The organism is Glycomyces arizonensis DSM 44726 (assembly GCF_000482705.1).
GTDB lineage: Bacteria > Actinomycetota > Actinomycetes > Mycobacteriales > Micromonosporaceae > Glycomyces > Glycomyces arizonensis.
The window spans coordinates 56204-110897 of record NZ_AXWO01000004.1; the positions used below are offsets into that span (position 1 = coordinate 56204).

Consider the following 54694-nt stretch of genomic DNA (forward strand, 5'->3'; position numbering starts at 1 on the left):
TTCCCGGAGCGCGGCGTCGTTGACCGCGTCGCTGAAGACGCCCGCGAAGGCGGCGCCGACACCCGGTTCGCCGACCTTGGCCGCGAGCCAGCGGACCGCCTGCGCGAGGGCCGCTGGCCGGTCCTGCCCCAAGGCCGGCATCGGGCTGAAGGCGTCCAAGAGGGTGTCGATGATGAGCGCCCCCTTGGAGGGCCACCGCCGGTAGAGGGTGGTCTTCGCGGTTCCGGCCGCCGCGGCGATGCGGTCCATGGTCGCGCCCGCGTAACCGAGCTCGTCGACCATGCGAAGCGTGGCCGCGAAGACGGCCGCATTCAGGTCCGAGCGCGGCCGCCCGGCTGAGGACGAGGTGGATGCCTGCACCCGGACAGGCTATCCTGAGATTACGATACTTCTAGTAGCGTAATTGAGATCGGAGAAAGCCATGTCCGCAACACCCCACCTCGGCGTCCGAGTCCTCATGAAGGACAAGGTCGATTGGGACTCGGTCGGCGGCGACGAGGTCGTCGCGATGCGGGCGAAGACCGAGAAACTGCTGGCCTCGCCCTTGCTGCGGTTCGTCGCCGGGCGGCCCGACCGCGGTGCCTGCGTCAAAGAGCACTTCCTCGACCTGCCGGGACGGCGGCTGCGGCTGCGAGTGTTCCGCCCGGTCACGGCAGAGGGACCGCTGCCGCTGGTCCTGTCGTTCCACGGCGGCGGCTTCATCGCGGGCCTGCCCGAGCAGAACGACTGGGTGAACAGCCGCGTGTCCGCCGCACTCGGTGCGGTCGTCGTCGGAGTGGACTATCGGCTCGCCCCCGAACACCCGCTCCCCGAGCCGGTCGAGGACGGCAGTGCCGCGCTCGATGCGCTCGCGGAGGACCCGTTCGGCTGGGGCGTCGATCCCGAGAACATCGCGGTATTCGGCGAGAGCGCGGGCGGAACCATCGCGTCCTTGCTCGCGCTGCGCTCGCGCGAAGAAGGTCCGAGGGTGCGGGCCCAGGTGCTCGCCTACCCGGCCACCGACTGGTCCGAGACGCGCGCCGACTACCCCTCACTGGAGTTGAACGGCCGCAATCCCGGGCTCTCGCTCCCGAAGTGGCGCAAGTCGGCCGAGCTCGCCGTGTCTCCAGGCGACGACGGGAACGACTACTCCCCCGTCAAATTCGCGAGCCTCGCCGGTGCGCCACCCTCGCTGGTCGTGGTCGGCGCTCTCGACGCGGCGCTGGACCACGGGCGCCGGTACGTCGAGCGCTTGCAGTCCGACGGGACCGAGGCCCGGGTCCTGGTGTACCCCAGGGCGACCCACGGTTTTGTGAGCACTCCCGGGCTGGTGCCGGCCGCGCGCCCCGCCCGCGACGCGATCGTCGCGTTCCTGGCCGAGCGGCTGCGGCCGACCGTTCGCCGCTAGGGCCTGCTCTATGCGTCCCGGCGGTGTCGGGGCCGAGTCCATTCGGCCGCTCGCAATGCGAATGTACGGCTCGAAAGCGTCGCCGAATCCGCGGAAGGCCCTCCAAATACCGGTGTTGTATATGGAGGGCCGGCAACGCGGCGAGCGGGCAAATAGGCCGGGCTCGGACCGCCCGGATGCACAGGACAGGCCCACCCCTGGCGGATCGGCACCATCGCCCGCGCCCGCCTGGCCTTCCATCGAATCGAACGTCCTCGCCGACTCATCCTCGCTCAACGCACATGACACGTTGCCCGAAAAGGCTCATTGGCGGCCCGCGGTCGGGCTCGGGGGCGGCTCCCTCGACGGCGGGCGGGCGCGAGAGGTTAAAGTCCCGTATGACCATGAACGATGACGAACAGATCGTCCGCTCAGCCGTCGCCGCGCCCGCGCAGCTGCCCGAAGACGTCATGGACCGGCTCGGCGACGAGCGCGTGACCGTCCTCCTCAGTGCCGCGACGGCGGTGGCCCTCCAGCGCCGGTTCCCATCGGAGCCCAGCCGCGAGCGGGTGCTCGAATTCACCGACGCGCTCCACGCGCGCTTCCCCGCCGCCTCCCTCATCCAACCGGCCGTGGTCGAGGCCCTCGTCGGCTTCGCGTTCGGCCGCGGCCGCTCCGCCGAGGGCGTCTCGGCCGACGACCTCCGCACCGGGCTGCTCGTGCTGCCCTACGCCGTCGCCTCGGAGGAGGACCTCGAAGGCGAGGCGCTCGACGGGTTCGTCACCGAAGTGCTCCAGTCCGTCTACGCCTCTGAGGAATAGGTAGCGCGCGGACGGGGCCCGCCGCCGAGCGGCGGGCCCCGTCCGATGTCGCGTCGATCCCCTTACGACACTGTCCTCTTAAGACACTGTGATCTTCGGCTTGCGGCCCACCGTCAGCACCGGCTGCCGCGTGTCCTCGAAGAAGTCGTTGCCCTTGTCGTCCACCACGATGAACGCCGGGAAGTCCTCGACCTCGATCTTCCAGACCGCCTCCATGCCCAGCTCGGGGTACTCCAGGACCTCCATGGCCTTGATGTTGTCCTGCGCCAGCTTCGCGGCGGGGCCGCCGATCGAGCCGAGGTAGAACCCGCCGTGCTCCTTGCACGCGTCGGTCACCTGCTGCGAACGGTTTCCCTTGGCCAGCATCACCATCGAACCGCCCGCCGCCTGGAATTGCTCCACGTAGGAGTCCATGCGCCCGGCCGTGGTCGGCCCGAACGAGCCCGACGCGTAGCCCTCGGGGGTCTTCGCCGGGCCCGCGTAGTACACCGCGTGGTCCCGCAGGTAGTCCGGCATCGGCTCGCCCGCCTCCAGGCGCTCGCGGATCTTCGCGTGCGCGATGTCCCGCGCCACCACCAGCGGCCCCGTCAGCGACAGGCGCGTCTTCACCGGGTGCTTGGACAGCTCGGCGCGGATCTCGGACATCGGCCGGTTGAGGTCGATGCGGACGACGTCGCCGTCGAGCTCTTCCTCCTTGGTGTCCGGCATGTACGAGGACGGGTCGGTCTCCAACCGCTCCAGGAACACGCCCTCGGCGGTGATCTTCGCCAGCGCCTGCCGGTCGGCCGAGCACGAGACGGCCACCGCCACCGGCAGCGAAGCGCCGTGGCGCGGCAGGCGGATCACCCGCACGTCGTGGCAGAAGTACTTGCCGCCGAACTGCGCCCCGATCCCGAAGTTCCGCGTCAGCTCCAGCACCCGCTGCTCCAGCTCGACGTCGCGGAAGCCGTGCCCGGACGCCGAGCCCTCGACGGGCATCGAGTCGAGGTACTTGGTGGAGGCGTACTTCGCGGTCTTGAGCGCGAACTCGGCGCTCGTGCCGCCGATGACGACGGCCAGGTGGTACGGCGGGCACGCGGCGGTGCCGATCTGGCGCAGTTTCGCGTCCAGGAAGGCCATCATCGCGTCGGGGTTGAGGATCGCCTTGGTCTCCTGGAACAGGAACGACTTGTTCGCGCTGCCGCCGCCCTTGGCGATGAACAGCAGCTTGTAGGCGTCGTCGCCGTCGGCGTAGAGCTCGATCTGCGCGGGCAGGTTCGAGCCGGTGTTCTTCTCGTCCCACATCGACAGCGGCGCCATCTGGCTGTAGCGCAGGTTGAGGTCCCGGTAGGCCTGCCAGATGCCGCGCGAGAGGTGCTCCTCGTCATTGCCGTCGGTCAGAACGTGCCTGCCGCGCTTGCCCATGACGATGGCGGTGCCGGTGTCCTGGCACATCGGCAGGACGCCGCCGGAGGCGATGCCCGCGTTCTTGAGCAGGTCCATGGCGACGAAGCGGTCGTTGCCGCTGGCCTCGGGGTCGTCGAGGATCGAGCGCAGCTGCGCGAGGTGCGCCGGGCGCAGGTAGTGCGAGATGTCGTGGATGGCCTCGGCCGCGAGCTCGGTGAGCACCTGCGGCTCGACGGTGAGGAACCGCCGTCCGGCGGCCTCGGTCACACCGACCCCGTCCTTGGTCAGCAGCCGATACTCCGTCGTGTCGGGTCCGATGGGAAGCAGGTCAGTGTATTTGAACTCGCCAGTCACCGTTCCAACTTAGCGCGGAGGAGGCCCGCCACCGGGCAGGGTGCGCGTCGGCTCGCGCACACCGCGCGGCCCGGATTGTCGGTGGTCATCGGTATCGTCACACAGGCGCGGTCCGGACGATCCGGACGGCGTCAACGCAGGTACGATTGCCAGGTTGTCCACCAGGCCGCCTCCGGTGAGGTGTGGTCCGGTGGGCGATGAGCAAGTGACCCTCCTGCCGCGGAGAGACCGCGGCCGACGAGACCAGAGGAGGTGGAGCGATCTTGCGGCATTACGAACTCATGGTGATCTTCGACCCGAACATCGAGGAGAGCCAGGTCAGCCCGACGCTGGATAGGTTCCTGAAGGGCGTCAAGGACGCCGGAGGCTCGGTCGACAAGATCGATGTCTGGGGCCGGCGTCGTCTCGCCTACGAGATCGAGAAGAACAGCGAAGGCGTCTACGCCGTCGTCGACCTGCAGTCCGAGCCCGCTCCCGTGGCGGAGATGGACCGACAGATGCGGCTCAACGAGTCGGTGCTGCGGACCAAGGTGCTGCGGCCGGAGCTTCGGTAACCCGACCTTGCAACTGCGAGACCTTAGGGAGAAGAGGTCATGGCAGGAGAGACAGTCATCACGGTTATCGGCAACCTCGTCGACGACCCGGAACTGCGTTACACGCCGTCCGGTGCAGCCGTCGCGAAGTTCCGGATCGCCTCCACCCCGCGCACCTTCGACCGGGAGTCCGGTCAGTGGCGCGACGGTGAGGCGATGTTCCTGACCTGCAGCGTCTGGCGCCAGTACGCCGAGAACGTCGCCGAGTCCCTGTCGCGCGGCACCCGCGTGATCGTGCAGGGCAAGCTCAAGCAGCGCAGCTTCGACACCCGCGAGGGCGAGAAGCGCACGGTGTACGAGCTCGACGTCGAGGAAGTCGGCCCGGCGCTGCGATTCGCCACGGCGAAGATCAACAAGTCCGGCGGCGGAGGCGGCGGCCGCTCCCAGTTCGGGGGCGGTGGCGGCGGTGGCTCCGCTCCGGACGACCCTTGGGCCTCGGCCGCCCCTGCGGGCCAGAGCTCCGGCTCCGGCAACCAGGGCTTCGATGAGGACCCGCCGTTCTGACCGGGCCCGACCCGGATCGATTCCAAGTAAGGCAAGACACCAATGGCCAACCCGAAGTCGGCTCCCCTGCGGAAGCCGAAGAAGAAGCAGAACCCTCTCGACAAAGAGGGCATCGAGTACGTCGACTATAAGGACACGGCGCTGCTGCGGAAGTTCATCTCCGACCGCGGCAAGATCCGTGCCCGCCGTGTCACCGGCGTCACCTCGCAGCAGCAGCGGCAGATCGCCTCGGCGGTCAAGAACGCCCGTGAAATGGCGCTGCTCCCGTACACCAGCCAGACCCGTTAAGGAAGGAGCGCACTTATGAAGATCATCCTGACTCATGAGGTCGCCAACCTGGGCTCGGCCGGTGACGTCGTCGAGGTCAAGCCCGGTTACGGACGCAACTACCTGCTGCCCCAGGGTCTGGCGATCGCCTGGACCAAGGGCGGCCAGAAGCAGGTCGACTCGATCCAGCGCGCCCGCGCCGCCCGTCAGGTCCACGACCTCGACCAGGCCCGGGCACTGGCCGATCAGCTGAAGAAGACCGACGCCCACATCGTCGCCCGCGTGGGCGACGCCGGACGTCTCTTCGGCTCGATCACCGCGGCCGATGTCGCCAAGGCGATCGACGAGGCAGGCGGCCCGAAGGTCGACCGCCGCCGCGTCGAGCTGCCGGGGACGATCAAGTCCATCGGCACCTACGACATCGCGGTGAAGCTGCACCCGGAGGTGACCGCGAAGTTCAAGCTTCAGGTGACCCCGGCCAAGCGCCGCAAGAAGTAGCGCCAGACGTCGAGACCCGTGATCGCGTACGTGATCACGGGTCTCGTTCGTTCTACCCTTCGGGTGAACTCCCTGAGTATGATTTGTCCATCTTGACCCAATTCGCCCGCCAGTGTTCGAATCCCACGCCCGCCTAAACTGTCACACCCTTATCCGGGTGTCACACCGCTTTGAGAGGCTCGGGTCATTTCTCAGGTTGGCGTGAAGGTGGGATCGGGAGGGTATCCCGGGGCACCCGGTACGGCCTTCGGCGGCGCTGCCGCCGCCCGGCGGCCGAACCCCCGACCTTCTGATCTGTAGTCAGATCACCCAGCCCGCGGTCCGCAGCACCACCGTCACCAGGCCCGCTCCCAGGATCGCCGCGGCCGTCCCCGCCACCCCGGCCCGCCATCCCGCCCGCGGCAGACGCAGCAGCACCGCCACCAGCAGGCTCGCCGCCAGCGACGAACCCAGCCACGCCCACCCGCCCGCGAGCGTCGCCGAGACCCGCGCCGCCGCCGTGCAGCCGGTGTCGACGCACTTCCCGTCCACCGCCGGCTGTGAGACCACCCACACCAGGTACACGAGCCACGGCACGACGTACCACGCCAGCGTCACCAGCAACGTCGGCGTGAACGCCCGCTCGCCGGGCCGGTCGTCGCTCTCGGGGTCCAGGCGCGGACGCGGCGCGGGGCTCTCGTTCGGGGGCATCCGGGACCTTTCTCACGGCGGGGCCCGCGAGCCGTTCCGGGGCGCGGGGTGCGGCGGGCGCTGTCCCCACCATCATGCCAAGTTGGCACGAACAAATTCTCATCCACAGGCAGTGGACAACGAAACCGCAGCCCAGCACTGCAACGCGAGAAATGATCCCGTTGCTGTCCACAGGTTGTCCACAGGGCTGGGGTAGTTATCCACAGGTTATCCACAGCCTTGTCCACAGGTTGTCCACAGGGCTGTTTGCAACACCGCGGTGGACGACATAGCGTCATTCAGGCCGCCCGGTGTCGTACCCCGGCGGTAGATTCTCGATGAACGCACGGTGACTGAGGGGGTGGCGAACATGACCGACGTGTCCACCGAGGGCGGCTACTCGCGCGGCCAGAACGGCGCTCGCACGGTCGGCGGAGCCTACTTCGACGGGCCCCCGCCGGACGACCCCTTCGGCGGCGCCCGCGCCTACGAGCGCACCCCGCCCCAGGACCTCGCGGCCGAGCAGTCGGTCCTCGGCGGCATGCTCATGAGCAAGGACGCCATCGCCGATGTCGTCGAGACCCTCAAGGCGAGCGACTTCTACAAGCCCAGCCACGGCATCGTCTTCGACGCCATCACCGACAAGTTCGCCAACGGCGAGCCCGCCGACGCGGTCACCATCGCCGCCGCGCTCGCCGACTCCGGCGACCTCGGCAAGGTCGGCGGCGGCCCCTACCTGCACGACCTGCTCAACGCGGTGCCCACCGCCGCGAACGCCGGCTACTACGCCCGCATCGTCAAGGACAAGGCGATCCTGCGCCGCCTCATCGAGGCCGGCACCAAGGTCGTCCAGTACGGCTACGGCGGCGGCCAGGGCGGCCGCGACATCGACGACCTGGTCGACCTCGCTCAGCAGGCCGTCTACGACGTCACCGACAAGCGCCAGAGCGAGGACTTCTCGATCCTGTCCGACCTGCTCCAGCCGGCCATGGACGAGATCGAGGCCATCGGCGCCAACCAGGGCGTCCTCACCGGTGTGCCCACCGGCTTCGCCGACCTCGACCGGCTCCTGTCGGGCCTCCAGCCCGGCCAGCTCATCATCGTCGCCGGGCGCCCGGGCCTCGGCAAGTCCACCGCCGCGATGGACTTCATGCGGCACGCCTCGCTCCACCACCGGCACGCCGCCGCGCTGTTCAGCCTGGAGATGAGCAAGCTCGAGATCGTCATGCGCCTGCTCAGCGCCGAGACCCGCGTCCCGATGCACGTCCTGCGCTCGGGCGATCTGTCCGACGACGACTGGACGCGCCTGGCCAAGCGGATGGGCGACATCTCCGAGGCACCGCTGTTCGTCGACGACACCGCGTCGATGACGATGATGGAGATCCGGGCCAAGGCCCGGCGGCTCAAGCAGCGCCACGACCTCAAGCTCATGGTGGTCGACTACCTCCAACTCATGACCTCGCCGAAGAAGACCGAGTCGAGGCAGCAGGAGGTCTCCGAGATCAGCCGCGGGCTCAAGCTGCTGGCCAAGGAGATCGAGTGCCCGGTGATCGCGGTCGCGCAGCTCAACCGCGGCCCCGAGCAGCGCACCGACAAGCGCCCGCAGCTGAGCGACCTTCGTGAAAGCGGCAGTTTGGAGCAGGACGCCGACGTGGTCATCCTGCTGCACCGCGACGACTACTACGACAAGGAGTCGCCGCGCGCGGGCGAGGCGGACTTCATCGTCGCCAAGCACCGCAACGGCGCCACCGACACGATCACGGTGGCCGCCCAGTTGCACCTGTCCCGTTTCGTCGACATGGCGGTGTGAGCGCGGAGTCGTCCGCACCCTCGCGACGACGCGGCCACCGGTGGACCAGAACCCGCGAACGGCGGGTGGTGCGCGCCCGCGACGACGGCCCCTCGATCATCGCTTCGAGTGTCGGGCGCTGGGACTGTCCGTGTCCACCGCGACGGCGCGACCCCGGCGGATCGGCACCCGCGAAGGCGTGTCGTCCGCGCGCTCAGCGCGGCGGCACTGCCGCCCCTGCTGAGCTGTTGAACGGCTCGGCAGTGCGGCGGCTCGCCCCTTCGGCGACTCAGGCGGTCGGCGGCCCGGTCGTTTGCGAACTCAGCTGTCCGACAGCTGCGCCGTTTGACAGCTCAGCCGTTCGGCGGCTCAACTGATTGACAACGCAGCCGTCCGGCAATTCAGTCGTCGAACAGCTCGGAGAAGATCGAGCGCTTCTTCTTTTTCTTGTAGTAATAGTCGTCGTGACCGCGGCGGTGATCGTCGTCGTAGCGACGCCGATCGTCATGGCGACGGTCGTCGTAGCGGCGCTCCTCGCGGTACTGAGGCGCCTGGGGCGCGACGGGCGCACCCTGCTGATTGAAGGCGGCCTCGGCGTCGAGGAGGTGTTCCAGCTCGCCCCGGTCGAGGAAGATTCCCCGGCACTCGGTGCACTGGTCCACAGTGACGCGATTCCGCTCGTACTGGCGCATCATCGCGCCGCATTTCGGACAGGTGAGATCCATGGGCGCCACCGTACATGCAAAAGTCGTGAACTGCTAATCAGAGCGTCGAAGCTGTCCAGAACGGTTCGGAATCAAAGCTTCGGCGTCATTATTAGTCAGCATTGACCCGATGCGGTGCCGTCAGTCACCGCCACCATTCGACGACCAGTGACGGTCCGAGGCCCTGGCCATCGGTGGCCGCCGCCCGACCGGCGGCGGCGTCGCGCAGTGGCAGCCACCACCCCAGGAGCACCACCGGATAGAGGAGGTAACCGAACCGGGTCGACGGCATGAGCAGGAACGCCGTCGACAGCCCTCCGGCGCACCACAGCGCCGCCGACGCGGCCGTCACCGGCGGTCGGCGCCACAGCAGCACCGCGATCACCAGTGCCGCCACGCCCAGCAGCACGGGCGCGATCACCTCCCCGCCGGGGACGTGCTGCGCCACAAGGAAGCCGGGCAGCGGCGACTGGGCCGGGGACTCCACCACGCCGTGGCCGAGGCCGAAGGCCAGCACGTTGTCGAAGAAGCCGCGCGGGTCGGTCACGAGCACCGGGACCATCGTCACCGCCACGGGTGCGGCGAAGCCGAGCAGGTAGCGGCGCAGTGCCGCGGTCGAGCCCGAGCCCCGCCAGACCAGGAACGCCAGGACCACCGCCACCGGCCAGGCGAACAGCTTCAGCGCCCCCGCCGCGCCGATCGCGAGCCCGGCGCCGAGCCACCGTCCGCGTGCGCCGAACGCCAGCGCCAGCACCATCAGGCCGACCACGGGCATGTCGTCGCCGCCGGTGGTGAACGTCAAGGCGCACACCGGGAAGATGACGCTCGCTTGGAACGCGCGCAGCAGCGTGCCCTTGCCCGCCAATCCGCGCAGCAGGCTGAACGCCGCGGCGAGGCAGACCGCGGTGGCCAGCGCGAAGTACAGGCGCGCGTCGGTCCACCAGTGCTCGCCGAGCAGCGCCGCGGGCAGCCCGAACACGGCCATGCCCGGCTGATAAGGGTTATAGCCTATAAGCGGCGCAGTCAGTGTCTCGATCGCGTCGGCGTGCAGATAGGGGCTGCCGGTCTCCAGGAGCCGCTCCCCGGAGGACTCGACGACGAGGACCTCCTCCTGGGCGCGGCCGCTCACCCCGTTCGCCCGTTCGACCGCCTGCGTCACCAGGGGTATGGCGGTGACGGCCACGGCGGTGGCCGCGGCGACGAGCGCCCGTTGGAACCAGGGGACGCCGAGCTGCATCAGCAGTATTGCGACGACGAGCGCGGCAGGCGCGTACCCGCCGACGGCGACGGCGCCCCAGTGCTCGTGCGGCGCCAGCGTCGTCCACAGCGCGGTGGCGCCGGCGAACAGGGCGGCGACCCCGTAGAGGGCGAGATCGATGATCAGCGGACGCTTGGACACGCGCCTAAGCGTACGGGGATGCGCGCCCAGACCTCCTGCGTGCCATCGCCGCGCGAGCGGGAACCCCAGTCACTGGACAGTTTGGACACGATGAACATGCCTCTGCCGTGGGCGGAGTCGAGGCTGACCGAGCACACGTGCGGGTGGGTGGAGCCGCCGCCGTCGAGGACGCGGACCTCGACGGCGCCGGAGTCGAAGCTGCAGGTGACGCACAGGTCCCCGGCGGCCAGCGGCCGGGCGTGGCGCACCGCGTTCGAAACCAGTTCGGTGGCGCACACGAGCAGGTCGTCGCGGCAGTCCTGAGGCAGGTCGGGGAGGGATTCGCGCAGCCACTGCCGGACCATGGTGGGGGCGCCTGACTGGTGGGGGACGCGGAGGCGCTCAGGCGCCGGTGTCGCCGCTGGCATCATGAACCCCTCCCACCGCGGTCCGCAACGTCGAAAGCTATACAGCAACCTACCTGCTGCCGGGCGATGACGCCAGCATTACGGACGGACCCTGAGTCCGTCATCCGTGCTCGGCCGCCGGTCGGCCCAGGGGTCTGGCGGGCCGCCGTGAGAAAGCGCACGGTAGTCAGTCGGCGGCGCTGAGGAGCGCTTCGCGGATCGCGGCGGGCCGGTCGGTGAAGAGAAGGTCGGCACCGGCCTCGGCCATGCGCCGCGCGGTGTCGGCGTCGTTGACGGTCCAGACCCACGCCTCGTAGCCCTGCTCGTGGGTGCGCTCGATGAACGTCGGCGTGGACTCGACGTGGTCGACGCGGGAGCTGAGGACCTGGACGCCCTCGGGCGGGCGGCGGAAGGGGTATTCGAAGATCCACACCAGCGGGGTGTCCCCGTCCAGCTCGCGCCAGGTCTTCAGGGCGGCCCTGGAGAAGGACATGACGGTGGTGTCCAGGCCGGGCCAGCGGCGCAGCGTCTCCCACAGCCGCATCTCCAGGCGCGGGCCGAACTTGGAGGGGTGCTTGGCCTCGATGAGGAGCTTGATCTCCTTGCCGGAGTCGACGACGAGGCCGAACAGGTCTTCGACGGTGGCGATGCGGGCGGCCTCGGGGTCGTCGCCGCAGTCGGGGTGGTTGGCGGCGAAGTTGAGCTCGCGCAGCTGGGCGAGGGTGAGATCGGATACGGCGCCCTTGCCGTCGGAGGTGCGCTTGACAGTGCGGTCGTGGTGGAGGACCAGGTGCCCGTCGGCGGTCAGCCGGATGTCGAACTCGAACGCGTTGGCGCCTTCGACGATCGCCTGCCGGTAGGCGGCCAGGGAGTGCTCGGGAAGGAACTCGTTGGCGCCCCGGTGGGCGGCGATCAGCGGTTGGGACACACCACGACGATAACCGGTGCCGGTCGCGGCGGTGGCGGGCTCGGTTGCGGCGACCACTGGTGAGCGGGCGGTCTTCGGTCTGGTTCGGGTGGCGGTGGGAGACGGGCCGGTTGGCCAGCCTTCAGTCTGGTTCGGGTGGCGGTGGGAGACGGGCCGGTTGGCCAGCCTTCAGTCTGGTTCGGGTGGCGGTGGGAGACGGGCCGGTTGGCCAGCCTTCAGTCTGGTTCGGGTGGCGGTGGGAGACGGGCGGGTGACAGGATCGGATGGTGCAGTACGACGAGCAGGGATACAAGGACCTGGGCTGGGCCAAGATCGACACGGGCCGCCCGGCGCGGACGGGCACGGCCGAGGCGGTCTACGCCGCCGGGAAGACGCCGGAGCAGGTGGTCGCGGCGCTGCGCGCGCTGCGCGAATCGCACCCGGGCCGCGTGGCGATCGCCACACGGTGCGACGCGGCGTGCGTCGAGCAGATCGAGGCGGCGTTCGGCGACGAGGCGCTGTGCGACTCGGGGGTCGCCGCGATCGGCGGCTTCCCCGAGCCGGAGGCGGGGCCACTCGCGGTGGTGTGCGCCGGGACGTCGGACCTGCCGGTGGCCAGGGAGGCCGAGCTCGTCGCGAAGGCGAACGGGCTCGACGCGCACCTGGTGGCCGACGTCGGCGTCGCGGGCCTGCACCGGCTGCTGGACCGGCTGCCGCGCCTGCGGGAGGCGGTGTGCGTGATCGTCGTGGCCGGGATGGACGGGGCGCTGCCGAGCGTCGTGGCGGGCCTGGTGAGCGCGCCGGTGGTGGCGGTGCCGACGTCGGTGGGCTACGGGGCGGCCTTCGGCGGCCTCGCGCCGCTGCTGACGATGCTGAACTCCTGCTCGCCGGGCGTGACCGTGGTGAACATCGACAACGGGTTCGGGGCGGCGATCGCCGCGACCCGGATCATGAGCGTGAAGGCGGAGCGGTGAGGGTCGCGTGGCTGGACTGCTCGGCGGGCGCGAGTGGCGACATGTTCCTGGGCGCCTTGGTCGGCGCGGGCGTCGATCTGGCGGTGATGCGGGAGGCCGTGGACGCGCTGGGCGTCGAGCGGATCCGGTTGACGTCCCGGATGGTGAAGCGGCACGGCCTGGAGGGCGTCAAGGTCGATGTCGAGGTCCCCGACGCGGCGGTGGACCGGCGCTGGCGGGCGATCCGCGGCATGATCGAGGGCGCTGAGCTGTCGGAGGGGGTCAAGGCGCGGGCGCTGGACGCCTTCGGGCGGCTGGCGGCGGCCGAGTCGGCCTCGCACGGCATCGATGTCGACGACGTGCATTTCCACGAGGTGGGCGCGCTGGACTCGATCGCGGACATCGTCGGTTCGGCGGCGGGGCTGGAGGCGCTCGGGGCCGAGCGGGTGACCGCGTCGACGGTGACCGTCGGCGACGGGACGACGCGCGGCTCGCACGGTTCTATTCCGCTGCCCGCCCCGGCGGTGCTGCGGGTCCTGGCCGACGCCGAGGCGCCGTCCGTCGGCGCGGTGCCGTATGAGGCGTGCACGCCGACCGGCGCGGCGATCATCGCCGCGAGTGCGGACGCGTTCGGTTCGATGCCGGAGATGGTCGTCAAGCGGATCGGGGTCGGGGCGGGCGGGCGCGATCCGTCCGAGCGGGCGAACCTGCTGCGGATCGTGGTGGGCCGCGAGGTCGGCGCGATGGCACCGAGACCGGTGGTCATTGAAACCAATGTGGATGATCTGGATCCGCGGCTGTGGCCGTCGGCACTGGCGGCGCTGCTGGAGGCGGGGGCCTCTGATGCGTGGTTGACGCCGATCCTGATGAAGAAGGGGCGTCCGGCGCACACGGTCCATGTGCTGTGCCGGGCCGAGGCGGTGCGGGCGGTGCGCTCAGCGCTGGTGCGGCACACGACGACGATCGGGATGCGCTCCTACGAGATCGACAAGTACGCGCTGGAGCGCCGGTACACGTCGGTGGAGGTCGACGGCCGCGAGATCGGCGTGAAGCTCGCACTGGAGGACGGCGAGGTGGTCAACGCCTCGGTCGAGTACGAGGACGCGGTGGCCGCCGCGGCGGCGCTGGGCAGGCCGGTGAAGGTCGTGATCGCTCAGGCGAGCGCGCTGGCGGCCGAGCGGTACTGACGGCCGAGTTCAGCCGCAGTCGCCGCCGTGTCCCGCGGACGAGTCGCGATGCGCTGAAAACGCCGGTCGCCGCCGAACGGTGTCAGCAGCCCGCGTCCCCGCCGCCGCCTCCTCCGTCGCTGGAGCCGCCGGTGTCGCAGCCGGAGCCGCTGTCGCTTGCGGCGGCGCCGTAGAAGACGCCAGAGTCGTGAGAACCGGAGCTCGTGCGGCCGCGGGGCCCCGAGAACTGTCGGCGATAAGTAGCGCGGGCGGAGCCGGCGACGCGTGAGCGCAGTTCGGCCATCTCGCGGCGGTGCTGGCGGGCCTTGGCCCGGCGGGCGCGCGCCTTCGGCGTCATCTCGGACGCGGTGATGACGGCGGCGAGGACTACGACTATGCCGCCGACGATGAGGAGTGTGACCATGCCTCATTGTAAGGCGAATACGCTCAATCCCAGGGGCAGCGTTTCTCAGGGCAGTGTCTTTCCGCCGCCGTCCCGCCCCGATCCGCCTCGTACCGCCCCGCTCTGCTCGACCCTGCCTCTCTCCACTTCACCGCGCTCCGCCCCGTTCCGCTTCGTCTCCCCTCGCTCGGCCCCGCCCCGGCTCATCCCGCTTCGCCCCCGTTGGTCCTGTCCCCGTTCTGTCCCTCCCCCTCCAGCTCAGCCCTGTCTCATCCCGCTTCGCCTCGCTCCCGTTCCGTCCAGCTCGACTCCGTCTTGTCCCGCCCCACCCAGCTCGGCCCCGGCTCGTCCCACTCTGTCCCGCCTCCGCTCCGTCCCACTCTCCTCTGTTCCGCCCCGCCCCCTCTCGACCCGCGCAGAGCCGGCCTGGCGCGGGGTCTGTGGGCCGGCCTGGCACTGCCCGATTCGCCGATGGTGTCTCCGAAATGGATATTCACGTCGTTCTCAACCCCCGGCTTCGACGGTACGAGCGGGGACCGACACTCCGACATGGCCGGGTTCAGGGCGGTGTCATTGCCATGCCGCGTCCCCATTGGGCACACACGGCGGGTGGCCGCTACGCTCCGTAGGTGATTGATTTTCAGAATGCCTCGCTGGTCAAACTCCAGCAGGTCGAACCGAACAGTCTGCTCGGAGACGTGCAGCCGCTGCTGGTGCCGAACGAGCGGCCGGTGGCCTCGTTCAAGGGCATCCGAGACTATGTGGTCTTCACCGACAAGCGCGTGATCGCCGTCAACGTCCAGGGCATGACCGGCAAGAAACGCGATTTCACGTCGCTGCCCTACAGCAAGGTCCAGGCGTTCTCGGTCGAGACCGCCGGGCACTTCGACCTCGACGCCGAGCTCGATCTCTGGTTCAGCGGTCTGGGCAAGGTGCGCTTCGAGTTCAGGGGCCAGGTGGACATTCGGACGCTGTCGCAGCTCATCGCCACCTACACGCTGTGACGCTCTCGCCGACTCGAAAAGGCGGACACCGAGACGTCTGCAGACACCACGAGCGACGCGACCCCCTCGCCGACCCGAAAGGGCGGAATTTCACTCCGCGATCGGTTATGCGATGACAGTCCGGTCGGCGTGGTGCCTACGGAACGACTGAGGGTGGCGGCGAGGAGCACCGGCCCGGCGACAGGTGGCAGTCCGGTCAGCGTGGTGCCTACGGAACGACCGGACCGCCACCGTGCTCATTATAACTTATAAGATATAAATTATATCATATAAGTTATATACTTCAGGAATGATCGTGGACGGTGCTCACTTCCGGCACCGTGCCGATCTCCTCGTCCTCGCCCAGAACGACGAACTGGCCCATCATTCCCGCGTCCTCATGCGTCAGCAGATGGCAGTGGTACATGTACGGCAGGTTCGGGTCCGTGTAGTCGCTGAAGCGCATCGCGATCCGGTACTCCCGCTGTGGCACCAGTCGCACGGTGTCCTTCCAGCCGCGCAGGTGCGGCGGCGGGGTGTCACCGTCGACGGTGAGCACCTGGTACTGGACGTCGTGGACGTGGAAGTTGTGCATGTAGCCGTCATGGTTCGACACCTCCCACACCTCCACGGTGCCTTCCCTGACGCCGAAGTCGATGCGGTCCATCGCCATCTTCTCGCCGTTGATCGAGGTGCCCGAGAGGCTGAAGGAGCGCTCCTCGGCGACCTCCGCGCCATCGAGATCCGGCGCAGTGCCCATCGCGGCGGGGATCTCGGTCTCATCGGCCAAGGAGTTCGCGACCTGGAACCGGCAGATGCCGAAGCGGTCGTCGGCGCCGTTGAACCGCCCCAGGCCGAAGACGTACCCCTCCTCGATCGGATAGGACCGCAGCGTGACCGCCTCGCCGGGCTCGAAGGCCACGACGATCTCGGCCCGCTCGCCGGGGGAGAGCTCGATCCGGTCGGTCTCCCACGCCTCGGGCATCAGCCCGCCGTCGGTGGCGACCAGCGAGAACGTCCGGTCGTCGCTGAAGCCGAAGTTGTACAGGCGCGAGTTCGAGGCGTTGAGCAGCCGCAGCCGCACAAGACGGCTGCTCACTTCGAAGTACGGCCCCAGGGTGCCGTTGACGAGGATCTCGTCGCCGAGCACGCCTTGGGAGCTCAGGAAGGCCCCCGAGTCGTCGAGCTGGTTGCCGTCGTCGAACTTCCTGTCCTGCACGATCATCGGGACGTCGTCGACGCCGTACTCGCTCGGCAGGCCCAGCGCCTCGGACTCGTCGTCGTCGATGATGAACATCCCGGAGAGCCCCTTGTAGATGTGTTCGGCGGTCCGCCCGTGCGGGTGCGGGTGGTACCACAGCGTCGCCGCCTGCTGGTTGATCGTCCACTGCGGAGCCCAGTCGCCTCCCGGCTCGACCTCCTGGTGCGGGCCGCCGTCCATGACCGCCGGCAGGTGCATGCCGTGCCAGTGGATCGAGGTGGACTCGTCGAGGCTGTTGACCACCCGGAAGGCGACCTCCTCGCCGCGCTTGGCCCGGATCGTCGGCCCCAGGTACGTGCCGTTGATGCCCCATGTCCTGGTGGCCGGGCCGCTCTTGAACGCGGTCTCGCCGGACTGGATGTCGAGGTTGAACACACGCGCCCCAGAGGAGTCCTCTTCAGACTCCGCGAGCGGGGGGATCGCCAGCGGCGAGTCGAAGTCGACCTTGCCGACCGTGTCGACCTCAGCCTTGTTGTAGAAGTAGGCCACCGTGCCGCCGAGGCCGAGCGTCAGCGCTCCAACGCCCGCACCGCCGCCGATGAGAGACCACTTCAATGCCTTACGCCGTTCCATGGCGCCAATTCTGGTGGGATCATCCGACACCGACATCGGACCACGGACGTGAAGTGGTCTACGCCTACGGGACTACACCAGTGCGGCGCATGCACCGCTGGTGGTGTGCACTCAGACCTCGGTGAGGTATCCGCGCAGGTGAGCGGCGTTGACGGCCTCGGCCCGATTGGCGGCCCCGAGCTTCGACATCGCCCGCGAGAGGTGCACGCTGACGGTCTTCTCCGAGATGTACAGCTCCGAGCCGATCTGCCGGTTGGTCAGGCCCTTCGCGACCAGCCGCAGCACCCCGAGCTCGCGCGGCGTGAGCGGTCCGGCCGAAGGCGAGGCGATGTCGAGCCTCGCCCGCGCCAGCAGAGCATCGATCTTGTCGAGCAGCGGCCTCGCGCCGAGCCGCTCGGCGGTGCACTTGGCCTCGGCGAGCTGCCCGGCGGCCTCGGTGCGGTCCACGGCGGCGCCGCGGCCCAGGAGCGCCTCGGCCAGGCGCCAGCGCGCATACGCCTGCCGGTAGGGCTCGCCCTGGCCGACTTCGGCGTACGCGAACGCTTCGACGACCTCGCGCCACCGGTCCGGGTCGCCCTCCCCGTCGAGCCGGACCGCCTCGGCTTCGAGCGCGGCGGCCCACGCCAGGCCCTCGGGCCCCAGCGACCCCGACAGGGGGCGGCCGTGGCGCAGGAAGTAGCGCCCGCGCTCGGCGATGCGCTCGCCCGCGGCCGCCGCGTCCTTGGCCGCGGCGATCTCGCCGTGGCCCCGGGCGGCCTGCGCGAGGTCGGCGGCGGCCGCGATCCCCGCGACGCACACCGAGACGCCGGCCAGGTGGTAGCCCTCGATGCACTCGATCCGCCTGATGGTCCGCTCGGTGACCGCGACGGCCTCGCCGGGGCGGCCCCGCCAGCGTTCCAGTTCGGTGCCGCACAGCCCCGCGAGCGCGAGGACCTGGCCGTCGACCTGCCAGCGGTCGGCGAGGTAGGCGAGGCGCCGGTCGGCGGCGTCGAATCGGCCGCGCGCGACGTCGACCAGCAGTGCCGCGGCGGCGAGCCTGGTCATGACCACCCCGGGCACGACGCTGGTGGCCATCTCGGCGGCGGCCTCGGCGGCGTCCCAGTCGCCGAGCATGTAGTTGCAGATGACTTGGCGCACCGCGGTCTCGGTGCCGGAGGCGCTCCACTTGTGGCCGGTGCGCTCGGCGCGGGCCATGCCCTGGTCGAACTCGGCCAGGGCCGAGGCGACCCGCGCCTTCTCGAGGTGGGTGATTCCGGCGCTGAAGTGCGAGCGCAGCTCGACCTCGTTCCAGCAGGTGCCGCGCACCAGGTCGCGGGCCTGCTCGTGGAGCCTGAGGGACTCCTCGAGGTCGCCGCCGCGCCGGAACGAGGCGGCGGCGGCCGAGATCAGGGCATCGGCCTTGGCGGCGATGTGCGGTCCCGGGCCGCCGATCGCGTCGGCGGTGGCGACGGCCCGCTCGGCCCATTCGGTGGCAGCGCCGTAGTCGCCCATGGTGTGGTGGGTGCGTGCCAGGATCGCCTGGGTCCAGGCCTTCGTGGCGTGCGGCGGGTCGTTCTCGATCAGCGCCCACGCATCGAGGGCGACGCGGTGGGCCTCGCCTTCGGTGCCCTCCAGGACGAGCAGGTGCTTGGCGTACTTGCGCCGCGTCTCGGCGGCCTGGACAGGGTCGCCTTCGCGGTCGGCGAGGTCGACGGCGGCACTGGAGTAGGACAGCGCCCGCTTGAACTCGCCGCTGGCGCCGGCCTGACCGCCCGCGCCGAGCGTGAGCTGCAGCTCCGAGCATCCCGGGGGGCGCTCGTCGGCGGGGACGCTGTCGAGCAGGCGCAGCGCCCGCTCGAAGTGCAGCAGCGACTCGGCGGGCGCCGAGAGCTCGTCGGCCTCGTGCGCGGCCTTGACCGACGCGGCCAGCGCGGTGGGCAGGTCGCCGGACTCGTGCGCGTGGTGGGCGAGCTCGGCGGCGGCGCCGGGGCGCGTGTCTCCGGCGAGGGACTCGGCGATGCGCTGGTGGTAGCGGCTGCGTTCGCCCGGGAGCAGGTCGTTGTAGACGGCCTCGCCGAGCAGGGCGTGGCGGAAGGAGTACGCCTGGGGGCTCTTCTGGACGATGACGCCATGGGAGATGGCGGCCCGCAGCGCCTGGTCGAGTTCGCGCTCGGATTTGATGCCGGTCTCGTCGAGCAGCGACCAGACTGCGGCGTTGAGGCGCTCGTAGGTGAACATGCGGCCCATCGCGGAGGCGAGGCGCACCACCTGCTGGGCGGTGTCGGGGAGGCGCTCGAGGCGGGCGAGGAGCACTTCGGCGAGCTCGAAGGTGACGGTGTGGGTCTCGGCGCTCGCGAGCTCTTCGGCGAGGAACGCGTTGCCCTCTGAAGCGGCGGCGATCTTGGCGACGGTCTCCTCGTCGAGCCCGGCGTTGAGCTCGCGCACGAAGTCGGCGGCGTGCTGGGAGTCGAACGGGTCGAGGTGGAGGCGTTCGACGGCGGGCAGGCGCACGAGTTCGGCCAGGAGCGGGCGCAGCGGGTGGGCGCGGTGCAGCGCGTCGGTCCGGTAGGTGCCGAGGATGAGGACGGGCTGGTCGCTCAGGCGCGAGGTGAGGAAGGCGAGGAGGTCGCGGCTGGAGCGGTCGGCCCAGTGGAGGTCTTCGAGGACGAGGACGAGCGGTTCGGATGCGGAGACCTCGGCGAGCGCGGCGCTGAACGCCTCGAACAGGCCGAGTCGTCCGAGTTCGCCCTCAGTGCGGTGGGACTGTCCGGGCAGCAGCGGCCCCAGGCCGGGGTTCTCGGCGATCACGTCGGGGCACCGGCGCGAGAGCGTGCCGAGGGCCTCGGCGAACGGCAGGTAGGGGAGGGCGGAGTCGGCGGTGTCGAGGCAGTGGCCGGTGGCGGTGAGGACACCGCCACCGACACTGGTGGTGAATTCCTGCATGAGCCGGGATTTCCCGACCCCTGCGTCGCCGGAGATGAGGAACGTGGCGGGCTTGCCGCCGCGGGCCTGGTCCAGGGCGCCTTGCAGCGCCGCGAGCTCGTTGTCGCGGGCGAAGAGCGGGAGGTCCGAACCGAGGCGCGCCATGTCCATAATCATGACATGACCTCATGACATCTCGACGTTTTTATTTCGCGAGCTGAAACCGCCGGGCGGCCCCGCCCGAGGAGCCTCCTTTGCGGTGCAGGGCCTTCGCCAGACGGGACGCCAGGCCCTCGCGGCGCGCGCCCTCGGTGCCCTTGCGGGCCTCCTTGGCGAGGCGCTCGCGCTCGGCCGCGGCCATGAGCTCGCGGGAACGGGCGTAGTACATGTAGCTGAGTTCGAAGTCGTTCACGATGCTTCCTTCGGTGTCGTTCTTCCTTGTGACACCAAGTCTTCGGCTGAGGCCACCGGTGGGGCATCAGCACATCGCGTCGACCGGCCCCTCAGGGGCCTTACCCGCCGCCCCTCAGGCGCGCCGATCCCTTACTTTCGCGCCGTCCCCCTTACGGGACAGTCGCGAGGGCCACCAGATGCGGCGGCCGACGTCGACGGCCAGGGCGGGCACGAGCAGCGACCGCACCAGGATCGTGTCGAGCATGACGCCGAAGGCGACGATGAACGCAATCTGCGCCAGGAACAGCAGCGGCAGCACCGCCAGTGCCGAGAAGGTCGCGGCGAGCACCACTCCGGCGGAGGTGATGACGCCGCCGGTGGTGACCAGGCCGCGCAGCGTCCCGGCCCTGGTGCCGAGGCGCTGCGCCTCTTCGCGGACGCGCGTCATGAGGAAGATGTTGTAGTCGATGCCGAGGGCCACCAGGAAGACGAACCCGAACAGGACCACGGTCGGATCGGCGCCGGGGAAGCCGAGCAGGTGGTTGAACACCAGCGCCGAGACGCCCATCGTCGCCCCGAAGGAGAGCACGACGGTGGCCACCAGCAGCACCGGCGCGACGATCGAGCGCAGCAGCAGGATGAGCACCGCGAGGATGACGGCCAGAACGATCGGGATGATGACCGCCCGGTCGCGCTCGGAGGTGTCGATCGTGTCGAGCTGGACGGCCGTGGCGCCGCCGACCTTCGCGTCGGCCCCGTCGACGGCGTGGACGGCCTCGCGCAGGCGCTCGACGGTGTCGACCGCCGCGTCAGAGTCGGGCGCGTCGTCCAGGACGGCCTCGATCATGACCTTCCCGTCGACCACGCGCGGCTCGCCGGAGGAGTCGGCGGCAACGGTGACGTCGGCGACGCCGTCGACGTCGGCGGCCGCGGCCACCTGCTCGACGGTGTCGGCGTCGGCGATGATCACCGCCGGGGAGCCCGCGCCGCCGGGGAAGTGCTCGGCGAGGACCTCTTGGCCGGTCACGGAGTCGACCTCGGTGAGGAACACGTCGGTCTGGGCGGTGCCGTCGGCCTTCAGCTGGGTCATGAAGGCGGCGGCGATGAGGAGGACGAGTGCGGTCGAGGCCCACACGAGGCGCGGCCGGGCGGCCACGAGCGCGGCGACGCGGCCCCACAGCTTCGAGCGCTGCGCCTGCCCGTCGGCGGCGGGGCGCTTCGGCCAGAACGCGGCGCGGCCCACGATGGCGAGCAGCGCGGGCAGGAACGTGACCGAGGCCAGGAAGGACGCGGCGATGCCGATCGCGGCGACCGGGCCGAGGCCCTGGTTGGACTCGAGCCGGCTGAACAGCAGGCACAGCACGCCGAGGATGACCGTGCCCGCCGAGGCGGCGATCGGCTCGATCGTGCCGCGCAGTGCGGCCAGGACCGCGCGGAACCGGTCGGGCTCGGTCCGCAGCTGCTCGCGGAAGCGGGCGACCAGGAGCAGCGCGTAGTCGGTGTCCGCGCCGAACACGAGGATGAACAGGATGCCCTGGCTCTGGCCGTTGAGGTCGATGGTTCCGGCGTCGGCGAGGAGGTAGACGGTGAAGCTGGCCAGACTGAGTGCGAAGACGCCGGAGAGCAGGACGATGAGCGGCAGCAGCGGCGAGCGGTAGACGAGGACGAGGATCACCGCGACCACGGCCGCGGCGACCAGGATCAGGAGCCCGTCGACGCCGCCGAAGGCGGCGCCGAGGTCCGCGCCGAGCGCGGCCTGGCCGGTGACGAGGACGGTGAGGCCCTCAGGTCGGTTGTTCTCCAGCGATTCGCGGATCGCATCGATCTCGTCGTCGGTCTCGCCGGAGGCGTCGATGAGGAGGATCAACTGCGCCGCTTCGGGTGTGCCCTCCGAGGAGGGGATCGCCTGGGGCGGCGGTCCGACGTTGAACGGCAGCGCACCGAGCTCCCCGGCCGCGGCCTCGAGATAGGCGAAGTCCTCGCCGGTCAGGCCGCCGGTCCGCTCGGCGACGACGATGGCGGGCGTGGCCTCGGTGTCGGCGAACTCGGCCCGCAGGTCGATGACCTCGGTGGATTCGGCCGAGGACGGCAGGAAGGCCGAGCTGTCGTTGACGGCGACCTGACTGAGCTTGCCCGCGTAGGGACCGCTGAAGGCCGCCAATCCCAGCCAGGAAAGCGCTATCAGGGCGGGTGCGAGCCGGCGAAGGCGGCTGACAAGGCGGGCCCCTGAGGGTCGCTGTTCGGTCATGTCGTGCCTTCCTCGCCGACGAGAGAGAAAATGGGTACGCGAAGAACCGTGGAGGGCCTGATTCGCCCAATATCAAGCGCGAATCCTACACAATATAGGTTATATCCTATAATATCACAGATTATAATATATATCTTATAATCTATAATCTGTAAAGCCACAGAGAGTGGGTTATAAGTTATAGAATATAGGTATTTAGTTCGATCATCGAATATTGTTGCGGTGGAAATAGTAGTCTGGACTCCTCAGGACGACAACCCGACAGGACGGCGATGAAACCCGAAACCCCCGAGGAACCGCCGCCGCTCGGCGATCAGCGGATCATTCGCCTGCTCCAACTGCTCACTGTCGAGTCCGACCAGTTCGTCGAGCGGTTCGGTGCCCAGCACGGCCTCCATCGCACCGACATGAACGCCCTCGCGTTCGTCCTGGATGCCGCCCAGCGAGGTGAGCCGATCTCGCCTTCGAGCCTGTCGGCAAGACTTGGCCTGAGTCCTTCGGCCACCACCGCGCTGATCGACCGACTCGAAACCTCGGGACACCTTGAACGCCATCGCGACCATCGCGACCGCCGCCGCGTGACACTGACCATGTCCGAGACCGCGATGGACGCGGGCCGACGCCTCTTCACGCCGCTCGGCGAGGTCTTCGCCGACTCCTGGGCCGATTTCACTGACGAGGAGCGCGAGACCATTGTCAGATTCCTGATTCACTCGATCGGGGCAATGCGCGACGTCCGCGAAGACTGGAACGAATAAATTCCCTTTAGGAAAGTCCTATGAGGTTACAACCTGGGTGAGCAGCGACGTCGCATTCATCGAACCCAAACCCGGCTGATCGCCTGTGACCGTGGTCTCTAGACGCTTTTGCACTATTACCGTGTCGTAAGTTGCGGCGCGCCAATTGATGTGCAAGTGTTCTTGACACGCGTGAAGCACGTGTCCTTTAGACCAACCAAATAGAAAACGCGGCGGGCTGCCGCTTCAATCGCCAAACTGTCTCGGCAGCCCGCCTCTCACCAGAGAGGAAACCTCCCATGGTTGGCTTCAGCCTACCCCAAGACCCGGTTCCCGCCTCGGTCAAAATCGACCTTGAGCTCCACCAGCCGTACCGGACGTGGTTCGGTTTCGGTCGTCTGCGGTGCGAGTGGTGCCACCACAAGTGGGGCGCTCACGGCTGCCCGCAGCGGCGTTCTGCCGTGAAGCTGCTCGCTTCCTGCGTCGGCTCTCCTTCGCTGCGTGGTGTGCTCGCCAACCTGATCGGCTTCTCGTGGGGCGGTGCCGCATGACCGCCAATCCTGAACGCATCGTCCTGGGCCGCTTCAATCTCGAGCACCGCCGCATCGAGGTCTACCAGATCGCAGGCGGCTCCACCACGTCCGTGCGCCTGCGGCGCATCGCGCCCGAGCCCGCCGTCGACCTCGGCTACATCAACCGCATCGGCTCCCCGTTCTCGCGCCTGCACCTCTACCGCGCCGAATGGTCGGTCGCGCTGCGCCGCGTCGCCAAGGAGCAGGCGGCGGGCATCTGGCTCCACGCCGCCCAGCACGAGGCGGAGGTCGAGGGATGACCCTGCACTTCGTCGACCACTACCCGCTGCTCGGCACCGCCGACATTGACGGCTTCGAAGTCCACTTCGCCTGGATCTGGAAACAGCCGTGCCTGCGCGTGACCTTCGCCGAGACTGAGCCGTCCTTGATCGGCCGCGTCACCCAGCTCGACGGCCTCCCGCGTCTGGTCGCCGCTCCGGACAACCTCGCCTGGCTGCACCAGGACGACCCGGTCCGCACCCTCGCCGTCCTCGACTTCGCAACCGATCTATGGAGACGGAAGGAGAAAACGATCCGCACCTGCGACGGCTGAAGGCTCGCTGTCGTCCTGGCGTATGTCAGGCATGCGCTGGAGGCCTTCGACTCGAACCGGTGTCAGTTACCCGACAGCTATTCGACAGCGAGGCTCGCGTGTCGTACGAGCCTTACGAGATGAAAGTGAACTTAAGGTCTTTCCATGGCGAAGATTCCCCATGAAGCACTCCATCACCTGTTCCGAGAGGATCCCGGCCTGTTCACACAAACCGTGCGTCGGATCCTCGATGAGACGTTCCCCAAGATCAAGGAGGTCGCCGAGATCATCGTCGACACCACCAGCATCGATGCCGTCGAGCGCTATATCGACACCGCGCTGCGGGTGACCACCGATGAGGGTGAGGAGATTCTGGTCATCGAACCGCAGACCGAGCCGCCCTCGCCGCAGAAGATCCGCGCCTGGGCGTGGTACCTGGCGTTCCTGGAGAACAAGTACCAGTTGCCGGCGAGCCTGCTGATCCTCACCGCGAAGGAGCCGACCGCCCGCGCCTGCCGCGGAGAGCTGTCGCTGGGGCCGGCCCGCAGGCCGGTCATGCGGCTGCTCCCTTACGTGATCGGCCCCGACAACATGCCGCTGATCACCGATGCCGCCGAAGCGGCCGAGGACGTGCCCTTCTCGGTGCTCGCACTGCTCACCCAGCGGCTCAATCCCGGAGTCGAGCAGGCCATGCGTCCGCTGATGGACGCGCTGGACACCCTCGACACCGACACCGCCCGCTATTACGCCGAGTTCGTGGAAGGCGGACTCGGTGAAAGTTGCCAACGAGAGGTTTGGAAGCAGATAATGAAGACCATGACCTACGGATACGTCTCCGAACTCAAGCAGGAGTTCCGCGAGGAAGGCCGCGAGGAAGGACGCCAGGAAGGCCACCTCGAAACTGCGGTGAAGACGCTGCTGGCCGTACTCGCCGCCCGGGACCTCGACGCGACCGACGCCGACCGCGACCGCATCCGCTCCTGCACCGATCACGAGCGGCTGCTCGTATGGACCGTGCGCGCCGCCACCGCGTCGAGCACGGCCGAGGTCTTCGGCGATTAGCTCGCCCCTTGAGCGACCGTAGAGCAACCAAGTGAGCTACGGGCGGCGGCCGTGCGGTTCCGCCGCCCGCCCGGTCGCCCATCCCGCATACGGCCTATGCGATCAGTAACGCTGCACCGACCGCGGGCATCGCCAATGCGCCGTCTACAAGCGCCGCATAAGTTTGCCGGAGAAGCGCATTGGTATGTTCTGTCGGTGCCCAAAATTCATACCTCTCTCTTGGCCATTCCCTTGGCCTTCACGCTCGCCTCTTGTGAGGAGAGCAGTCCGATCACGGTCGAAAACACCGAAGCCGTCGCCAACGGTTATGTACCACAAGGTGAGTGGTGGTCCTGGGCGGCCTGGGAGCAAGACGGTGAAGACCCCTTGGGCGACACGACAGGCGAGTTCTGCGCTTTGAACCAGCCGGAGGGCGTCTGGTTCCTGGCCGGGACCCTCGGCGGGCACGCCGACCGCAGTTGCGAGATTCCGGCCGAGACCCCAGTGGTGTTCCCGGTCGTCAACATGACCGGCAGCGTCGCCGAGTGCGATGCGTTCATGGAGGCGGCCTCCGGCAGCGCCGAACTCGACGGCAATGCCCTCGACCCCGTTGTGTTGCAGGCAAGGGAGTTCGAGGTCGAGATTCCGCAAGGTGAACTCATGCGGTATTCCTGCGGCATCTGGGTCGTGATCGAGAGCCTGTCGATCGGCGAGCACCTGCTCGTATTCGAGGGTCGATCCGGCGGGTTCACGACGTCGGTGGACTACACGTTGACCGTCGTCGAGTCGTGACCGCAGCAGGCCACCGGCCTCACCGAGGCGACCCGCCGCAAGAGGAGGATCCAGAAGCGAAAGGCCTCTCAATTGCTCACGGTCAAATACTCCAATCGCATGATCCTGCTCGTCGGATCGATCTTCGGAGCCATCCCCGCAGTCTCGGCGATCGGCATCGGCGTCGGTGGCGCGTTCAACCTCTGGCTGCTCGTCGCGACCATGGCCGCGTTCGGCATCGGCGCCGCCATCGGCGCGTTCGGCGTGGCGCACTCGGTCACCCGCATCGACAACCGCGGCCTGGCGCGCCTCCAGCGCAACGGGAACTTCAGTCCGCTCAAGCGCCTGGAGCGAGGCCAGCGGTTCGTGATCGTCAAACGCTGCCTCTGCGTCCAGGGGGACGACGGCACGATCGAGAACATCGAGATCGCGAAATGGCGGATTCGCCGTGGAGACTGGGAACGCGTGGCGCAGGAGTACTCCGACATCGACGCCACCGAATCGCCGAAGCCCCGGCCGCATCAGTGAACAGGAGCTGGGTCGGAAACCCATAAGACCGCCAGCAGCACCGCCCACTCGGCCCATGTACCGACCATCCGACCGCCCTCCTGCGCCCGTTCGGCGCCCTCATCGCCGCGTCCGCCATACGCTGGAACGAAGCCCGGCTCCGGCCCGAGGGAGCGCCGACCCGCTCCAGGGACCGCAACCGACACCGGGAGGGGCACCGTGAACGCATCAGCTCAACTCCGCGTCGACCCTGAGCGCTGGCCCGACGTCGCCCGCGCACCCCGCAGCCCGCTGCGGGCCGCGGCGGCCTCGGCACTGCTGCGCCGCGTCGCCGCCCGCCTGCCGCTGCGCGTCGAGACGCCCAGCGGCGCCATCGGCCCGCTCGGGCCTCCCGTGCTGCGCCTCCACCGCCCCGAGGCGTTCTTGCACCGGCTCGGCACTAGCGGCCTCATCGGCTTCGGCGAGGCCTACCAGGCCGGCGACTGGGATGCCGACGACTTGCCCGGCCTCCTCACTGCGCTGGCCGCGGGCGTCGACTCGCTCGTGCCGCCGCCGCTCCAGACGCTGCGCCGCCCCTTCGTCGGTGTCCTGCCCGCGCGCCAGGACAACACGCGCGGCAACGCCAGGCGCAACATCGCCGACCACTACGACCTGTCCGACGCGATGTTCGCCCTGTTCCTCGACGAGACCATGACCTACTCCTCGGCGCTGTTCGGCACCGCCCCGGCCCGCTGGGACGATCTCGCCGAAGCCCAACGGCGCAAGATCGACCGCCTGCTCGACCGCACCGGCGTCGGACCGGACTCGACCGTCCTGGAGATCGGCACCGGCTGGGGCGAGGCGGCCGTCCGCGCCGCCGAACGCGGCGCGCGCGTCCACACCATCACTCTCTCGTCCAACCAGCTCGAACACGCCCGCGCGCTCGCCGCCGAGCGCGGCGTCGCCGCTCGGGTTGAGGTCGAACTGCGCGACTACCGCGACCTCGACCCCGGACGCCGCTACGACGCGGTGATCAGCGTCGAGATGATCGAGGCCGTGGGCGAACGCTACTGGCCCGCCTACTTCGCGACACTGCGCCGCTCGCTCGCCCCCGGCGGCAAGGTCGGCCTTGAGGCCATCTCGATGCGTCACGACCGCATGATGGCCGCGAGGCGCACCTACACATGGATCCACAAGTACGTCTTCCCCGGCGGCATCATCCCCTCGATTCCCGCGATCGAGCGCTGCGCCGAGGCGGCCGGGCTGCGCATCGCCGACCGACTCGACTTCGGCGGCGACTACGCCCAGACACTGCGGCTGTGGCGAGAACGTTTCGCCTCCCGCGCAGAGCGCCTCGCCGCCCTCGGCTTCGACGAGGTCTTCCGGCGCACCTGGGAGTTCTACCTCGCCTACGCGCAGGCCGGCTTCGCCAGCGGCTACCTCGACGTCCACCAACTCATCCTGGAGGCGAGCGGATGAACGCCGAATCGCACTCTTGTGCTGTAATGCCCCGGTGAGTGGAGAACGGATCGGGTCCCTGATCGGGGCCATCGGCGGACTGGTGTTCATCCTCGTCAATGCCGGAGGATTGCCGGGTGCGGCGCCGCTGGTCGCCCGCTGCCTCGGCGTGGCGGCCTTCGCGTTCGTCGTCTGGTACGCGGTCGTGCGCCCCAGGCCCGGCGCGGTCGAGGCGCGGCCGCCGACGCGGCGGGCCATGCGCGTCTACTGGATCTGCGTGGGCGCGATGGCCTTGGCCATCCCGGTCGGCGCGGCCGTCGTCAACAACGTCCTCGACGCGCCCGAGCTCACCGTTTGCTGGGTGGTCCTGGTCGTCGGCGCGCACTTCCTGCCGTTCGCCAAGGCGTTCGACGCGCCCGTGTTCGCCCCCCTGGCGTGGACGCTCGTCGGCATCGCCGTGGTCGGCGGGGCGCTGACCCTCGCGCTCGACGAGCAGGCCGCGGCCTGGACGGCCGTGCTCGCCGGGGCCGCGCTGCTCGCCTACGTCGCACTCGGCTCGCGGCCCGGGCGCGAGACTCGCGCCGCCTGAACGAAACGAGCGGGGCCGCCCGCGACGCGAGGCGGGCGGCCCCATCGGGCGGAAGGGAGGCTTAGGCGGCGGGCATCAGCACGCCGTCGATGATGTACACGGTGGCGTTGGCGGTCTGGACATTGCCGCAGACCACGCGGGCCGAGCCGTTGACGGTGAAGTCCTCGCCGGAGCCCTCGACCTCGATCGTGTCGCCCTGGAGGGTGGTGAAGGGACCGGCGGTGCCGAGCTCCTCAGGCGTGATCTCCTCGCCGACCACATGGTAGGTGAGGATGTTCGTCAGCTGCTCCTTGTCGGCCATGACCGCCTCGAGGTCCTCGGCAGGGATGGCCGCGAACGCATCGTTGGTCGGCGCGAACACGGTGATGTCCTCGGCCGAGTTGAGGGTGTCGACCAGTTCGGCCTCGGTGACGGCGGAGACGAGCGTGCTCAGGACCGGGTTGTTGGTCGCAGCCGTGGCGACCGGGTCGTCGGCCATGCCCTCGAAGCTGCCTTCGCCGGTGGCCGGGACGGCCGAGCAGGCGTCGCCGAACTCGCCCGACATCGCCATCTCGTCCTCGGTGGGCTCCTCGGCCATGGTGGACTCCTCGGACGAGGTCGCCTCCTCGGAACCGGTGTCCTCGGGGTCCTCGTCGGAGCTGCACGCGGCCAGCGCGATGGCGCATCCGGCCGCCACTGCGAGCGCTCCGGCACGGGTCATCAGTCGGTTCTTCATGTCTTGCCTCTTTCTCAATCGGTTCCGGGAGGTTCGTGATCCCGGTTCTCATTCAGCTGTGTTCATTCAGCCGTGTTCATTCAGCGGTGACGACGACGGAATGCCATCCGGTCGCGCCGTCGGGGAACGGTGTCTGCCGCTCCTGGGGCTGCGTCTCTCCTTCACCGTCGGTGGCGCGGACCTCCAACTTGTGGCGGCCCGGTTCGGCGTCCCACTCCCACCGCCACTGGCGCCACACGTCGGCGCCGATGACGGGCGCGAGCTCGGCCTCGTTCCACGGGCCCTCGTCGACACGGACCTCGACGCGGTCGACGCCGCGGTGCTGGGCCCAGGCGACACCGGCCACGGGGACCGCGCCGGTGCCCACGCGCTTGAGCGGGTCGGGGGTGTCGATGCGGGAGAAGGTCTTGACGGGTGCCTTCGCGTCCCAGTCGCGGCGCACCCAGTACGGGTCGAAGTCGGTGAAGGTGGACAGTTCGAGTTCGACGAGCCACTTGGTGGCCGAGACGTAGCCGTACAGGCCGGGCACGAGCATGCGCACAGGGAAGCCGTGATGGAGGGGCAGCGGCTCGCCGTTCATGCCGACCGCGAGCATGGCGTCGCGCCCGTCGGTGCAGATCGCGGTGGGCGTCCCGGCCGTCCATCCGTCGGAGGAGCGGCTGACGACCTGGTCGGCGTCGGGGTCGGGCCTGGCCTCGGCGAGCAGGTCCGCCAGCGGCGCGCCCAGCCAGCGGGCGTTGCCCGCCAGATCACCGCCGACCTGGTTGGACACGCACGAGAGGGTGATCTCGCGTTCGATCAGGTCGCGGTCGAGCAGGTCCCGGAACGACAGCTCCATGGGGTGCTCGACCCGGCCGGTGATGCGCAGGACGTAGTCGTCGGGGAAGACCCGCGGGACGACCAGGGCGGTGTCGACGCGGTAGAAGTCGGCGTTCGGGGTGAGGTAGGAGGTGATGCCCTCGACGTCCAGGCCGCTCCCCTCCGGACCGACTGAGGCGGGTTCGGGGAGCCGGACGGCGTCTCGGGCGGAGTCGATCGCTCCCGTTCCGCCGAGACGCCATCCGACAACCCCCACCAACCCCGCCCCCGTCAGGGCGATGAGGACCCCTCGCCGGTCGACGACACGACCGGGCACCGGTGCTTCGATCGTCTTCGGCCGCCGGTGCAGCGATGCCCACGGCGATCGTTTCGGCCTCTCACCGGCTGACGCTTCGGCGGCCTTAGGGCGCCGGTACAGCAGCCACAGCACGAGCGCGCCGCAGGCGGCGCCGGCGAGCGAGGGGAGGGCCCAAGTCCAGTCCGCGGCCGGGCGGCCGAGCGCGGCTGCCGCTCCCACCGTGCCGAGGACTGCCAGGGCCGCGTAACCGACCGCGATCCGCTTCCGGGAGAGGATGCCGACCGCGGCGGCGGCGATGAGCAGCACGGTGCCGATGCCGATGAGCAGCACGAGCTTGTCGTGCTCCCCGAACGTGCGGATGGCGAATTCCTTCACCGGCTCCGGCGTCGCGTCGATGACGGCGGCGCCGACCGCGGCCACCGGGGCACTGCCCGGGGCGACGGCGACGGCGGCCAACTGCGCCGCCGCCAGGGCACCGCCGGCGCATGCCACGCCGGCCAATGCCGCGATCGTTCTGCCACTCATGCCCCTGATTCGGGGCGGGAGCCGATCCGGATGGGTTCGAATCGAAAAATCCCGGATCAATGCCGTATTCGCTGATAAACCACAACGCGAGCCAGGATCACAGACCCGACTCGCGTTCTTCCCTATAGGCTATACGGCACTCATATTGCAAATATTATAGGCTATAATCTATCTTGTATGAAGATATGACATCTATAAAACAAGGCTATAGGATATAACCTTCTCCGTGCGCGGGTGTCGCGTTCGCAATGCCCGCCGTGTGAAAGTTATAAGTTATAGCCTCCTCTGTGTCGCCTGCGCCGAAGTGTCAACCGCTGCGTAGAAGTTATAGGCTATAACCTTTCCTCTGTGTGTTTATGCGGTCATGTCCACACCCGCGACCATCGGCAGGGTCGGGGCGTCCGATCCGCCCGCCGGTTCCTCGGTGACCCCCATGACGTCGGTCTCGTCGATACCGTCGACGAGCATCGTCGCCGAGGAGTCCCCCGGGTCCATCACGCCCGCCGAGACCGGCCCCTCGTCGTTGACCAGCCACAGCTGATAGGCCCGGTCCTCGCCGACCGCCGCCAGGTCGGAGACCACGACCACGGCCTGGTCGAGCGAGGCCGAAGCGACGACGGTGACTTGGCCGCCGCCCACAGCGTCCTCGGTGGAAACCTCGGCGTCGGCAGCCTCCAGCACCGCGGCCAACCGGTCGCTCTCGCTCACCTCGGACTCGGCGTACTGCTGCATGACCACCCACGTGATCGCCCCGCCCGCAAAAGCGATGACCACCACCAGTGCCGTGGCGGCCAAGGCGCGGCGCAGCCGCGGCAGCCGCCGCGGGCGCAGAATGCGCTCGGCACTCGCAATCGGCCCCTCCGGCTCGACGGGACGGTCCGGCGGCGCCTCCTGGCGGGTGCGCCGCGCCTCCGCCAGGACGCGCTCGCGCAGCCGCGGCGGCGGCTCGGCGATCGTCACATCGGCCAGGCGCGAGGCCGCCTCGCGCAGTTCGGCGGCCTCCTGCGCGCAGGAGGCGCACTCGTCCAGATGCCGGTCGACCAGGCGGCGCTCCGCATCATCGACCGCGTCGAGCGCGTACGCGCCGATCAGCGTGTGGACATCGGCGTTCATCGTGCGGCCTCCAAGCAGTCGCGCAGCTTGATCAGGCCGTCGCGGATCCGGGACTTGACGGTCGGAACCGCCGTCTCCAGCAGCGTCGCGACCTGCCGGTAGGTGTGCCCGCCGTAATAGGCCAAGGTGACCGCCTGGCGCTGCAGCCCGGTGAGGGTCTTCATGCACCGGCGCACCTGCCGGTGCTCCAGGCGGCTCGCGGCGGTCTCGGCCACCGCGTCGTACTCGGGTTCGACGGACTCGGCCGCGGCCCGGCGCTCCCGGTCCCCGGCGGCCTGCGCCGAGCGCACCCGGTCGACCGCCCGGCGGTGCGCGATGGTGGTGACCCACGCGCCTGCCGTGCCGCGCTGCTGGTCGAATCGCGTGGCGGTCCGCCACACCTCGATGAGAACCTCCTGGGTCACCTCCTCGGCCTGCGCCGGGTCCCGCAGGACGCGCAGGCACAGGCCGTAGACGCGCGGCGCCATGAAGTCGTAGAGGCTCGCGAAGGCGTCCTCCTCGCCCAGCGCGGTGCGGTGCACGAGCTGCTCGGCCGTCTCGGCCTCGGCGTTCTCGCCGGCGATCCGCAGGTGCGGCTGGTCGTGGCGCCGCGCCGCGCCGCCCTTGTCAAGCATCATCGCGCTCCCGGCGGTAGGTCTCCGTACTCATGAGCAGTTCGGAGCCCGAAGAGAAGCGGATGGGTCGGACCGGCGAATTTCTCGAACGCACGGCGCCGACGCCGCAACGCCCGCTACCGGCGCGGCGGCTCCACGTCCACCTGCGCCTTTACGACCCCGACCGGACAACTCAGGCCATTGGGCCCGTGATTGCAATATCCGTTCGGATTGTGGTGCAGGTACTGCTGGTGGTAGTCCTCGGCGAGCCAGTACGGCCCGGCCGGGACGATGCTCGTCGTGATCGCGCCGAGGCCCGCCTGGCTCACGGCCGGCGCGAACGCCCGCTTGACCGCCTCGGCCGTCGCCTGCTGCTCGGGCGTGGTCGTGAAGATCACCGAGCGGTACTGCGAGCCGATGTCGTTGCCCTGACGCATCCCCTGCGTCGGGTCGTGGTTCTCGAAGAACACCTTGAGCAGCTGCTCGTAAGACACCTGCTGGGGGTCGTAGACCACCCGGACGACCTCGGCGTGGCCGGTCAGGCCTGTGCAGACCTCCTCATACGAGGGGTTCTCGGTATTGCCGCCCATGTAGCCCACCGACGTGGTCCACACGCCCGGCGTCTGCCAGAACAGGCGCTCGGCCCCCCAGAAGCAGCCCATGCCGAAGTAGGCGATCTCCGAGGAGCCCGGCGCGGGTCCTTCGATGGGGTGGTGCAGGACAGGGTGCGTCTCGACGCTCATGGCTCACTCCGTTCAGTCCGCATCAGGCAAGCTTGTCACGCGGCAATAACAATCGACAGGCTTCGTCGTATTCCATGAGTGTCGGCGCGTGCTCTCCCATTTCGCACCATCACGTCACCGGCGCACCGGGCGTGGCCTTGCGTTCATCGGGCAGTGTCGCGGGTTCGCCCTCGGCCGTCGCCGTGTCCGCCCCGGCGCCGGTGCCGCGCCGCCACGCCAGCGCCCCGGCGGCGACCACCACCGCGAGCATCACCACGTTGTGGGCGTATTTCGGTCCCGGTTCGACGTCGCCCGCGAGCGGGAAGTAGGTGAAGGCCATCAGGCCGCGCACCGCGAGGCACGCCGTGGCGACGGCCGCGCTGTGCCACGGCGACCATCCGCTGCGGCGGATCGTCACCGCGATGGCGACGCCCAGCGCGGCGTTGAGTGCGAGGTGCGCGGTCAGGGCCGTCCAGCCCTGACCGAGGAAGTCGGGGACCGCGGCCGCGATCACCGCCATCGCCACCGACGGCAGCACCGGCAGCCGCCTCGCGCCTGTCGCGGCCCCGCGCCGCCAGCGGCCGACCAGTGCCGCGGCCGCGATGAACCCGGCCACTATCGCACCGGAGACCACCAGCTGAGCGGTGCCGGCGGAGCGGGATTCGGGATCGGCGATGATCATCGCGGCGGTGGCGGCGTAGGCGCACGCGGTGACCGCGATGCCGATCGGGCCGAGCCATGACGCCTCGGCACGTCGCGGCGACCACGCTTCGGCGACGGCGACCGGTGCGGCGAAGCTGAAGATGACGTGTCCGCCCACGAAGGTGAACGCGTTGAGCGCGCTGATGCCGAGCCCCGGGATCAGCGTCGCCTCGCGGGTGGCCTCCCAGCCTTCGTAAGCCTGGTAGTCCACACTGAACATCGATTGGTCGATGAGGCACGCCTGGGCCGTTCCCAGTGCCGCGAACAGCAGGAGCAGACTGGGCCACCCCCAGCCCGACCGACGCGCGAGCTCGCGTGCCAGCAGCGCGGGGGCGCCGTACAGCCCCGCGAAGAAGACGACGGCGAACGCGACGGCGGCCGGGTCTCCGGTCGTCTCGTCGTACGCCAGCAAGAGCTCCGCGCCGATCGGGCACAGCACCAGGACGCCGACGACCTGCTTCAGGGCGCCCCGCACAGTGCCCTCACGCCGGGCCTTCCTCCACCGCCTCACCCCGTACACGACCAGCCCCACCAGAGCGAGCACGACCAGGATCGTCACGCTCAGCCGCAAGACCGGCGATACCGCTTGCGTGCTCGACGACGCAATATAGGAGCTCATGCACCTATAATGACACACTAAAGTCCCAAAATGTTGCTTGGTTGACCCGATTCACATCCGACTCGCTCTATAGTGGGCGAGTGTCCAAAACTCCGCACCTCGCCGACATGTCTCCGGCGGCGCGACGCACCCGCAGGCTGATCATCGAAGCCGGGATCGCAGTGCTGGCCGAGCGGACGTCCGCCACACTCTCCGAGATCGCCGCCGCCGCCGACGTCAGCCGTTCGACGCTGCACCGGCACTTCGCGGACCGAAACGACCTGCTGGCGGCGATCGACGCCGAATGCCGTGCCCGGTTCAAGCGGGCCGAGGCGGCCGCGCGACTGGGCGAGGGCAGCGCACTGGACTCGCTGGACCGCCTGGCACAGGAGTATCTGGGGCTGGGCCTCGTACTCGGCCTCGTGTTCGCCGACAACGCCCCCGTCGATCCGGACAGCTGGGACGACGAAGACGGGGACGGCGGTCTGGCCGTGGTGATCGAGGGCGGGCAACGCGAGGGGGACATCGATCCCGAACTGTCGACCGAATGGGTGGACGTGACATTCTGGACGCTGCTGTTCGGCGCCTGGCTGTCGCTGCAAGGCGGCATGAGCCGGCGGGACGTCGCCTTCCAGCTCTCGCGTACCGTCCGCAAGGCCTTCGGGGCGGCATGACGTGCCCGGCCGATGCGACCACGCCCGGCAAGCTCGTCACGCGTGAATAACGATCGACAGCCTTCACCGTATTCCATTAACGTCGACGCATGGTTTCAACGATTCGCACCATCACGTTCGACTGCCGCGACGCCTATGCGCTCTCGAAGTTCTGGGAGCAGGTCACCGGCTACACCGAGGACCCCGACGACCCGAACCAGCCCGAGCACGAGGAGAACTTCATCGGGCCGGCCGCCAACGCACAGGGCCTGCTGTTCATCAACGTCCCCGAAGAGAAGACGATCAAGAACCGCCTGCACCTCGACATGACCCCCGACATCCCGCGCGACGAAGAGGTCGAGCGCCTGGTCGGCATCGGCGCTACCGTCGTGGCCGACCACCGCACTGACGACGGCAAGGGCTGGGTCGTCCTGGCCGACCCCGAAGGCAACGAGTTCTGCATCCTGCGCTCCAAGGCCGAACGCGCCGCCGCGGGCGACCCCTACTAGCCCACAGGCCCCGAAAACGCCGGTGGGCGCCCCGAACGGGACGCCCACTGCGAAAGTCGTGTGCGGGGTTCACTTCTCCGCGACGGCGTCGAGGGTGCCGTCGCCGTCCGAGTCGACGGCCGCGGCGTCGTACTTGCCGTCGCCGTCGTGGTCGAGCAGGACGTGGTCGATCACGCCGTCGCCGTCCGAGTCGACCGCCTTCATGTCGGCGGTGCCGTCGCCGTCGACGTCCACGTGGTACTCGACCGAGCCGTCCGCGTTGCGGCGCACGCCGACCGTCTCGTCGACACCGTCACCGGTGATGTCCATCTTGTGCACTTCATCGAAGCCCATGAGGCAGCCCCTAAGAGAAGAAGGTACGTGTTGCCCGCAGCTTAGCGTGGCTATGCATGGCCAGCGGTATCAACGTCGGTTACGTTAGGGGCATGCACGAGGGCCACGGATTCTCCACACGCGCCATCCACGCCGGGCAGGAACCCGACCCGCTCACCGGCGCGGTCGTCCCGCCCATCTACGCCGTCTCCACCTTCAAGCAGGACGGCGTCGGGAACCTGCGGGGCGGCTACGAGTACTCGCGCTCGGCCAACCCCACCCGCACCGCCCTGGAGACCTGCCTGGCCTCCCTCGAAGGCGGCACCCGCGGCTTCGCCTTCGCCTCCGGCCTCGCCGCCGAGGACACCGTGCTCAGGGCGCTCCTAGCGCCCGGCGACCACGTCGTCATCCCGGACGACGCCTACGGCGGCACCTACCGCATGTTCGACAAGGTCGCCGCCCGCTGGGGCGTGGACTACGCGACCGCCCCGATCACCAGCGTCCCCGCCGTCGCCGCGCGCCTGACCGAGCGCACGCGCATGATCTGGGTCGAGACGCCCACCAACCCGCTGCTCAACATCGCCGACATCGCGGGGCTCGCCGAACTGGCCCACGACCACGGCGCGCTCCTCGTCGTCGACAACACCTTCGCCGGGCCCTACCTCCAGCAGCCGCTCGCGCTCGGCGCCGACGTCGTGGTCCACTCGACCACCAAGTACCTCGGCGGGCATTCCGACGTCATCGGCGGCGCCGTCGTCGTCGGCAGCGACGAGCTGGCCGAGCCGATCGCCTTCCACCACAACTCGCTGGGCGCCGTCGCCGGGCCCTTCGACGCCTGGCTCACGCTGCGCGGCGTCAAGACCCTCGCCGCCCGCATGGACCGTCACTGCGACAACGCCGAGGCCGTCGCCGAGTTCCTGGCCGGGCACGAGGCCGTCGCCGAAGTGCGCTACCCCGGCCTGGTCTCGCACCCCGGCCACGACGTGGCGGGCAAGCAGATGCGCCGCTACGGCGGCATGGTCTCCTTCCGCCACGCCGGTGGCGAGGAGGCCGCGGTCGAGGTGTGCAATCGGACCCGGGTGTTCACGCTCGCCGAGTCGCTGGGCGGCGTCGAGTCGCTCATCGAGCACCCCGGGCGCATGACCCACGCCTCGGCCGCCGGTTCGGCCCTCGAAGTGCCGTCCGACCTCGTCCGGCTCTCGGTCGGCATCGAGGACGTCGACGATCTCCTGGCCGACCTGCGCCAGGCTCTCGGGGGCTGAGCCTCCCCGGCAGACACACACCCCGAACTGAACGAAAGGACGAGTCGTGAGCTGGTCGGGAACCACCGCGCAGCAGATAGCCAAGGCGGTCAGGCGAGGCGATGCCGACGCTGCCGTCGTCGTCGACCACCACCTCCGCCACATCGAGGACCACCGCGAGGCCGCCGACGCGCTCACCGCCGTCCGCAAGGTCGAATCGCTCGCCGAGGCCGCCGCCGTCGACGAGATCGACGACCGCTCGGCGCTGCCCGCCGCGGGCGTCCCCGTCGCCGTCTGCGAGCAGCTCCCGGTCACCGGGCACGCGCCGCGGCTCGGCTCGAACGCGACGGTGCTGCCGATCGCCGAGACCGACCATGAAGCGGTGCAGCGTATCAGAGGTGCCGGAGCCGTAGTGGTCGGCTTTGGCCGCTCCTCCGAACTCGGGCTGTGGCCCGCCACCGACGACGACGGCAACGTCCCGGCCAACCCGTGGCGGCCCGACCGCGGCGTCGGCGGCCCCTCGGGCGGCACGGCGCTCGCCGTGGCCGCCGGGGCGGCCCCGATCGGCATCGGCCTCGACGGCCCCGGCTCGGCCGGCGGCGTGCGCACCGCCGCCGCGGCCTGCGGGATCGTCGCCTACAGCCCCGAGTACGTCCCGGCCGACATCAACAACGACCCCGACCACTGGCTGGGCGGCCACGTCGGCGTCATGGCCACCACCGTGGACGACGCGGCGCTCGCGTACGCGGCGCTGACGCACCGCGCCCCGCGCTCCACAGGAGACCCCGGGCGGCTGCGCATCGCGGCGACGAACACGACGCCGCTGCCCGCCCGCGTCGACGACGAGGCCACGAAGGCACTGCTCCAGGCCGTGCGGTCCCTGACCGACCTCGGGCACGACACCTTCCGGGCCCACCCGAAGTACGGCCCGCGCCTGGCCGCCGCGTCCTCCGGGGCGTGGTCGTGCGCGGCGTACCTCCGCAGCCTCAAATGCGGTCCGGACGGCCTCCAGCGGCGGACCAGGCGCCTTGCGGCCGTAGGCGAGAAGACCTACCTGCGGGGCCTGTTCGGCGGGGTGCTCGGCGACGGCAACCGGATCCGGCGGGACCTCGAGGACTGGTTCGACTTCGCCGACTACGACCTGCTGGTGACGCCGGGGCTGCCCAGCGCGCCGCCCGCGGCGCAGGAGTGGTCGACGCAGACCTTGCGCTGGAACGTGACGCACCTGGCCGCGGCGGCCGCGTTCACCGCGCCGTTCGGCCTGGCCGGGCTTCCGGCGCTCGTCGTGCCGGTGGGGATGCGCGGCGACGGCGTCCCGGCGACCGTCCAGCTCGTCGGCCCGCCCGGCTCCACCGGGAGGCTCTTCGACATCGCGGCCCAATTGGTCGCCAAACTGCGGCCTCGCCGCTATGCCCCCGGCCTGACCTGGGACTGAAGGAAGTCGACGAGCCGCGCGTTGACGACGTCAGGCCGCTCGGCGGACACCAGGTGCTTGGCGCCTTCGACGGGCATGACCTCGGCATGGCCGATCTCGGCGGCGATGCCTTCGGCGTCGTCACGCGAGATGGTCTCGTCTTCGGTGCCGTAGACCACCAGCGTCTCGGCTTCGATCCCGCCGAGCCGGCCGCGGAGGTCGAACCTCGCGAGCGCTTCGCAGCAGCTCGCGTAGCCCTCCGCGTCGCACGCGGCGAACCGCTTGCGGAACTCGGCGACGACCTTCGGGTGCGCGGCGTGGAACCTGGGCGTGAACCAGCGGCCCATCGTGGCGTCGGCGAGGACCTCGCAGCCCTCGGCCTTGACCGTGGTGGCCCGCTCGTGCCAGCCCTCGATGGTGCCGAGCTTGGGGGCGGTGCTCATGAGCACGAGGCGGCCGACTCGGTCCGGATGGTGCAGCGCCATCGTCATCGCGATCGCGCCGCCCAGCGAGATGCCGACCACGTGCGCCCGCTCGGCGCCGACCCCGTCGAGCAGGTCGGCGACGTCGTCGGCGAGATCGCCGACGGTCCAGTCGCCGGGCTCGGCGTTGGTGCCGCCATGCCCGCGGGTGTCGAAGCGCACCAGCCGAAACCGCTCGGTGAGCGGCCCGACCTGCGGTGCCCACATGTCGAGCGTGGCACCCAGCGAGTTGACCAGCACGACGGGCGTTCCCGCCCCGTCGACAAGGTGGTACGGAATCATGCAGCGGCCTCCATTCCAGGGCTGCATGGATCGTATGGGAACCGGAGCCTGCGGGGAAGCGCATCCGACTGATCAGTCACACATCGACAAAACCCCTGCAAGAGCACGTGACGGGCGTCTCCAGCCCCTGGCTGGGGACGCCCGTCAACACTGTGTAAACTAGTCCCGGTTCCAAGGATCCGCGACCTCGGAATCAAACCGCAAGGGGCTTTGGCGCAGTTGGTAGCGCGTTTCCATGGCATGGAAAAGGTCAGGGGTTCGAATCCCCTAAGCTCCACCAGTTTGAGATGCACCCTCTCTGACCAGGTAAAACAAGTTCGGATTTCCGAGATGATCGGGTGAAAGCTGACATCAGGTTTAAAAGCGGCCATCGAATCGATGGCCGCTTTCTTGCTGGGCCTGTCGGCCGTTCTTCTCAGCGGCCTGTGGCGAGGAGGTCGAGGGTGAGCCGGTGAAGGCGTTCGGCGGCGGCGGCGTCGCCGGGCGTGGTGTGGGGGTCGACAGGGCGGTCGATCGCGAAGGCGCTCAAGGGTGCCGTCGGCGGCTCATTGATGAGGGCGGACAGGGGCGGGACGAGTTCAGCGACCGGTCTGGCGGTGCGCTTCATCTGCTCGACGAACGCGGCGGTCGGCGGGTCGTACTCCCCGGCGAAACTGGTGGCGACGGGGCCGGGATTGAGCAGGACGTACCGGGTCCGGACGTGCGGGTGCTCGGCGGCGAAGGCGAGGCCGAGGAGGTCGTTCGCGCGTCCGGCCTGCATCTGGGCCGCGGGGCCGGAGTAGCCGCGCCGCAGTCCCGGGTCGTCCCAGTGGATCTCGGGTTTCGCCAGGCCCGGCCCGGAGATGTTGACGACGACCGGCGCCGCCGCGCGTTCGAGCCGGTCGAGGAGGCTGCGGCCGAGGACGAACCGGCTCAGGTATTCGAGCGCGAAGCAGGCTTCGAAGCCGTCGGGCGTCTCGTGCCGGTGTGTGCGGAAGTACCTGGCGCCCATGACGAGCGCGTCGATCCAGTCGTACCTCGCCGCGAGTTCGACGGCGACGCGCCCGTTCTCGGCGACCAGGGAGAGGTCCGCCGGGACGAAGTGCGCCCCGAGCCCGGCGAGGGCCCCGCCCTTGTCCTTGTCGCGTCCGACGACGGCCACCTGGTCGCCGAGTGCGAGCCGGTGGCGGGCAAAAGCGGCGCCGATGCCGTCGGTGCCCCCGGTGATGACGATCGTCTTCATGCTGCGCTCCTTGCGGTCTCGGTGACGGGAGTGTCGATGTGGGTGCGGCCGGGGAGGAGCCACGTGGCGGCGAGGACCGCGGCGAGGGTCGCGGCCAGGAACCAGTACATGCCCTGGAATCCGCGGACGGGATCGGCGGCGGTCTGGAGGATGAGGGCGACGACGGCGATGCCGATGGAGCCGCCGAGCTGGTTGAGCGTGTACAGGACCGAGCTGCCCTGGGCCACTTGCGGTGCGGGCAGGGTCCGGTAGAGCGAGCCCATGGTCGGGGCGCTCACGAAGCCGCTGGCGAGTCCCATGACGAGGGTCGCCGCGACAGGCCACGCGATGGGCGTGTCGGCGTCGAGCCGTGTCAATCCGAGAGCGCAGGCCAGGAGCACGACGGCTCCGGCGCGGGCGAGGCTGCGGCTGCCGATGCGGTCGGAGATCCAACCCGCGAGGGGCATCGAGACGGTGCCGCCAATGCCGAAGGGCGCGATGAGGAGTCCGGCCGCCAGGACCCCGGAGGCGTGGACGTCCTGGTAGTACAGCGGCAGGCCCACGAGGCTGGCATACATCACGACGCCGGTGAGGCCCATGATGGCGACGCTGGCACTGAAGCCGCGATTGAGGAACAGGCGCAGGTCGATGAGCGGTTCGGCGCCGGGCCGCAGGGCGCGGACAGCATAGGCCGCGAGGAGGACCGCACCCGCCGCGAGCGGCAGCAGCGTCTGCCAAGTGGCGAACGCGCGGTGCTCGGCGGCCTGGGACGCGGCGAGGACGAGGGCGGCGATGCCCGGGCCGATGAGGGCCAGGCCGATGACGTCGAGGCGGGGCAGCGGCTCGGCGGCCTCGCGCGGAGCGTCGGCCGGGAGGACCCGCAGCGACAGGACGAAGACGAGGGCGGCGATGGCGAGGCCGAGGTGGAACATCCAGGGCCAGTCGAGACGTTCGAGGACGGCGCCGCCGAAGATCGGGCCGACGACGGGCCCGAGGGACAGCACGATGCCCATCAGGCCCATGACGCGCCCGGCGCGGGCGGGGCCGGCGGCGCGGGCGAGCAGGATGAGCACGAGCGGATCGAGGATGCCTGCGCCGAAGCCCTGGACGACGCGGAAGGCGATGAGACTGCCCGCGTCCCAGGCGAATCCGGCGCCGAGTGAGGCGGCGGCGAACACGATGAGCCCGGCGAGCCACATGCGGCGGCCGCCGAAGCGGTCGACGGCCCAGGTGGTGAAGGGGATGGCGACGGTGACGGCGAGGAGGAACCCGGTCGAGGCCCATCCCATGACGGCGAGCGAGGCGTCGAACTCGGCCGCCAGCAGGTCCAGGCCCACCGCGACCATCGTGCTGCTCAGCAGCCCGAGCACGCCGCCGAGGAGGACCACTCCGACCTGGCGCAGCAGTGCCGCGTCAAGGCGGTCGCTTTCATTCGAGGGCAAGACGACTCCGATCAAAACTAGACTGACAAGTATAAAAATATGACCTGGTAAGTATTACATACTGACGAGGCTGGAAAACTGGACCTGTGAGTCCAGGTCGCTACCTGCTCGGTTACGCTGGGCCGATGGATGCGACGACGGCCCCGCGGGGGCGCATGGTCAAGCGGCAGGCGATTCTCGCGGCCGCGTTCGGCGAGTTCGCAGCCCGCGGCTACGCCCAGACGGGCGTCGACGAGGTCGCCGCCGCGGCCGGGGTCGCCAAGGCCACCGTCTACAACCACTTCGGCGACAAGGAGACCTTGCTGCGCGAGGCCATCGCCGCCAGCGCCGAGGCCGCCACCGCCAAGAACCTCGCGGCCATCGAACGCCTCGTCGACACCGGTGGCGACCTGCGCCCGATCCTCGAGGACGTCGGCCTGCGTCTCATCCAGTGCTACTGCGACGACGACTCCTGGGCGCTGCGGCGCCTGCTCTACGCCGAACTCGCGCACCTGCCCGACCTACTGGAGATCGTCCAGGTCCAAGCGGCCGAACGCGTTCAGCGCGTCCTCGCCGACCGCCTCGCCCGCCTCGCGCTCGCCGGACACCTGCGCCTCACCGACCCCGACGCCGCCGTCGAGCACCTCAGCGCCCTCCTCACCGGCCCCCTCGAAGCCCGCGCGCGCTGGGGCACCCGCCGCCTCCCCGCCAAGGAGATGCGCCAGATCGCGGCCGCCGCGATCGACGTCTTCCTCCACGCCTACGGGACCTGACGCGGCTGCGCCCGCCGGAAACCAGCGCCGAATCTGACGCTCGCAGCCGACCTCGCCGTCTGGCGTGAGGAGTGCGACGAGCACTCACGGTCGTGAGCGCCCGCCGCCGGTCGCCTAGATCCGGGCCGCGTATTTTTTGGCACCGGCTTCTCGGAGGACGGTCTTCACACTCGAAAGACTGATCGAGTGCCGCGTGGCGAGGTCCTTCTGGATTGCTCCGGCGAGGTAGTCTTCGATGAGTCGTCGGCGGTCCTTGGGGGCCAGCCTTTTGCGGAGCGGACGGGGTGCCGTTCGAACAAGAGATTGGGGGCCTGGACTGCGTTCCTGGCTTTTCGTGTTGGGTTTCGCATGGTTCGCCAGGTCGGATCGCAACGCTTTTACCAGCGGAAACGTGTTCGAATAATCCTTCAGTACCTCCACAGAACTAGACATTGGGTAGGAGAGCGGTCATCGACACGATGGCCGCTCTTCTCGTTGTTATCGTCTCAAACCACAGCCAGTCGGCAGGGATTGGTACATCCTCGATCTCTGATCCAGGCTCTAGGAGTGCGTCAAGTTTGCGCCGCTGCGGTGTCACCGGCTGGCGTTACGATCCGTGCGCCCGTGTAACTCAGAGAAGAAAGACCTGGATCATGCCTCTCACCACCCCTCCTCGCCCCTACGACATTCTCGCGCTGTTCCCGGAACTCGCTGCGTTCGCGAGGACTGCGGTGCGGCTCCATCCCCGCCATGGGAACCCAAGTATCGGAGAGAGCTCGGTCGGCGGCCCGCTGCTGTGGCCCGCTGACGAGCCATGGCCGATGTGTGCCCTAGAACATGAAGATCTGAACGACGAGCCCCTTGATTACATTCGTGCGGAACGGGAGTTCCTGCGTGAGCGCGACCGCCGCGAGGAACTCGGCGAGAAGACCTCGTACGAGGGAAACCGCGACCGGTTGCACGAGTTGCGCCTTGAAAACTCAAGCGACAACTATCCCGACTACGACGAGGACGCGCCGCAGCCGCTCATCCCGGTCGCGCAGTTGTACTACCGTGATGTGCCCGGCCTGCCCTGGGCCGACCGGTACGATCTCCTGCAGATCTTGTGGTGCCCCAGAGATCACCCTGACGCGGACACGCCCTTCAATCCGGTCTTCGAGCTCCGCTGGCGCCGCGCTGAGCAGGTCACAGCGACGTTGAGTGAGCCGCCGCGACCGGTGATTTGCGCCAGTGAGTATGTGCCGAACGTCTGCGTCGTCCATCCCGAGTCGGTGACCGAGTATCCGAACACCAGTGACTTGCCTGAGCCGCTTGCCCATCGGATCCTCGAATGGGCGGAGAAGCAGGACCTGTCGGCCGCGTACAACTGGAATGTCGCGTTCGCGCCCGGCTGGAAGGTCATGGGGCACGGCGGCATCTGGGGGATCATCGACCCGCACCCGATCGTGTGCGACTGCGGCGCTGAACAGTTGCCGCTGTTCACCGCTGCCAGTGGGGAGTTCGATGGCGGCACCAGGAGCTGGCGGCCGATCGAGGAGGCCGGAACCGGCTACCGCCACTCAGACCCGGTCGAGGTGGTCATCGGTCGCGGGTACACGCTGCAGCTGTACTACTGCCCAGAGTCGGAGCACCACCCCGGCCGCACCGAGATGTTCTAGATCAATATGCCACTCCGATGTCGGTGCTGTTTGGACCTGATGCCGAGTGGTTTCGGGGCACCTGAGATGAGCAGGTCATGACCAGGAGTGCCGAGCAGCCACTTCTCTTTCTCGACGTTGATGGGACTGTGATCCCCTTCAGCCAGAACGGAAGCGGATCAGCCGAAACCGCTAGAGACGCATACCTTGCCCGGATCGACCCTGAGTTGGGAAGGCGGTTGGCAGCGCTGCCATGCGCTCTGGTCTGGGCCACGACCTGGGAAGATGTGGCCAATACCGAAGTAGCTTCCAGGTTGGGACTAGCACCATTGCGGGTGGTGCACTGGCCGGAAGCATCAAACGAGGACGAATACGAGGACCGCTGGTTCAACCTGCACTGGAAGACTCGCACGCTGGTTGCATGGGCCGGTGGACGCCCCTTTGCCTGGGTCGACGACGAGATTTCCGATGCTGATGTTGAGTGGGTTGCCGCTCATCACCACGGCCGCGCTCTTCTCCACCCTGTTGCTGCCGCCCAGGGCATCACCCATCACGACCTCGAAGCCCTAGCTGCCTGGTTTCAGGGAGTCTGAAGCTCGCCGCCAGCTCGGTCCTCACTGATACTCCGACGCTTCAGCCGGTGGCGGTCTGGCAACGCATAGGGCTCGAGCCTCTGAGGAGATCTCGTTAGGCTGCCGAAGTGGATCGATGGGTGGAAGTGGATGATCGCGAGCTCGGGTGGTTGATCGAGGCTTGCGGGTCTGAGAAGGTGACGGGGTTCGGGCCTCCGCCTTATCCTGCAGGGCTTTGGATTCTGCATGCGATGTACGAGGTGGGGCCTGACGGGGACGAGTCGCTTCTTCGCGGTGCGGACGGCGTGGACGAGGATGACGACGAGCCGGGTTGGCCTGCCGATCCGGGATCGGGACTGTCAGAAACAATAAACTGACACTCCCCCGCGGAGCACCAGCAGCTCGCGGTAGGAGAGCGCGGCGGCCCTCACCGCCACCGCGACCTGCCCGGGGCCGGGCTCGGGGTCCTCGTGGTGCCGGATCGACAGCCCGTCGATGCCCTCGCCTGCCGCGCCCAGATGGTAGCTACGCACGTTCGTCAGGTGTGTCGAGGTTGAGCGGCACCTCTCCGGCAGTCTTGCTGTAGCCGAGCGCCTCGACGATGCGGCCCTCGCGCACGCGCATGAGGTTCACGCCGCGGACCGAGTCGGCGGGCCCGTCGCCGAAGCGGTACCGCCAGCGGATCGTCGCCCGCTCACCCGCGACCGTCACCTCCTCGGGTTCGAACCGGGTCGAGCGGTCCGCGGCGAGCGCTCGCCAGAACGCCAGGCACGCGTCGCGGCCCTCGTAGCGGGCGCCGTCCGGAGCGGGCTGGATAGCCTCCATGACACAGGCCTCGTCGACGAGCTCGGCGAGCTCGTCGGGCACATGGCGAGTGAACGCACGGTTGAATCGGTCGATGACCTCGGCAGTGGAAAGGGACGACATCAACGCACTCCAGAAAGTAGATAGAACGATCGGTCTAGAACACTATATAGACCGGTTGATCTATCGGTCAAGAGGTGTCAAGATGAAGCCATGAGCACTCCAGACGCACCCGGTCCGCGCGAGCGCCTCCTGGAGGCGGCCCAGTCGCTGACCTACAGCCACGGCATGGGCGTCGGCGTCGACGCCCTCCTCACCGCCGCAAACGTCGCCCGGCGGTCGCTTTACGAGCACTTCGGCGGCAAGGACGGCCTGCTCACCGAGGTCCTCAAGCGCGCAACTGAAGCGGACGAGTCCCGCTACGCGGCGACCATGGACGGCGCTGGCGAGGACCCGCGCGACCGCCTTCTCGCGGTGTTCGACGATTTGGAAGGCGTGATCGCCGAACCCGGCTTCCGCGGCTGCCGCTACCTCGCGGCGGATCTGGCCCTCACCGACCCGCATCATCCCGGCCATGCGGTCACCCGCGCTTACCGCGAGCGCGTCAGCGGACGCCTCGAACACGAGCTGCGCCGTCTCGAGCATCCCCGGCCCGCCCTCGCCGCCGACCAGCTGCTGCTGCTCATCGACGGCGCCCTGGCGGCCGGAGCCACACGACTCAAGACCGAGCCGGCCGCCGCCGCCCGCGAACTGGCCGAACTGGTCATCGACACCAGGAGCAGACCCTGAGGCGAACGGCCCGCAACCGGTCAGGACGGCCCCGCCGACACCGATGCCTCGAAGACCGATGGCTTTCGGCCCCGCCGCCGGTCTGCACAAGTGCGGCCGCACGGCCGCACGATCAGAAGGAGTGGCACATGCCGGAGCAAGTCGAATTCGGCGCCGAGCACTTCGGCGAACCGGAGGCGCCGCTGGTGCTGCTGGCGGGCGGGCCGACGATGCTGTCCTGGCCCGACGCGCTGTGCCGGGCGCTGGCGCGCGGCGGACGGCACGTCGTGCGCTACGACCTGCGCCACGCCGGTGAGTCGACCACAGTCGATCCCGAATCACCCGCCTACACACTGCGCGACCTCGACGACCGGTCGGCGCATCTGGCAGGCTTCGGCGTCGGAGGCATGGTCGCCCAGGTCACTGCTCTTGACCACCCACAGGCGTTCGCGGCCCTTACCCTCGCGGGGACCCGCCCGGTCGCACCGGGCCCGATCAATCCCGACCTGCCCGACCACGACCCCGACGCGATGCGGCAGCGGTTCGAGCTGCCCAAACCCGACTGGTCCGACCGCGCCGCCGTGGCCCAGTTCGCCGCTGCCGGCGCCGAGATCATGGGCGACAACCCTGAAGCGGCGCATGCCCGAGCCGAACGGGTCTTCGACCGCGCGCCGAGCACACGGCCGGCGATCCAGATGTCCAACCATCTGGGCCTGGCTTTCGCCGCACTCGACTGTCGGCCGCGCTGGCGCGAGCGCCTGCCCGGACTGGCGGTACCGACCCTGGTGGTGCACGGCCGCCGCAACCGGTTCTTCCCGGTCGGCAACGGGGAGGCGCTTGCGCGCAAGATTCCCGGCGCCCGATTGCTCGTGCTCGAATCGGCCGCGACCGCCCTTCCTGACATGGCCGCCGACGAGGTCGCCGCGGCCATGCTCGCGCTGCCGATAATGCAGGAATAACGCGGAGGACTCGCTTCAGCAGCCGTCCGAAGTATTCTGGTCGGACGTGGTGCGCACTTCCCAGCCGGTGAGTCCGGCTTACCGGGCATGTCCAGCCGGAGGCCCTAATACTCCAGTGAGAGTTCGGGGTGTGAGCTGCGGGGATGCCGGTGCGGGGCGCGGGACGGCCGTCGTAATCATTGTTGTTGTAAGGCAACTAAAGAACACGACGGTCGCTGATGTGAGTGTAGCCGTCGATCGTTGGAAATCGGGCCTGGAAGAGCTGCTGGCGCGCTGCGCTCCGGCGTTCCGGCGGATCGAGTCCAGAGGGCAACGCGAAGCGGCTGGCCGTGGCGATGATGGCGCACCTGGAGCGGCGCAACTGCTGGACCCTGGCCGAGGCCACCGGCCAGGCCGGACCCTGGCGGTTCCAGCACCTGCTCTCCCGCGCGAGCTGGGATGACGACCAGGTCCGAAGCGAGATCCGCTCGTGGGTATCGGAGCACCTGAACGCCGGATCGAGGCTGCGGGTGTTCGCCGTCGACGAGACCGGCGATGTCAAGAAGGGCGTATCGACAGTCGGCGTCCAGCGGCAGTACTCGGGCACGGCCGGGCGGATCGAGAACTGCCAGTTGGCCGTCCATCTCGCCCTCGCCACCGGCGCCGGGCATGCGGCAGTCGATGTCCGCCTCTACCTGCCCCGGTCCTGGACCGACGATCCGGCGCGGTGTGAGACGGCCGGGGTGCCCGAACGAGTCCGCTTCCGCACCAAGCCTGAACTGGCCGGCGACATGATCGAGGCCGCCCTCGATGCCGGCGTCGTGGCAGACTTCGCCGTCGGCGACGAGGCCTACGGCATCAACCCCGACCTGCGACAGCGGCTCGAAGCACGCCGCCTGCCCTATGTCCTGGCCGTCTCAGCCACGACCCCCGGTCCAGCTCGGGAGGGGCAAGACCACCGCAGAGAAGGCTGTCGCCCACACGCCCGATATCGCTTGGCAAACCCGCTCGGCCGGGAACGGCGCCAAGGGCCTGCGTCTGTATGAGTGGGCCTGGATCGACCTCGTGCCCGAGCGCAGCGGGCATGCCGGACTCCTGGCCCGCCGCAACCGACACACCAGCGAACTCGCCTACTACCTGACCTGGACCCCCGAGCCGGCCCCGCTCCAGACCCTGGTCACCGCCGCTGGGATGCGCTGGAGGATCGAAGAGACCTTCCAAAGCGCGAAGGAGCTGGCCGCGCTCGACGAGCACCAGGTCCGTACCTGGACCTCCTGGCACCGGTGGATCACTCTGGCGATGCTCGCCTACGCCTTCCTCGCCATCACCCGCACCCACGAGACCGGCCCGGACGAGCCCGAGATGATCCCGTTGACCTGCAACGAGATACGTCACATCCTGGTCAGTGCCATCGCGCCCGACCTTGGCTGGAGACACCGGCTCCGCTGGTCGATCTGGCGACGCCGCCACCAAGCAACCGCCAAACGACTCCACTACCAGCGACAACTCACCCACACCGCATGAAACCCGAAACTGTCGTTGGAATGCTAAACTGAATCGATCGTGAACGTTGCGTCACCCGATGTCGTTCACGAGGAGATCCACAATGGCAATCGCCGTCACAACCGTTGTTGCTACATTGATCGGTGCTAGTTCAGTTCTACTAGGGCTCTTCTGGGGCTTGCGTCTTCGCAAGCGCTAGCGAACTTTCACTGAAAGAAGCAGCCTTACCCGCTCCGCACCCGATGCGCGGAGCGGGTTCGTATCCCATTCGACTCTTCGCGGACCCGCAAGTCGACGGTCGCCCCACACCCAGCCAGGCATACTCGCAGCTCACGAACAAATCTCTGACTGCAGTACTAATGCTCAATTGCCGCCTCGATGATTGATTCGGGGGGCCAGTCATCGACCGTCATGTGGAGTGCGGCAACGAGGGAGTCGAAATCTGAATGTGGTGCCACTCATCGTCGTGAGCGCCCGCCGCCGATCGTCTAGGTGCGGGTCGTGTACTTCTTCGCTCCGGCCTCTCGCGGGACGGTCTTCACGCTCGAAAGCCCGATCGCGTACCGCGTGGCGAGTTCCTTCTGCAAGGCCCCGGCGAGGTAGTCTGCGATGAGTCGTTGCCGGTCCTTCGTGGCCAGCCGTTTGCGGAGCGGACGGGGTTCGATCCGAACAGAAGATGTGCGACCTGGACTGCGTTCCTGGCCCTTCGCGTCGGGTTTTGCATGGTTCGCCAGGTCGGATTGCAAGGCGTTGACCAGCGTAAACGTGTTCGGATAAGCGTTCAGTACCTCCACCACTGATTTGGTGCTCGTCCTCGTTCGGGTGCCCCGCCCGGATGTCTTGTTCAGGGCCCTTGATCATCGAGTGGTGATCGTGTCGGCTCGGAGATCAACGCCTGAGCCGTCGGGGAATCGGTACCTGTTGTAGATCGCTTCCCGGGTTTTGAATCGTCGCGGGAAGGAACGTACGATCCCCTCCTGACGTGTGAGGTGCGGGGCTGTGACCTCCAGGTGGACGACGTGGCTGGCAGGTTCGATGGGCAGATGGTCGTATCCGGTGCGCGCTACCGCCTCGGAGCGATCGGTCTCGTCCAGTGTGGGGGGGAACGCGATGTAGCGGAGGCGGGTGTCGGTGATCACCCACATTCCCGGAATGTTCTCGTGTTCAGGGTCGTCGGCATGGACGACCGCCGTGCAGTCCGGCTTAGAACCGAAGATTACGACTCTAGGAGGCGTCGAGCCTCTGCCGCCCCACGCGCCGCCGCCGGTGCGACCGAATAGGGCGGCTAGGATCGTCACCATGGCGACGGTGCCGTGACGGTGCCCGTTCTGAGCCCGGCCGCGTACCTCATAATAGGGCTTCCAGCCTGGTACGACCCCTATCGGCGTCTCGTCAAGAGCGAGTCCATGATCGCGAACCCATGCTGGTCCGTCGCTTGCCGGTGAAAATCGTCGATACTGCCGCCGGTGTGCCATCGGGTCATCCTTCCAGTTCGAGCTGGAGGTTTTCAAATGCGGCCTGGGTCTCCTGGTCGGCGCTCTCCCATTCGGCACCGACGGCTTTGAGCTTCGCCGCGTTGCCTTCCAAGGCGGCGGTGATGTCGGCGAGAACTTCTAGGATGCCTTCGCAGTTGTCCTGATAGGCGCTCTCCATGCCGAGTAGGCCGGGCAAACCCCAGGTCATCTCGGTGACCGTGAGGTCCTGAGCGGCGTCCTCGATCCCTGATGAGCGGCCGGCATGAACGTTCAAGCCTGCCTCGATCTGTTCGAACTCAGTGAGGTCGATGTAGACTTGGCCAGCTGATCCACCGGGTGTCGTGGCCGTGGCGCCACCGGTCCCGCCGGCGGCGGTGGTGATCGCGCCAATGCTGTTGACGCCCGCGGCGAGTCCGCCAGCGATGCCTGCCTTGACCAAGACTGCCTTCCACAGCGCGTATTGCGGATTGCCCCGATAGGATGATTTGGCGATCTTCTTGAACAAAAACCTGCCAATTTTGCCGAAGATGCCGAAGGCCTTCTCGAACTTCTTCATGGCCTTGACGAACATCATTGATCCCTTGATCGAGGCCCGCACCAGGAACCCGGCCACCGAGCTGCCGAATGTGACACCCGCAAGGGCGAGGGCGACTAGGCCGTTGGTGACCAGGAAGGAAACCAGCTCGGTGATGATGGCTTTGATCACCGCGTAGAGTGTCTCGGCCAGGGTCTTGGCCCAGGAAAGGAAGGTCTCGATCCCAGCGGCCTCGTTCGAGGCGGCCAAGATGATCGCCTCAAGCGCATAGAGCTGTTCCAGCGCGGCGTCGGTCCCCTGCCAGTTAGGGAGGTCGTTGCTGACCGTGGATCCGACCTCTTCGCCGAGCGATGCCAGGGCAGTGCTGATCTGGCTCCAGCGCTCCTGCGAACGGGCCATCTCGTCTGGATCGCCGGAGACGAACTCAAGGACGTCGTTGAGCGGCTCAACTAGTTCGAGCACGATCGTCAATCCCGCGTTGACCAGTGTCCCGATGGGGTCGCCGAGTGCGAAGAATGATTCCACACCGAGCGCGGCGATATCGGCCGGGATCGCCGCTGCGGCCGCGCCGTCCCCTTCGCTCACAGCGGCCTTGATATCCTCGACCAGCTTGTAGCCGGACTTCTCGACCGGAAGCGTGGAGGCGAGGCTTTCATTGGCTGAGGGAATCTCGGGCTTGTCGTACTGGGTGATGTCGGAACCGGAGTACTCGTCAGACATAGCGGAGGACCTTCTGGAAAGCGGGGCGCTCATGCCTACGCCGCGAGACAGGTGTAGCCGAGCACTGGAAGCAGGGTGTCAAAGATTGGTTCCTGGCTGATTGTAATGGAAGCCTTCCCAGTCATGGGTTCCACGATCCAGAAGCTCCCAACAATGAACCTGTTGCAACATGGTTTGGTTCAGTTGCGCCCCAACATGTTTGTCCACATCAGCGTGCATCCCAATAGAAGGCGAGCGAAGAGCTCCTGGTAGAACGGCGATTGCTTACACCGACCGTGTTCTCCACCAGGAGCTCTTGTGCTTTTCTACCTTGCCGCGCTATCCCTGTCCACCTCGACCCTGAACCGCGTGGCATCCTTCATCCGCGCCCACCGCTGGACCATCGGCTCCAGATGGTGAGCCCTCGACCCCGGCCAGCAAGCCCTGCTCGCACTCGCCTACCTGCGCAAAGGCGAACGCTTCGCCGACCTCGCGGCCGGCTTCGGCATCCCGGCCGCCACCGCTTGGCGGCGCATCCGCGAAATCATCGCCCTGCTCGTCGCCCTCGCGCCCCCTCTCCGCGACACCCTGCGACACGCAACGGCGCAGTGTTCGTCATCCTCGACGGCACCCTGGTCCGCGTCGACCGCAACGCCATCGACCGGCACTTCTATTCGGGAAAGCATAAATGCCATGGGATGAACCTCCAGGCCATCGCTGATGCGCGCGGGAACCTGCTGTGAGTCTCGGGTGCGATTCGCGGCTCGATCCACGACACCGCCGCCGCCAGGATCTGGCTCATCCCGCGCCTGCTGGCTGAGCACGGCCTGTTCGCCTTGGGCGACAAAGGCTCCGACGGTCGCGACCACGACCTGGTGGCAACACCGATCAAGGGCCGGGACAAACCCGAGTGGCAGAAGGAGTACAACCGCCTCCACGCCTGGCTCCGCGGGCCCGGCGAGCGCATGTTCGCGCAGCTCAAGCAATGGGCGGTCTTCGGTCAGGTCCGCTGCGATCCGAGCCAGGTCACCCAACTCGCCAAAGCCGTCCAAGCCCTCATCAACCTCGAACACCGATCACGATGAAACAGGTTCACTGAAGCAGGAGACTGGTACCTTCTCGATCTCTCCATGCTCAACCTCTGATCTGCGCTCAAGTGCGCGAACCTTTATTCGGAGCAGCCGCCCGGATCAAGCGCTTGACGCTCGAGAGGCTGATGTCGTAGCGGTCGGCAAGGATGCGTTGGCGGGTTCCAGCTTGGTAAGCGGTCACGATGGCGGTTCTGGTCTCCTCGGAAAGACGGCGGTTCAGCGCCCAAACGGTGTCGTTTCGGGTTGTGGGCTTGGGGCCAGGATTCCGGTTTGGTCTGGATGATAGACCGGGAGCTATCCGGTGTGCTGGTTGAGCTGGGGTGATGGGTTCAAGTAAGCCGCCGCAAGATCCACTGAATCGGACATTGAGTTCATGAGCGGTCATCAGATTGACGACCGCTCATTGCTGTTCCAAGAGTGATTGCGGGTGAGAAGCCCTCTGGGCAATCCTCAGCCGACATCGCACTGGCGGTGGTCCTCAAGGGCTGCCCGAAGATTGGTCGGCCCCTGCGGCATCGAGGTCAGCCCACTGGCGGTTAATGGCCGAGGATTTGGTGTGCCAGCTCCCCGACGCGGCTGCGCGGGTCGAGGACGGTGACGGTGTCGGCGAACGGCAGGAGCTGGCGCACGTCCGCCAATTCGTGGCTGCGACGACGGTCCGCACCGGCGGGCTGTGCTTGGCGGTCGACGGCGCCCCAGCATCGGTCGAGGCACTCTACGAGTCCTGGAAGGCCATACGAGTAGCGGCGGAACCGACCGACGAGGGCTTCGACCGTTCCTTCGTGGTCGCCGATCCCGACGGCAGTCTGATCCGGGCGGGCTCGGTCTCGCGCCGAGCCCGCCCGCTGCCTCAGGAACACCCGAGCCGGACCTGCGTCGTGCCGCTAGCGCTGCAAGGTCAGCAGACCCGGCCGGTAGGGCAGGAGGCCGTAGTCCATGCCGTCAGAGCTGGGGTCGCGTCCCTGGTAGAGGAACTGCAGGTTGCAGGGGTCGATGGTCTTGGTCTGGTCGGGGTTGGTGCGCACCAGGTCGCCGTGGCTGATGTCGTTGGTCCACGTGGCACCGCTGTTGGCCTTGCCCGCGAAGGGGTTGCCCTCGGTGTCGGCCTGCGGCGTCCACGTGCCGTTCAGGCTGGTGGCCGTGAACGAGCGGAAGTAGCGGCCCCGGCTGCCCATGGCCTCGACGATCATGAGGTACTGGTTCTGGCCCTGGACCTTGTAGACCTCCACCGCCTCGAACAGTTTCGCCTGCGTGTCGCTCATGACGAGCTGGTAGTCCGTGCCGAAGCTGCTCGGGAAGTCCCCGAGGGGCATGCTGGACCGGTAGATCTGGCCCCCGTCGTTGGCGAAGAACAGGTACATGTTCTGGTCATCGGCGATGAGGGTCTGGTCGATGGGGTTGTTCACGGGAAGCTGCCCGTTGAAGAGCTCCTGGTGCGAGCCCCAGCTGTTGGGGTCGGCGGGGTTGGTCGACGTGCGGTAGGAGAACTTGTACGGCCAGCCCCACTGGTAGGCGATCACCCAGACGTTCTTCGGGGCGAAGTAGATCAGCGTCGGGGCCACCGGGTTGAAGCTCGTCACCATGTTCTGGCCGGCCGAGGCCATGTCGGA

59 protein-coding genes, 1 tRNA gene and 1 pseudogene (2 of these 61 cut by a window edge) are annotated in these 54694 nt (G+C 68.6%); 32 read left to right on the forward strand and 29 right to left on the reverse strand.

Features of this window, described 5'->3' with window-relative positions; genetic code table 11:
• Positions 1–360, reverse strand: partial view of a TetR/AcrR family transcriptional regulator gene (locus H613_RS0106390; RefSeq protein ID WP_026923159.1) — the 5' portion only. Its footprint begins 195 nt before the window's first position; only the first 360 of its 555 coding nucleotides appear in the window; its start codon is at positions 358–360; its stop codon lies off the left edge, out of view.
• A 61-nt stretch (positions 361–421) separates the two neighbouring features.
• Between H613_RS0106390 and H613_RS0106395 the strand changes: the two genes are divergently transcribed.
• Both H613_RS0106395 and H613_RS0106400 read left to right on the forward strand, forming a co-directional pair.
• The gene (locus tag H613_RS0106395) at positions 422–1387 is read left to right on the forward strand and encodes an alpha/beta hydrolase (RefSeq protein WP_026923160.1); all 966 of its coding nucleotides are present in this window, start codon (positions 422–424) and stop codon (positions 1385–1387) included.
• 383 nt (positions 1388–1770) lie between these two features.
• A complete protein-coding gene (locus H613_RS0106400; protein WP_156925858.1) occupies positions 1771–2187 on the forward strand; it encodes a hypothetical protein in 417 nt (138 codons plus the stop codon).
• A 78-nt stretch (positions 2188–2265) separates the two neighbouring features.
• Here H613_RS0106400 and H613_RS0106405 read toward each other — a convergent pair whose 3' ends face one another.
• The gene (locus tag H613_RS0106405; protein WP_026923162.1) at positions 2266–3927 is read right to left on the reverse strand and encodes a fumarate hydratase; all 1662 of its coding nucleotides are present in this window, start codon (positions 3925–3927) and stop codon (positions 2266–2268) included.
• Positions 3928–4190: 263 nt separating this feature from the next.
• On the opposite strand from H613_RS0106405, the gene rpsF reads away from it, so the two are divergent.
• Genes rpsF through rplI form a run of 4 tightly spaced genes read left to right on the forward strand, consistent with a single transcriptional unit; the run spans position 4191 to position 5789 of the window.
• Positions 4191–4481, forward strand: a complete 291-nt coding sequence (gene rpsF / locus H613_RS0106410; protein WP_026923163.1) for a 30S ribosomal protein S6 — start codon at positions 4191–4193, stop codon at positions 4479–4481.
• 39 nt (positions 4482–4520) lie between these two features.
• A complete protein-coding gene (locus H613_RS0106415; protein ID WP_026923164.1) occupies positions 4521–5024 on the forward strand; it encodes a single-stranded DNA-binding protein in 504 nt (167 codons plus the stop codon).
• 42 nt (positions 5025–5066) lie between these two features.
• Entirely contained in the window at positions 5067–5312 is a 246-nt protein-coding gene (gene rpsR, locus H613_RS0106420; RefSeq protein ID WP_026923165.1) for a 30S ribosomal protein S18, read from the forward strand.
• A 15-nt stretch (positions 5313–5327) separates the two neighbouring features.
• Positions 5328–5789, forward strand: coding sequence for a 50S ribosomal protein L9 (rplI, locus tag H613_RS0106425; RefSeq protein ID WP_026923166.1), 462 nt, complete (start codon positions 5328–5330; stop codon positions 5787–5789).
• 300 nt (positions 5790–6089) lie between these two features.
• On the opposite strand, the gene H613_RS0106430 is transcribed toward rplI, so the two are convergent.
• Complete coding sequence (locus H613_RS0106430) at positions 6090–6479, reverse strand: hypothetical protein (RefSeq protein ID WP_026923167.1); 390 nt, start codon at positions 6477–6479, stop codon at positions 6090–6092.
• A gap of 349 nt (positions 6480–6828) precedes the next feature.
• Here H613_RS0106430 and dnaB point away from each other — a divergent pair, with 349 nt between their 5' ends.
• Positions 6829–8268 carry a replicative DNA helicase gene (gene dnaB / locus H613_RS0106435; RefSeq protein ID WP_051393093.1) on the forward strand — a complete coding sequence of 480 codons (1440 nt, stop codon included), beginning with the start codon at positions 6829–6831 and terminating at the stop codon, positions 8266–8268.
• 380 nt (positions 8269–8648) lie between these two features.
• Here the strand turns inward: dnaB and H613_RS0106440 are convergent, their stop codons facing one another.
• The 4 genes from H613_RS0106440 to H613_RS0106455 form a co-directional block, all read right to left on the reverse strand.
• Positions 8649–8972 (reverse strand): TFIIB-type zinc ribbon-containing protein, encoded by a 324-nt coding sequence (locus tag H613_RS0106440; protein WP_026923169.1) that lies wholly within the window; start codon positions 8970–8972, stop codon positions 8649–8651.
• A gap of 124 nt (positions 8973–9096) precedes the next feature.
• On the reverse strand, positions 9097–10350 hold the full coding sequence (locus tag H613_RS24795; protein WP_156925859.1) for a glycosyltransferase 87 family protein: 1254 nt from the start codon (positions 10348–10350) through the stop codon (positions 9097–9099).
• Complete coding sequence (locus H613_RS24800; protein WP_084546412.1) at positions 10332–10760, reverse strand: ATP-binding protein; 429 nt, start codon at positions 10758–10760, stop codon at positions 10332–10334. The genes H613_RS24795 and H613_RS24800 overlap by 19 nt, the downstream gene beginning before the upstream one ends.
• Before the next feature lie 163 nt (positions 10761–10923).
• The gene (locus tag H613_RS0106455; protein ID WP_026923170.1) at positions 10924–11664 is read right to left on the reverse strand and encodes a glycerophosphodiester phosphodiesterase; all 741 of its coding nucleotides are present in this window, start codon (positions 11662–11664) and stop codon (positions 10924–10926) included.
• Positions 11665–11927: 263 nt separating this feature from the next.
• Here H613_RS0106455 and larB point away from each other — a divergent pair, with 263 nt between their 5' ends.
• Positions 11928–12617: a nickel pincer cofactor biosynthesis protein LarB gene (gene larB / locus H613_RS24805; RefSeq protein ID WP_035736666.1), complete on the forward strand. Its 690-nt coding sequence runs from the start codon at positions 11928–11930 to the stop codon at positions 12615–12617.
• Positions 12614–13783 (forward strand): nickel pincer cofactor biosynthesis protein LarC, encoded by a 1170-nt coding sequence (gene larC / locus H613_RS0106465; RefSeq protein ID WP_026923171.1) that lies wholly within the window; start codon positions 12614–12616, stop codon positions 13781–13783. Before larB ends, larC begins: the two co-directional genes overlap by 4 nt.
• Positions 13784–13865: 82 nt before the next feature.
• Here larC and H613_RS0106470 read toward each other — a convergent pair whose 3' ends face one another.
• Positions 13866–14186 carry a hypothetical protein gene (locus H613_RS0106470; protein WP_026923172.1) on the reverse strand — a complete coding sequence of 107 codons (321 nt, stop codon included), beginning with the start codon at positions 14184–14186 and terminating at the stop codon, positions 13866–13868.
• 608 nt (positions 14187–14794) lie between these two features.
• On the opposite strand from H613_RS0106470, the gene H613_RS0106475 reads away from it, so the two are divergent.
• A complete protein-coding gene (locus tag H613_RS0106475; protein WP_026923173.1) occupies positions 14795–15169 on the forward strand; it encodes a PH domain-containing protein in 375 nt (124 codons plus the stop codon).
• A 283-nt stretch (positions 15170–15452) separates the two neighbouring features.
• Here H613_RS0106475 and H613_RS0106480 read toward each other — a convergent pair whose 3' ends face one another.
• The 5 genes from H613_RS0106480 to H613_RS31650 all read right to left on the reverse strand — a co-directional run bounded on the left by H613_RS0106480 (position 15453) and on the right by H613_RS31650 (position 22922).
• The gene (locus H613_RS0106480; protein WP_026923174.1) at positions 15453–16982 is read right to left on the reverse strand and encodes a multicopper oxidase family protein; all 1530 of its coding nucleotides are present in this window, start codon (positions 16980–16982) and stop codon (positions 15453–15455) included.
• A gap of 111 nt (positions 16983–17093) precedes the next feature.
• A complete protein-coding gene (locus tag H613_RS32340) occupies positions 17094–20048 on the reverse strand; it encodes a helix-turn-helix transcriptional regulator (RefSeq protein WP_169731962.1) in 2955 nt (984 codons plus the stop codon).
• A 40-nt stretch (positions 20049–20088) separates the two neighbouring features.
• Positions 20089–20295, reverse strand: a complete 207-nt coding sequence (locus tag H613_RS0106490) for a hypothetical protein (RefSeq protein ID WP_026923176.1) — start codon at positions 20293–20295, stop codon at positions 20089–20091.
• A 114-nt stretch (positions 20296–20409) separates the two neighbouring features.
• Complete coding sequence (locus H613_RS0106495; RefSeq protein ID WP_051393030.1) at positions 20410–22524, reverse strand: MMPL family transporter; 2115 nt, start codon at positions 22522–22524, stop codon at positions 20410–20412.
• Positions 22525–22769: 245 nt separating this feature from the next.
• Positions 22770–22922 (reverse strand): hypothetical protein, encoded by a 153-nt coding sequence (locus H613_RS31650; protein WP_211234727.1) that lies wholly within the window; start codon positions 22920–22922, stop codon positions 22770–22772.
• Positions 22923–22931: 9 nt separating this feature from the next.
• Here H613_RS31650 and H613_RS0106500 point away from each other — a divergent pair, with 9 nt between their 5' ends.
• The 9 genes from H613_RS0106500 (at position 22932) to H613_RS28955 (ending at position 28710) form a co-directional block, all read left to right on the forward strand.
• A complete protein-coding gene (locus tag H613_RS0106500) occupies positions 22932–23282 on the forward strand; it encodes a MarR family winged helix-turn-helix transcriptional regulator (protein ID WP_211234728.1) in 351 nt (116 codons plus the stop codon).
• Positions 23283–23560: 278 nt separating this feature from the next.
• Positions 23561–23812, forward strand: a complete 252-nt coding sequence (locus tag H613_RS30670; protein WP_156925860.1) for a hypothetical protein — start codon at positions 23561–23563, stop codon at positions 23810–23812.
• Entirely contained in the window at positions 23809–24093 is a 285-nt protein-coding gene (locus H613_RS0106505) for a hypothetical protein (RefSeq protein ID WP_026923179.1), read from the forward strand. Before H613_RS30670 ends, H613_RS0106505 begins: the two co-directional genes overlap by 4 nt.
• Positions 24090–24386, forward strand: coding sequence for a hypothetical protein (locus H613_RS0106510; RefSeq protein ID WP_026923180.1), 297 nt, complete (start codon positions 24090–24092; stop codon positions 24384–24386). Before H613_RS0106505 ends, H613_RS0106510 begins: the two co-directional genes overlap by 4 nt.
• Before the next feature lie 144 nt (positions 24387–24530).
• On the forward strand, positions 24531–25427 hold the full coding sequence (locus H613_RS0106515; protein ID WP_026923181.1) for a hypothetical protein: 897 nt from the start codon (positions 24531–24533) through the stop codon (positions 25425–25427).
• A gap of 135 nt (positions 25428–25562) precedes the next feature.
• Positions 25563–26198 (forward strand): signal protein, encoded by a 636-nt coding sequence (locus H613_RS30675; RefSeq protein ID WP_156925861.1) that lies wholly within the window; start codon positions 25563–25565, stop codon positions 26196–26198.
• 99 nt (positions 26199–26297) lie between these two features.
• The gene (locus H613_RS0106525) at positions 26298–26705 is read left to right on the forward strand and encodes a hypothetical protein (protein WP_156925862.1); all 408 of its coding nucleotides are present in this window, start codon (positions 26298–26300) and stop codon (positions 26703–26705) included.
• A gap of 198 nt (positions 26706–26903) precedes the next feature.
• The gene (locus H613_RS24815; protein WP_211234729.1) at positions 26904–28142 is read left to right on the forward strand and encodes an SAM-dependent methyltransferase; all 1239 of its coding nucleotides are present in this window, start codon (positions 26904–26906) and stop codon (positions 28140–28142) included.
• 34 nt (positions 28143–28176) lie between these two features.
• Positions 28177–28710 (forward strand): hypothetical protein, encoded by a 534-nt coding sequence (locus tag H613_RS28955; protein WP_051393031.1) that lies wholly within the window; start codon positions 28177–28179, stop codon positions 28708–28710.
• Positions 28711–28771: 61 nt separating this feature from the next.
• On the opposite strand, the gene H613_RS0106540 is transcribed toward H613_RS28955, so the two are convergent.
• The 6 genes from H613_RS0106540 to H613_RS24830 form a co-directional block, all read right to left on the reverse strand.
• Entirely contained in the window at positions 28772–29425 is a 654-nt protein-coding gene (locus H613_RS0106540) for a fasciclin domain-containing protein (protein ID WP_156925863.1), read from the reverse strand.
• A 76-nt stretch (positions 29426–29501) separates the two neighbouring features.
• On the reverse strand, positions 29502–31067 hold the full coding sequence (locus H613_RS0106545) for a molybdopterin-dependent oxidoreductase (protein ID WP_026923184.1): 1566 nt from the start codon (positions 31065–31067) through the stop codon (positions 29502–29504).
• A gap of 354 nt (positions 31068–31421) precedes the next feature.
• Entirely contained in the window at positions 31422–32180 is a 759-nt protein-coding gene (locus H613_RS0106550; RefSeq protein WP_026923185.1) for an anti-sigma factor, read from the reverse strand.
• On the reverse strand, positions 32177–32797 hold the full coding sequence (gene sigK / locus H613_RS0106555) for an ECF RNA polymerase sigma factor SigK (protein WP_026923186.1): 621 nt from the start codon (positions 32795–32797) through the stop codon (positions 32177–32179). Before sigK ends, H613_RS0106550 begins: the two co-directional genes overlap by 4 nt.
• A 113-nt stretch (positions 32798–32910) precedes the next feature.
• Positions 32911–33516 carry a peptide-methionine (S)-S-oxide reductase MsrA gene (gene msrA / locus H613_RS24825; protein WP_035736675.1) on the reverse strand — a complete coding sequence of 202 codons (606 nt, stop codon included), beginning with the start codon at positions 33514–33516 and terminating at the stop codon, positions 32911–32913.
• A gap of 109 nt (positions 33517–33625) precedes the next feature.
• Complete coding sequence (locus H613_RS24830; protein WP_211234730.1) at positions 33626–34816, reverse strand: hypothetical protein; 1191 nt, start codon at positions 34814–34816, stop codon at positions 33626–33628.
• 80 nt (positions 34817–34896) lie between these two features.
• Here H613_RS24830 and H613_RS24835 point away from each other — a divergent pair, with 80 nt between their 5' ends.
• Together H613_RS24835 and H613_RS0106575 are read left to right on the forward strand one after the other, a co-directional pair.
• Positions 34897–35469 carry a TetR/AcrR family transcriptional regulator gene (locus tag H613_RS24835; protein ID WP_211234731.1) on the forward strand — a complete coding sequence of 191 codons (573 nt, stop codon included), beginning with the start codon at positions 34897–34899 and terminating at the stop codon, positions 35467–35469.
• An 89-nt stretch (positions 35470–35558) separates the two neighbouring features.
• Positions 35559–35957 (forward strand): VOC family protein, encoded by a 399-nt coding sequence (locus tag H613_RS0106575; protein ID WP_026923187.1) that lies wholly within the window; start codon positions 35559–35561, stop codon positions 35955–35957.
• A 69-nt stretch (positions 35958–36026) separates the two neighbouring features.
• Here the strand turns inward: H613_RS0106575 and H613_RS24840 are convergent, their stop codons facing one another.
• The gene (locus H613_RS24840; RefSeq protein WP_156925864.1) at positions 36027–36290 is read right to left on the reverse strand and encodes a hypothetical protein; all 264 of its coding nucleotides are present in this window, start codon (positions 36288–36290) and stop codon (positions 36027–36029) included.
• 92 nt (positions 36291–36382) lie between these two features.
• On the opposite strand from H613_RS24840, the gene H613_RS0106585 reads away from it, so the two are divergent.
• Together H613_RS0106585 and H613_RS0106590 are read left to right on the forward strand one after the other, a co-directional pair.
• On the forward strand, positions 36383–37531 hold the full coding sequence (locus H613_RS0106585; protein ID WP_026923188.1) for a cystathionine gamma-synthase: 1149 nt from the start codon (positions 36383–36385) through the stop codon (positions 37529–37531).
• 46 nt (positions 37532–37577) lie between these two features.
• On the forward strand, positions 37578–38945 hold the full coding sequence (locus H613_RS0106590; protein ID WP_026923189.1) for an amidase: 1368 nt from the start codon (positions 37578–37580) through the stop codon (positions 38943–38945).
• Here H613_RS0106590 and pcaD read toward each other — a convergent pair.
• The gene (gene pcaD, locus H613_RS0106595; RefSeq protein WP_035736690.1) at positions 38918–39688 is read right to left on the reverse strand and encodes a 3-oxoadipate enol-lactonase; all 771 of its coding nucleotides are present in this window, start codon (positions 39686–39688) and stop codon (positions 38918–38920) included. The genes H613_RS0106590 and pcaD overlap by 28 nt on opposite strands.
• A 204-nt stretch (positions 39689–39892) precedes the next feature.
• Between pcaD and H613_RS0106600 the strand changes: the two genes are divergently transcribed.
• Positions 39893–39968, forward strand: a tRNA-Ala gene (locus tag H613_RS0106600).
• A gap of 135 nt (positions 39969–40103) precedes the next feature.
• Here H613_RS0106600 and H613_RS0106605 read toward each other — a convergent pair.
• Positions 40104–40910 carry an SDR family NAD(P)-dependent oxidoreductase gene (locus tag H613_RS0106605; protein WP_035736692.1) on the reverse strand — a complete coding sequence of 269 codons (807 nt, stop codon included), beginning with the start codon at positions 40908–40910 and terminating at the stop codon, positions 40104–40106.
• On the reverse strand, positions 40907–42331 hold the full coding sequence (locus H613_RS24845; protein WP_051393034.1) for a DHA2 family efflux MFS transporter permease subunit: 1425 nt from the start codon (positions 42329–42331) through the stop codon (positions 40907–40909). Before H613_RS24845 ends, H613_RS0106605 begins: the two co-directional genes overlap by 4 nt.
• A 125-nt stretch (positions 42332–42456) precedes the next feature.
• Between H613_RS24845 and H613_RS0106615 the strand changes: the two genes are divergently transcribed.
• The 3 genes from H613_RS0106615 (at position 42457) to H613_RS29870 (ending at position 45292) form a co-directional block, all read left to right on the forward strand.
• Positions 42457–43083, forward strand: coding sequence for a TetR/AcrR family transcriptional regulator (locus H613_RS0106615; RefSeq protein ID WP_026923192.1), 627 nt, complete (start codon positions 42457–42459; stop codon positions 43081–43083).
• Between the two features lie 632 nt (positions 43084–43715).
• A complete protein-coding gene (locus H613_RS0106620; protein ID WP_035736694.1) occupies positions 43716–44720 on the forward strand; it encodes a hypothetical protein in 1005 nt (334 codons plus the stop codon).
• 77 nt (positions 44721–44797) lie between these two features.
• Positions 44798–45292: an HAD domain-containing protein gene (locus tag H613_RS29870; RefSeq protein ID WP_084546416.1), complete on the forward strand. Its 495-nt coding sequence runs from the start codon at positions 44798–44800 to the stop codon at positions 45290–45292.
• 338 nt (positions 45293–45630) lie between these two features.
• Here H613_RS29870 and H613_RS30680 read toward each other — a convergent pair whose 3' ends face one another.
• The gene (locus H613_RS30680) at positions 45631–45804 is read right to left on the reverse strand and encodes a hypothetical protein (RefSeq protein WP_211234732.1); all 174 of its coding nucleotides are present in this window, start codon (positions 45802–45804) and stop codon (positions 45631–45633) included.
• On the reverse strand, positions 45797–46198 hold the full coding sequence (locus tag H613_RS0106635; protein WP_026923194.1) for a nuclear transport factor 2 family protein: 402 nt from the start codon (positions 46196–46198) through the stop codon (positions 45797–45799). The genes H613_RS30680 and H613_RS0106635 overlap by 8 nt, the downstream gene beginning before the upstream one ends.
• A gap of 90 nt (positions 46199–46288) precedes the next feature.
• On the opposite strand from H613_RS0106635, the gene H613_RS0106640 reads away from it, so the two are divergent.
• The 4 genes from H613_RS0106640 to H613_RS32865 all read left to right on the forward strand — a co-directional run bounded on the left by H613_RS0106640 (position 46289) and on the right by H613_RS32865 (position 49305).
• Positions 46289–46864, forward strand: a complete 576-nt coding sequence (locus H613_RS0106640; protein WP_026923195.1) for a TetR/AcrR family transcriptional regulator — start codon at positions 46289–46291, stop codon at positions 46862–46864.
• 128 nt (positions 46865–46992) lie between these two features.
• On the forward strand, positions 46993–47802 hold the full coding sequence (locus H613_RS0106645; protein ID WP_026923196.1) for an alpha/beta fold hydrolase: 810 nt from the start codon (positions 46993–46995) through the stop codon (positions 47800–47802).
• Between the two features lie 335 nt (positions 47803–48137).
• Entirely contained in the window at positions 48138–48827 is a 690-nt protein-coding gene (locus H613_RS32860) for an IS701 family transposase (protein WP_439330241.1), read from the forward strand.
• Positions 48828–48846: 19 nt separating this feature from the next.
• Positions 48847–49305, forward strand: a complete 459-nt coding sequence (locus tag H613_RS32865) for a hypothetical protein (RefSeq protein ID WP_439330239.1) — start codon at positions 48847–48849, stop codon at positions 49303–49305.
• 467 nt (positions 49306–49772) lie between these two features.
• On the opposite strand, the gene H613_RS30685 is transcribed toward H613_RS32865, so the two are convergent.
• The 3 genes from H613_RS30685 to H613_RS0106665 form a co-directional block, all read right to left on the reverse strand.
• Positions 49773–50078 carry a hypothetical protein gene (locus tag H613_RS30685; RefSeq protein ID WP_156925865.1) on the reverse strand — a complete coding sequence of 102 codons (306 nt, stop codon included), beginning with the start codon at positions 50076–50078 and terminating at the stop codon, positions 49773–49775.
• 63 nt (positions 50079–50141) lie between these two features.
• Positions 50142–50759, reverse strand: a complete 618-nt coding sequence (locus H613_RS30690) for a hypothetical protein (protein ID WP_156925866.1) — start codon at positions 50757–50759, stop codon at positions 50142–50144.
• Positions 50760–50763: 4 nt separating this feature from the next.
• A complete protein-coding gene (locus H613_RS0106665) occupies positions 50764–52014 on the reverse strand; it encodes a hypothetical protein (protein ID WP_026923198.1) in 1251 nt (416 codons plus the stop codon).
• A gap of 297 nt (positions 52015–52311) precedes the next feature.
• Here H613_RS0106665 and H613_RS28960 point away from each other — a divergent pair.
• Positions 52312–53078: pseudogene (locus H613_RS28960) on the forward strand (transposase family protein).
• Positions 53079–53968: 890 nt separating this feature from the next.
• Here H613_RS28960 and H613_RS0106685 read toward each other — a convergent pair.
• On the reverse strand, positions 53969–54694 hold the 3' end of the coding sequence (locus H613_RS0106685; protein WP_026923199.1) for a non-reducing end alpha-L-arabinofuranosidase family hydrolase. The gene runs 750 nt beyond the window's last position; the window shows 726 of its 1476 coding nt (coding positions 751–1476); its start codon lies off the right edge, out of view — the gene reads right to left on this strand; its stop codon occupies positions 53969–53971.

What these genes read in the sequence shown, in the direction of transcription:
- H613_RS32860 (WP_439330241.1), top strand. Translation starts at nt 48,138, where the DNA reads ATGATGGCGCACCTGGAGCGGCGCAACTGCTGGACCCTGGCCGAGGCC.
- H613_RS0106620 (WP_035736694.1), top strand. Translation starts at nt 43,716, where the DNA reads ATGCCTCTCACCACCCCTCCTCGCCCCTACGACATTCTCGCGCTGTTC.
- rplI (WP_026923166.1), top strand. Translation starts at nt 5,328, where the DNA reads ATGAAGATCATCCTGACTCATGAGGTCGCCAACCTGGGCTCGGCCGGT.
- H613_RS0106515 (WP_026923181.1), top strand. Translation starts at nt 24,531, where the DNA reads ATGGCGAAGATTCCCCATGAAGCACTCCATCACCTGTTCCGAGAGGAT.
- larB (WP_035736666.1), top strand. Translation starts at nt 11,928, where the DNA reads ATGGTGCAGTACGACGAGCAGGGATACAAGGACCTGGGCTGGGCCAAG.
- H613_RS0106640 (WP_026923195.1), top strand. Translation starts at nt 46,289, where the DNA reads ATGAGCACTCCAGACGCACCCGGTCCGCGCGAGCGCCTCCTGGAGGCG.
- H613_RS0106430 (WP_026923167.1), bottom strand. Translation starts at nt 6,479, where the DNA reads ATGCCCCCGAACGAGAGCCCCGCGCCGCGTCCGCGCCTGGACCCCGAG.
- H613_RS0106495 (WP_051393030.1), bottom strand. Translation starts at nt 22,524, where the DNA reads ATGACCGAACAGCGACCCTCAGGGGCCCGCCTTGTCAGCCGCCTTCGC.
- H613_RS0106635 (WP_026923194.1), bottom strand. Translation starts at nt 46,198, where the DNA reads ATGTCGTCCCTTTCCACTGCCGAGGTCATCGACCGATTCAACCGTGCG.
- H613_RS0106505 (WP_026923179.1), top strand. Translation starts at nt 23,809, where the DNA reads ATGACCGCCAATCCTGAACGCATCGTCCTGGGCCGCTTCAATCTCGAG.
- H613_RS0106545 (WP_026923184.1), bottom strand. Translation starts at nt 31,067, where the DNA reads ATGAGTGGCAGAACGATCGCGGCATTGGCCGGCGTGGCATGCGCCGGC.
- H613_RS0106415 (WP_026923164.1), top strand. Translation starts at nt 4,521, where the DNA reads ATGGCAGGAGAGACAGTCATCACGGTTATCGGCAACCTCGTCGACGAC.
- H613_RS24800 (WP_084546412.1), bottom strand. Translation starts at nt 10,760, where the DNA reads ATGATGCCAGCGGCGACACCGGCGCCTGAGCGCCTCCGCGTCCCCCAC.
- H613_RS0106525 (WP_156925862.1), top strand. Translation starts at nt 26,298, where the DNA reads ATGATCCTGCTCGTCGGATCGATCTTCGGAGCCATCCCCGCAGTCTCG.
- H613_RS30670 (WP_156925860.1), top strand. Translation starts at nt 23,561, where the DNA reads ATGGTTGGCTTCAGCCTACCCCAAGACCCGGTTCCCGCCTCGGTCAAA.
- msrA (WP_035736675.1), bottom strand. Translation starts at nt 33,516, where the DNA reads ATGAGCGTCGAGACGCACCCTGTCCTGCACCACCCCATCGAAGGACCC.
- H613_RS0106400 (WP_156925858.1), top strand. Translation starts at nt 1,771, where the DNA reads ATGAACGATGACGAACAGATCGTCCGCTCAGCCGTCGCCGCGCCCGCG.
- H613_RS24830 (WP_211234730.1), bottom strand. Translation starts at nt 34,816, where the DNA reads ATGAGCTCCTATATTGCGTCGTCGAGCACGCAAGCGGTATCGCCGGTC.
- H613_RS0106550 (WP_026923185.1), bottom strand. Translation starts at nt 32,180, where the DNA reads ATGAACGCCGATGTCCACACGCTGATCGGCGCGTACGCGCTCGACGCG.
- H613_RS0106440 (WP_026923169.1), bottom strand. Translation starts at nt 8,972, where the DNA reads ATGGATCTCACCTGTCCGAAATGCGGCGCGATGATGCGCCAGTACGAG.
- H613_RS0106480 (WP_026923174.1), bottom strand. Translation starts at nt 16,982, where the DNA reads ATGGAACGGCGTAAGGCATTGAAGTGGTCTCTCATCGGCGGCGGTGCG.
- H613_RS0106470 (WP_026923172.1), bottom strand. Translation starts at nt 14,186, where the DNA reads ATGGTCACACTCCTCATCGTCGGCGGCATAGTCGTAGTCCTCGCCGCC.
- H613_RS0106540 (WP_156925863.1), bottom strand. Translation starts at nt 29,425, where the DNA reads ATGAAGAACCGACTGATGACCCGTGCCGGAGCGCTCGCAGTGGCGGCC.
- H613_RS0106575 (WP_026923187.1), top strand. Translation starts at nt 35,559, where the DNA reads ATGGTTTCAACGATTCGCACCATCACGTTCGACTGCCGCGACGCCTAT.
- H613_RS0106395 (WP_026923160.1), top strand. Translation starts at nt 422, where the DNA reads ATGTCCGCAACACCCCACCTCGGCGTCCGAGTCCTCATGAAGGACAAG.
- dnaB (WP_051393093.1), top strand. Translation starts at nt 6,829, where the DNA reads ATGACCGACGTGTCCACCGAGGGCGGCTACTCGCGCGGCCAGAACGGC.
- H613_RS24840 (WP_156925864.1), bottom strand. Translation starts at nt 36,290, where the DNA reads ATGGGCTTCGATGAAGTGCACAAGATGGACATCACCGGTGACGGTGTC.
- sigK (WP_026923186.1), bottom strand. Translation starts at nt 32,797, where the DNA reads ATGATGCTTGACAAGGGCGGCGCGGCGCGGCGCCACGACCAGCCGCAC.
- H613_RS30675 (WP_156925861.1), top strand. Translation starts at nt 25,563, where the DNA reads ATGCGCCGTCTACAAGCGCCGCATAAGTTTGCCGGAGAAGCGCATTGG.
- H613_RS0106645 (WP_026923196.1), top strand. Translation starts at nt 46,993, where the DNA reads ATGCCGGAGCAAGTCGAATTCGGCGCCGAGCACTTCGGCGAACCGGAG.
- H613_RS32340 (WP_169731962.1), bottom strand. Translation starts at nt 20,048, where the DNA reads ATGGCGCGCCTCGGTTCGGACCTCCCGCTCTTCGCCCGCGACAACGAG.
- H613_RS0106585 (WP_026923188.1), top strand. Translation starts at nt 36,383, where the DNA reads ATGCACGAGGGCCACGGATTCTCCACACGCGCCATCCACGCCGGGCAG.
- H613_RS0106510 (WP_026923180.1), top strand. Translation starts at nt 24,090, where the DNA reads ATGACCCTGCACTTCGTCGACCACTACCCGCTGCTCGGCACCGCCGAC.
- pcaD (WP_035736690.1), bottom strand. Translation starts at nt 39,688, where the DNA reads ATGATTCCGTACCACCTTGTCGACGGGGCGGGAACGCCCGTCGTGCTG.
- H613_RS31650 (WP_211234727.1), bottom strand. Translation starts at nt 22,922, where the DNA reads ATGGAGGCCGTGCTGGGCACCGAACCGCTCGACGAACTGGTCGGACTC.
- H613_RS0106605 (WP_035736692.1), bottom strand. Translation starts at nt 40,910, where the DNA reads ATGAAGACGATCGTCATCACCGGGGGCACCGACGGCATCGGCGCCGCT.
- rpsR (WP_026923165.1), top strand. Translation starts at nt 5,067, where the DNA reads ATGGCCAACCCGAAGTCGGCTCCCCTGCGGAAGCCGAAGAAGAAGCAG.
- H613_RS30690 (WP_156925866.1), bottom strand. Translation starts at nt 50,759, where the DNA reads ATGGCACACCGGCGGCAGTATCGACGATTTTCACCGGCAAGCGACGGA.
- H613_RS0106665 (WP_026923198.1), bottom strand. Translation starts at nt 52,014, where the DNA reads ATGTCTGACGAGTACTCCGGTTCCGACATCACCCAGTACGACAAGCCC.
- H613_RS0106500 (WP_211234728.1), top strand. Translation starts at nt 22,932, where the DNA reads ATGAACGCCCTCGCGTTCGTCCTGGATGCCGCCCAGCGAGGTGAGCCG.
- H613_RS29870 (WP_084546416.1), top strand. Translation starts at nt 44,798, where the DNA reads ATGACCAGGAGTGCCGAGCAGCCACTTCTCTTTCTCGACGTTGATGGG.
- H613_RS0106615 (WP_026923192.1), top strand. Translation starts at nt 42,457, where the DNA reads ATGGATGCGACGACGGCCCCGCGGGGGCGCATGGTCAAGCGGCAGGCG.